This window comes from Streptomyces sp. NPDC021749 (assembly GCF_040640655.1).
Lineage (GTDB): Bacteria > Actinomycetota > Actinomycetes > Streptomycetales > Streptomycetaceae > Streptomyces.
Window position 1 is genome coordinate 1 of record NZ_JBFACE010000040.1, and the last position, 57,671, is coordinate 57,671.

A 57,671-nucleotide genomic window follows, 5' to 3' on the forward strand; every position below is an offset into this window, starting at 1 on the left:
CGAGTGATGGCAGACTGTTCGGACAGCGGAGCCTCCGGTCTTTGTGAACGGCTTGTCTTGGTCGACTGCCAGTTCTACCGGGGCTCCGCTCCTCACGTCAGGCGAATCCACAGCTCAAAGGCCCTGGACAACCCCGCCCGAGCCGTAACTTCACGGCCTTGGGGCTAGTGGTGCTTTCCGCCGCCGTTTCCCTCGCCCGCCTGGCCGTTGCCGGTCGTGTTGCGCGTGGCGCCGGGGTTGGCGTCGGGCGTGCCGTTGCCGGGGGCGCCGGTGTTTCCCGCTGCGCCGTTGCCGGTCGTCGCGGCGCCCCTGCCGGGTCTGCCCGGGCCGGCCGGCCCGCTCGGCGCGGCCGTCGCCCGCGCCAGCTGCTCGGAGCAGTACGCGGCGACCTCGTCCTTGCCGCCGGCGGCCGCGACGAGCCGCTGCCAGGCCTTCGCGTCGAGTGCTTTCCCGCGCCCTTGCACCTGTTGGTAGGCGCGGCAGCGGGCCTCGGTGTCCCGGGCGGGGGAGGGGCGGTCCGCGGGGCCGGGGCGGCCGGAGGACGACGGCGAGGCCGTACCGCCCGGCCGGTCCGGCGCGACCGCGGAGGGGTGCACGGCCCCCCGGCCGCCACCGGCACCGTCGGCGGGCGAGCCGACCGAACCGACGGCCGCGACCGCGACACCGCCCAGCGTGAGGCTGGCGAACACCACGCCGAACGTCATCCGCGCCGGTCGCCGGACTCTTCGCTCCTCGCGCGGCCGCCAGTCGTCCCGGCGCCGGGTGCGGGCCCGGTGCGCGCCCGCGCCGTGGGCGGCGGCCCGGAAGGCGGCCAGGGCGCGCTGCTCGGCCTCGGGGTCGAGGCGGTCGGTGCGGAGGGCGGCGCCCAGCACCGTTTCCAGCGTGGTGGGGTCCGGCGCGTCCGACGGGCCGGACGCGCCGGCGTCAGGGTGCCCATGCCGGCGACGGACCGGAGCTCCGTCGCCGCTCAGCCGTTCACCCATGTCCGCTTCCGTTCCTGTCCGACCGTTTCGATTCAACGGGGTGTCGGGCCCGACGCCTTCTGGCCGTCCATGGTCGCCCTCGTCGTTCATTCCGACTTCCCCAGCGTTCGGGGCGGCTCATCCGTCACACTCCCGTCCGTCTCGCCGCCGACGCCCAGCTGTCGGGCGAGACGTTTCAGGCCCCGGTGGGCGGCCGTGCGCACCGCTCCCGGGCGCTTGCCGAGGACGCGGGCGGCGGCGGGACCGTCCAGACCCACGACGACCCGCAGGAGCACCGCCTCGGCCTGGTCCCGCGGCAGCCCGCGGACCAGTTCCAGGGCCTGCTCGGTGGAGAGGGACTCCAGGGCCTGCTCATGGGTGTCGTGCGGTCCGGGCAGGTTCAGCACGTCCTGTTCGGTCCCGCCGGCCCGGGGCCGCACGCGCTGGCGGCGCAGATGGTCCAGTGCCCGGTGGCGGGCGATGGCCGCGGTCCAGCCGCGGAACCCGGCGCCGTCCCCCTTGAAACGTCCGAGGTCGCGGGCTATCTCCAGCCAGGCGTCGGAGGCCACGTCCTCCGCGTCCTCGCCGACCAGCCCGTGCAGATAGCCGAGCAGGCCCGGTTGTACGAGCCGGTAGGCCACCGCGAAAGCGGCCTCGTCGCCGTCCTGGGCCCGCGTGACCGCGGCACCCAATTCCCCGTCGTACGTCTTTGCGCGCCGGGATTGCCTTACCTGGCCCAAGACTGTCCTCGTTCGCACCGGGTTCATGGCGGGCCCGCGTCGTCCGCCGCGCTCCGGACGCAACGACGGCCCATGAGGGACAGCGTCCGCCCTCACAAAAGTGTCACATCGTCCAGTGGTCCTTCACGCCGTCGCCGCGGTCCATCGGTGCGCCAGCGGCGGTGCGCGACCGGTGCCGCCCCGGCCGGGTGACGTTTCGCGCCGGCCGTGCGCTAGGTGAGTACCGGGGTCGGTACCGCGCAGGCCGAAGGCGACCACCTGCCGGATGCCGGCACCGTCGGATCCCTCTCCGGGCCGCTGCTACTCCCCCCTGCGAGCGGCCCGGAGAGGGACGGGCGGCCGGGAGCCCGCCCACTGCACGGGCTCCCGGCCGCCCCCAGGCACCGGACCGGCGGCGAGGCCGCGGGGGGCGACGCGGTGGTGGAGCGGGAGCCGGCCGGAGGCGGGTATCGGCCCCTCTGCTCGCAGCCTGTCCGGATCGCACCGTTCCGGAGACTTCATCCGGTCCGTGCGGGCCGGGTGTAACACTTCGGGCCGAGTTCGCTCTCTCCATGCGGGCGACCGCGTCGGTCGGCCAGGACAGGGGACACGACTCGTGCGGTGGACAGACGGAAGCGGAGCGGTGTACGGCGAGGATCCGTACGGCGGCGTCGGCTACACCCATGCCTACGGCCACGAGTCCGCCTACGGCCACGAGTACGCCGAGGGCCACGAGTACGCCCATGGCCACCAGTACGCCCATGGCCGCGAGTACGGAGGAGGGGGCACGGGCGTTCCCACCGCCCCGGCCCCGCCGGCCTGGAACGGAGTACCGCCCGCGCAGACGCACCCGGCGGGGCAGACCGCGACGGCATGGGACTCCCCGCACGGTGACGTCCTCACGGCGCAGCCCCCGGAGTTCGACCAGACGCAGCCCGCGCTGTTCGACACGGCGCCGCTCCCGGTGTTCGGCATGGAGCAGGTCCCGGTATCGGACACAGCGCCGCTCCCGGTGTTCGACGCACCCGATCACCCCGTGCCGGAAGCCGACACGCCCGGGAGCGAGTCGGCGCGGCCCGTCTTCGTCGACTCCTCGGGGCGGCGCCAGCGCCGCGTGCTCCGCGCCGCCCGGCTGCTGGTGATCCCCGCCGGCGGCTATGTCGCCGTGCTGCTCAGCACGATGCTGGGCGGCCCCAGCATCAGCTCCCCGTTCGTCCCGCACGCGGACTCCCCGCACTCCGCCACGCCCACGGCGACCGCACCCGACCCCTCGTCGGGCACCGGAGACCCGGCGCGGAGCGCGAGCCCCACCGCGGCGCGGAACACCTCCGGCGCCGCGGCGCGGAAGGCCCCCGGCCCCACCGACCGGCCGACCGCCTCCGCCGGCCCTGCGGCCCCGTCCCGGCCCACGGCTGCGCCCACCACGACCGCCGCCCCCACCTCGCCCGCCACCCCCGCCCCCAAGGGGCGTGCCCGCGGCTCGTCCCACAAGCCCGTGAAGTGATCCAAGGCCCTGACGTGACCGACCGCCGCCACCGCAACGCCCCTGCCCGCCGCCACGGCCGCCCCCGCCAGATCACCCCGCGCACCCACTGGCTCCTGCTCAGCGTGCTCACGGTGACCCTGTCGACGGCCCTCCTGCTGCAGGGGTACACCCACCACATGTTCGGGATCACCTCGGACGCCGTGGCCGGTGCCCGCGGCCGGAGCGAGGCGGTCCCCCGCCAGGTGGCCCACGGCGGCCCCGTGATCGCGGACGCCGCCACCTCCGCGCACACCGCCCGGCTCAAGGACCGCACCATCGCCCTCACCTTCGACGACGGTCCCGACCCGGTCTGGACGCCGCGCATCCTGGACGTGCTGCGCCGCAACCATGTGCACGCGACGTTCTTCGTCGTCGGAACCCAGGTCGTGGCCCACCCGGAGCTGGTCCGCCGGATCGTCGCCGCGGGCCACCAGATCGGTATCCACACCTTCACCCACCCCGACCTGGCCCGCCTGGCCCCCTGGCAGCGTTCCCTGGAGCTGCGGGAGACGCAGCTGGCGGTGGCCGGCGCCGCGGGGGTCACCACCGCGCTGCTCAGGCCGCCGTACTCCTCGAAGAACGACGCGCTGGACGACGCCGACTGGTCCGTCCTCCGGCAGGCGGACACCGCGGGCTATGTCACGGCGCTCTCCACACAGGACGCGGGGGACTGGCAGCGCCCCGGTACCGGCCGCATCCTCGCCCGTGCCACACCGCACGGTCACACCGGGCAGATCGTGCTGATGCACGACGGCGGCGGCGACCGGGCCCAGACCGTCGCCGCGCTGGGCGCGCTGGTCCCACGGCTCAAGGCGCACGGCTTCCGGTTCGCGACGGTCGGCGCCTCGGTCGGTATGGCCGGTCCGGTCCGAAGCGCCGGGCTCGGCGACCACCTGCAGGGACTGGCCCTCATCAAGGTGCTGCGGGCCGGCGACCGGGTGGTGTGGCTGCTGGGCGTGCTGATGTACGCGGCCGGGGCGATCAGCGTGCTGCGCGCGGCGGTCGTGCTGATCGCGGCCCGTCGGCACCGGCGGCTGCGCAGCGGGCGCAGGGGCAGGTCCTGGGGGCCTGCGGTGACCGAACCGGTCAGCGTCATCGTCCCCGCGTACAACGAGAGCGCCGGGATCGAGGCGGCCGTGCGCTCACTGCTCGCCTCGGACCATCCGGTGGAGATCATCGTGGTGGACGACGGTTCCACCGACGGCACCGCCGACCTGGTGGAGTCGCTCCACCTGCCGGGGGTACGGGTGATCCGGCAGCAGAACGCGGGCAAGCCCGCCGCGCTCAACACGGGGCTCGCCGCCGCCTCGTGCGAGCTGGTGGTCATGGTCGACGGCGACACGGTCTTCGAACCCGACACGGTCCGCACGCTCGTGCAGCCCTTCGCCGACCCCCGGGTGGGCGCCGTCTCGGGCAACGCCAAGGTCGTCAACCGCGGTGGCCTGCTGGGCCGTTGGCAGCACATCGAGTACGTGGTCGGCTTCAACCTCGACCGCCGCCTGTTCGACCTCGCCGAGTGCATGCCGACCGTCCCGGGGGCGGTCGGCGCGTTCCGCCGCCGGGCACTGCTCGCCCTCGGTGGCGTCAGCGACGTCACCCTCGCCGAGGACACCGACCTCACCATGGCGCTGTGCCGTGCCGGCTGGCGGGTGGTCTACGAGGAGGGCGCGGTGGCCTGGACGGAGGCGCCCGCGTCACTGAACGCCCTGTGGCGGCAGCGGTACCGCTGGTGCTACGGCACCCTGCAGGCGATGTGGAAGCACCGCGGCGCGCTGGTGCAGGGCGGCCCGGCCGGCAAGCTGGGCCGCCGCGGCCTGGTCTACCTCCTCCTCTTCCAGGTCCTGCTGCCGCTGCTCGCCCCCGTCGTGGACATCTTCGCCCTCTACGGGCTGCTCTTCCTCGACCCGGTCCGGATCGTCGGACTCTGGCTGGCCTTCCTGCTGCTGCAACTCCTGATGGGCGGATACGCGTTCCGCCTGGACGGGGAACGGCCCGGTCCGCTGTGGAGCCTGCCGCTGCAGCAGTTCGTCTACCGGCAGCTGATGTACCTGGTGGTGATCCAGTCCGTCTTCACCGCCGTTTCGGGTTCCCGCCTGAGGTGGCAGCGCATGGAGCGGTACGGCAGCCTCCAGGTCCCGGCGGGCACGCAGGCGCCCGGCCATGACCTGCCTCCGCGGGGTCCCGGCTCTCCGCACCCGGCCCCGCACGACGGCTCGCCGCAGCAGGCGCCGTACGGTCCCGGCCCCCGGCCGGCGCCGCCGGAGGCCTTCCCCGAGCCGCAGCCGTACGACCCCTTCCAACATCCGGAACCGTACGGCCCCTGGCACCAGCCGGAACCGTACGGCCCCCACCGCCGGCCGGCACGCCACGACGGCCTTCCGCAGTCCCCACCCCCCAACGGCGTCCGGTAGCCGCCCCGCACGAGACATCGCAAGTGTGCCGAGCCGTACCGAGCCGTACCGAGCCGTACCGAGTCGTGCTGAGTCGTACTGAGAGGACAGTGATCCGAGCCATGAGCGGACACCGGCGCCGACCGCCGCAGCGGTCCAACGGCGGCACGCCTGCCGAGCGTGTCCGCACCACGGGTGACCGCCCCGCCCCGCACCGGCCCCCCGGACCGGCCACGTCACGCCGTGCCCGGAAAGCGGCGCCGGGGAAGAGACGGTGGAGACGGTGGATCGACTACCCGCACCGGGGCAGGACGGGCCCGCGCCGCTGGCTGCCGTCGATGCGTCAACTGCTCGCGCTCTTCCTGTTCTTCTTCGGCGCCACGGCAGCGGCCGTCGGCTATGCCTACGCCACGGTCACCATCCCCGACCCCAACCCCACGGCACTGCGGCAGAACAACGTCTACTACTGGTCGGACGGCACGGTCCTGGGGACCGACGGCAGCGTCAACCGGCAGAACATCCGGATCTCGCAGGTCCCCGCCGACGTGCGGTGGGACTTCATCGCCGCGGAGAACGCCTCCTTCTACACCGACCCGGGCATCGACCCGCAAGGCATCCTCCGTGCCGTCGTCCACATGGCCGAGGGCGGCACCGTGCAGTCCGGGTCGACGATCACGCAGCAGTTCGTCAAGAACACCTACCTGGACCAGTCGCAGACGGTCTCGCGGAAGCTCAGGGAACTGCTGATCTCCACCAAGATCGGCGCCGCCATGAGCAAGCAGCAGATCCTCCAGGGGTATCTGAACACCTGCTTCTTCGGCCGGCAGGCCAACGGCATCCAGGCCGCGGCCCGCACGTACTACGGCCTTCCGGTGCAGAAGCTCGACGCGAGCCAGGGAGCCTTCCTCGCCGCGGCGGTCAACGAGCCGAGCCTCTTCCAGCACGCGGACTCCGACCCCACGGCCAGGGCGAAGGCGAAGGCCCGCTGGTCCTGGGTGCTCGACCGGATGGTGAAGATCGGCAAGCTGACACCCGGGCAGCGGGCGCGGTACGCGGCCGCGGGATTCCCGACACCCAGGAAGTGGACCCTCGGTTCGGGTCTCCCGGGCCAGACCGGCTACCTGGTCCAGCTCGCCCGGTCGTACGCGCAGGCACACGACCCGGGCATCACCGACAGCAGCCTGAGCAGGGGCGGCTACCAGATACACACCACGTTCGACCGGAAACGGACCGCAGGACTGGCCCGGGCCGTCGCCAGGGTCCGCGCGCAACGCCTCGACCCCGCCCACCGGCCGGTCGACCGGGACGTCCAGGTCGGAGCCGCCTCGGTCGACCCCAAGACCGGCGCGATCCTCGCCGTCTACGGCGGTCCCGGCTACGCCCACGCCCACTACTCGGACAACGCCGACACCTCCGGCGTCCCGGTGGGCTCGACGTTCAAACCCTTCGTCCTGGCCGCCGCGCTCCAGCACCGAGCCGTACTGCAACCCGGCAAGCCCCCGGCGCCGATCACCCCGGCCAGCAAGTTCAACGGTGACGACGGCATCCGGATCAAGGACCGGCAGGGCGCCTACGTCACCGACGACAAGGACCCCACCGGCCTCCTGCACCAGCACAACGACACCCGCCGGCGCTGGGGCTGGATCTCGCTGCGCAAGGCGATGGAGCAGTCGGTCAACACGCCGTACGTGCAACTGGGAGAGGACGTCGGCTACCGGAACGTGGCGAGGACGGCGCAAGCCCTCGGCCTGCGCCGCAGCAGCCTCGCCGCCCCCAGCGCCGGCTTCTACATCGGTACCTCGACACCGAGCGCCATTCGCATGGCGGGCGCCTACTCGACCTTCGCCGCCTCCGGTATGCGGGCCACCCCCTACTCGGTGACCAAGGTGACCCACAACGGCTCCGCACTCCCCGGCTTCACCGCCCCCGCCCGGGTACGGGCGCTGCCGCCGGCCGTCGCCGACAACGTGACCGACGTCCTCCGGGGCGTCATCGCCCGGGGCACCGGCACCAAGGCCAGGGCCCTCGGCAGGCCGGCCGCGGGCAAGACCGGCACCACCGACGACTACCGTTCGGCCTGGTTCGTCGGCTACACCCCCCAACTGGCCACCTCCGTGGTCCTCTTCCGCGAGGACGCGGCCCATCCCCAGCTGCAGTCCCTGGTGGGCGTCGGCGGCCTGCAGAAGGTGTTCGGCGGCGACATCCCCACCGAAATCTGGACCCGGTACATGAGTGACGCCCTCGCCGGCCTCCCCGTCACCCCCTTCCCCACCGCCGCCCCCCTCGGCCACGGCACCGACGAGCCGGGCGCCCCCACCCCCTCCCCGTCCGCCACCCCCGCCAAGAAGGACGGAAAGACCGACAGGCCCGGCAGACCCGGCAAGAAGAAGGCCCCCACCCCCGCCCCCACGCCGATCGCCCCGACAACCAGCCCCAAGTGCCGCCACCACAAATGCCGCTGACCGCAAGCAAACAGCACCGACCCGGCCCCCCGTCACCGCCCGGCCGCCGCGTCGACCCCGTCATGACCTGGCGCAGCCGACCGGCGGCACCAGCCTTGCCCGGCCGCCGGTACAGCGGCCGCGCCGGACGCTGATCACGCCCACCGAGCGGACCGCGCCTCCGACCGCTCCGACCGCTCCGGCCGCGGGCGTGCGGGACGGGCGGCTTCACTGACGCCTGTGGAAGGCCGCGCAGCAGATCGGCGACGCGCTCTGGACGTCTCCCGGGGCCGTCGGGGCGTCGCCCGGGACGGCTGAGACGGAAACCGAGACGGAGAACGACGAAGGCCCCGACCGGCGAACCGGTCGGGGCCCTCATCTGCCCTGATGGGCGAGTGCGGAGGATACGAGATTCGAACTCGTGAGGGGTTGCCCCCAACACGCTTTCCAAGCGTGCGCCCTAGGCCACTAGGCGAATCCTCCGCCGCAAACAATACAAGACGTTGGGGAGTGCTCGCGAACATGATCCGGGGGAGGGGGTCGGGGGAGGGGCGGAAGCGGGGTCGGGGTGGGGGACGGGTTCGTGGGTTGGGGGTGGAATCCGCTAGGGTGGGGGCCAGCCCCTCACGTGGCGCTATCTGACTGAACTCCCCCAGGGCCGGAAGGCAGCAAGGGTAGGTCGGCTCTGGCGGGTGCGTGGGGGGCGCTTGCGTTTGCGGGGCCGGTCGATTGTCGGTGGGGCCCGATATCGTCGTAAGCGTGTCGTCCCTTGCGCTGTACCGCCGCTACCGCCCCGAGACCTTCGCCGAGGTCATCGGGCAAGAGCACGTGACCGATCCGCTGCAGCAGGCGCTGCGGAACAACCGCGTCAACCACGCGTATCTGTTCAGCGGTCCGCGCGGCTGCGGCAAGACGACCAGTGCGCGGATCCTGGCCCGGTGCCTGAACTGTGAGGAAGGTCCCACTCCGACGCCGTGCGGGACGTGCCAGTCGTGTGTGGACCTGGCCAGGAACGGGCGGGGCTCGATCGATGTGATCGAGATCGACGCGGCCTCCCACGGTGGTGTCGACGACGCGCGTGAGCTGCGGGAGAAGGCGTTCTTCGGGCCGGCCAGCAGCCGGTACAAGATCTACATCATCGACGAGGCCCACATGGTCACGTCGGCGGGCTTCAACGCGCTGCTGAAGGTCGTCGAGGAGCCGCCGGAGCATCTGAAGTTCATCTTCGCGACGACCGAGCCCGAGAAGGTCATCGGGACGATCCGGTCGCGGACCCATCACTATCCGTTCCGGCTGGTCCCGCCCGGGACGCTGCGCGAGTACCTGGGGCAGGTGTGCGGGCAGGAGGACATCCCGGTCGAGGACGGGGTGCTGCCGCTGGTCGTACGGGCCGGTGCCGGGTCCGTGCGTGACTCGATGTCGGTGATGGACCAGCTGCTCGCCGGGGCGGGCGCCGACGGTGTGACATATGCCATGGCCACGGCCCTGCTCGGGTACACCGACGGCTCGCTGCTGGACTCCATCGTGGAGGCGTTCGCCGCGGGGGACGGGGCGGCGGCGTTCGAGGTCGTGGACCGGGTCATCGAGGGCGGGAACGATCCGCGCCGGTTCGTGGCGGACCTGCTGGAGCGGTTGCGGGACCTGGTGATTCTGGCCGCGGTGCCGGATGCGGGGGAGAAGGGGCTGATCGACGCCCCCGCGGACGTCGTGGAGCGGATGACGGCGCAGGCCTCGGTGTTCGGGGCGGCGGAGCTGAGCCGGGCCGCCGACCTGGTCAACACGGGGCTGACGGAGATGCGGGGCGCGACCTCGCCGCGGCTCCAGCTGGAGCTGATCTGTGCCCGGGTGCTGCTGCCCGCGGCGTACGACGACGAGCGGTCGGTGCAGGCGCGGCTGGACCGTCTGGAGCGCGGCGCGGGCGCGGCGCTGCTGGGCGGAGCGGGTGCGGGCGGCCCCGGTGGCGTGCCCGGCGGCCCCGGGGCGGGCCTGGGGGCCGGGCCGGGGCCTGTCGTGGCGGCCGGTGGCGGGCCCGCGGCCGGATACGTACCGGGTCCGGAGGCGCATCCGCCGATGCCGGCGCCCGGCGGCCCGTCGGGGCCGGCTGCTGCGCGTGCCGCCGTACGGGGTGCGGGGGCGGCCGCCGCTCCCAGCGGCGCGCCGTCGGCGCCCGCCCCGGCTGCGGGTGGCGCCCAGGGCGGCGAGGGCGCGGCCCCGCAGGCCGGTGGGCCGGAAGGTGGTCGTGAGGGCGGCCCGGCGCGGCCCGGGGCATGGCCCGGAGGGGCGGGCCGGGGCGGTGCGGGCACGGGTGCCGGCGCCGGTCCTGGTGGCGCCGCCCCGGGTGGTGCCGCCGCCGGAGGCCCGGCGAACGGCAGTGGCCCGGCGAACGGCAGTGGCGCGGCCGACGGCGGTGCGGCCGGTGGCGGCGGTGCGGTGCGGCAGCCCGGTGGCTGGCCCACGGCCGTGGCGCCGGGGCAGGGCGGTGGCCAGGTGCCGGCGGCGCAGGCCGGCAGGGCGCCCGCGGGGCCGCCGGCCGCGAGCGGCCCGGCCGCCGGTGCGCCCGGTGGAGCGTCCGGGCCCGGACCGCAGGCCGCGGGACCGGCTCCGGGGGCGGCGCAGGGTGCCGCCCAGGTGCGGCAGATGTGGCCGGACATCCTGGAGGCGGTGAAGGACCGCCGGCGCTTCACCTGGATCCTGCTGAGCCAGAACGCCCAGGTCTCCGGCTTCGACGGCACGACCCTGCAGATCGGCTTCCCCAATGCCGGCGCCCGCGACAGCTTCGCCAACGGCGGCAGTGAGGACGTGCTGAAGGACGTCCTGGCCGAGCGGTTCCAGGTCCAGTGGCGGGTCGAGGCGATCGTCGACCCGTCCGGCGGCGCCAATCCGCCGGCCGGTGGCGCGCCCCGTAGTGGGGGCGGCGGCTTCGGCGGGGCGCCGGCGCAGCCGTCCGCACCCCAGGCACCGTCCGCGCAGGGCGGTCCGGCGGCGCCTTCGGCGTCCGGCGGGTCGTACGGCCAGGGCGGCGGCGGGGCGGCCGGTGGGCCCGGCGGCGGTGCCGGTGGGGGCGCCGGCGGTCAGGGTGCCCGGATGGCGCGCGAGGCCGTGGCCCCGTCCGCGTCCGCGGGCGGCGCCTCGCGCGCGCCCGCCGCGGAGCCCTCGTACACCCCGCCCGAGCCCCCGCCGATGTCGATCGAGTACGACATGCCGGCCGAGGACGACCCCGACCTCGTCGACTCCGCGCTCAGCGGGCACGACCTCATCGTCCGCGAGCTGGGCGCGACGGTGATCGAGGAGTTCAACAACGAGTAGCCCGGCGACGCGTGGGCCGGAAAAGGGGGCCTGGAAAAGGGGCTGGAACATGGGCCGGAGAAAGGACTTGGGGAGCGGTGCGTAGGGGGCGGTGACGGTGCGTGGCCGGGGCGGCGGGCGTACACCGGACGTACACCTGTGCTCCTTCCTGCGGCGTAGGGCGCCGGGGCGGCGGAACACGTAGGCTCGGGCTACCGCACAATCGTTGTCGTATGGCAGGAGTCACGTCGTGATCCCCGGTGGTCAGCCCAATATGCAGCAGCTGCTCCAGCAGGCCCAGAAGATGCAGCAGGACCTTGCGGCCGCCCAGCAGGAGCTGGCGGAGACGCCCGTGGAGGGTTCCTCGGGCGGCGGCCTGGTCAAGGCGACGGTGACCGGCTCCGGTGAGCTCAAGGGCCTGGTCATCGACCCCAAGGCGGTCGACACCGACTCCGCGGAGGAGACGGCCGAGACGATCGCCGACCTCGTGCTGGCGGCGGTCCGCGATGCCAACGCCAAGGCCCAGCAGCTCCAGCAGCAGAAGCTCGGTCCGCTCGCCCAGGGTCTGGGTGGCGGCGACATCCCCGGCCTCACGTTCTGAGGCGTCCCCGGTCTCCCTTTCTGAGGAGTAGCCAACTAGCGTACGCAGCACGGCAGAAGAGAGAGAAGACGTTCCGTGTATGAAGGCGTGGTCCAGGACCTGATCGACGAGCTGGGCAGGCTGCCCGGCGTCGGTCCCAAGAGCGCGCAGCGGATCGCCTTCCACATCCTTCAGGCCGAGCCGACCGATGTCCGCCGGCTCGCGAACGCGCTGATGGAGGTCAAGGCGAAGGTCCGGTTCTGCAGCGTCTGCGGCAATGTGGCGCAGGAGGAGCAGTGCCGGGTCTGCCTGGACCCGCGGCGTGATCCGGCGGTCATCTGTGTCGTGGAGGAGCCCAAGGACGTCGTGGCGATCGAGCGGACCCGGGAGTTCCGAGGCCGCTACCACGTCCTCGGTGGCGCGATCAGCCCCATCGAGGGCGTCGGCCCCGACGACCTGCGGATCAGGGAACTGCTGGCCAGGCTCGCGGACGGCACCGTCACGGAGCTGATCCTGGCCACCGACCCGAATCTGGAGGGCGAGGCCACGGCCACGTATCTGGCCCGCATGATCAAACCCATGGGTTTGAGGGTGACGCGACTGGCGAGCGGTCTGCCGGTCGGAGGCGATCTGGAGTATGCCGACGAGGTCACGCTCGGGCGGGCCTTCGAAGGGAGGAGACTTCTCGATGTCTGATGCCACGCTGCACGACGCGCGACAGAACCCGGACGACTTCGCCGTTTCGATCTCCGACTCGATCGAGAGCTTCATCGTCGCGGTCACGGAGGTCGCCAAGGGTGACGAGCCGGACAGCGCGGTGCCGTTCCTCCTCCTGGAGATCTCCCAGCTGCTGCTCGCCGGCGGCCGGCTGGGCGCGCACGAGGACATCGTTCCCGAGGAGCGCTACGAACCGGACACCGGGCCGGAGCCGGACGTGGACGAGCTGCGGGAGCGGTTCGCCGACCTGCTCGACCCGGTGGACGTGTACTCCGAGGTCTTCGACCCGTACGTACCGCGCAGCGAGCCGGTGGCCTGCCGGATCTCGGACGACCTGGCGGACATCATCACCGACCTGCGGCACGGGCTGGCGCACTACCGCGCCGGGCGGATCGTCGAGGCGCTGTGGTGGTGGCAGTTCTCCTACCTGACCAACTGGGGCCCGACCGCCTCGGCCGCCCTGCGGGCGCTGCAGTCCCTGGTCGCCCACGTACGCCTGGACCAGCCGCTGGACGAGCTGGACGGGCTGGACACCGACAGCGGTGTCAACGGCGACGGTGACGAGGAGCGGCTCGCGGAAGAGGCCGGGAAGGTCATGGCGGCGGAGATCGCCGGACCGCTGGGGCTGCGGGAGCTTCGCGGTACCTGAGAGCCGCGGGAGACCGGACCGCCGGGCCGGCGGCTGTGACCTGGGTTACCTTTCCGTGTGTACCGGCCCGTAGCGGGCAGGTGCTCGCCGAGCGGGCGCGACGGTGCGCCACGCGGAACCGACCGGCGGGACATTGATCACGCGGTGGGCCGGACGTCTTTCGGGCGTGCGGCACGTACGGTCCTCTCACGGAACCGTCTCACCATGTGATAACGGCAGGGCGGACTCCGCTTGCTCGTTAGACTGAGCCGACCGCAGTACCCCCATGTCCGGGGGTCCGGGAGGAAACTCCCGAAGAGACAGTTGCGAGGAGCGCACGTGGGCCTTGTCGTGCAGAAGTACGGCGGCTCATCCGTTGCGGATGCCGAGGGCATCAAGCGCGTTGCCAAGCGAATCGTCGAGGCCAAGAAGAACGGCAACCAGGTTGTCGTGGTGGTTTCGGCGATGGGCGACACGACGGACGAGCTGATCGATCTCGCGCAGGAAGTGTCCCCGATCCCGTCGGGGCGCGAGTTCGACATGCTGCTGACCGCCGGAGAGCGGATCTCCATGGCCCTGCTGGCGATGGCGATCAAAAACCTCGGTCACGAGGCGCAGTCCTTCACCGGTAGCCAGGCCGGTGTCATCACCGACTCCGTGCACAACAAGGCGCGGATCATCGATGTCACCCCGGGCCGTATCCAGGCCTCCATCGACGAGGGCAACATCGCCATCGTCGCCGGCTTCCAGGGCGTGTCCCAGGACAAGAAGGACATCACCACGCTGGGGCGCGGTGGCTCGGACACCACCGCGGTGGCGCTGGCCGCCGCGCTGAACGCCGACGTCTGTGAGATCTACACCGATGTGGACGGCGTCTTCACCGCCGACCCGCGGGTCGTCAAGAAGGCCCGGAAGATCGACTGGATCTCCTTCGAGGACATGCTGGAGCTCGCCAGCTCCGGCTCCAAGGTGCTGCTGCACCGGTGCGTCGAGTACGCACGCCGTTACAACATCCCGATCCACGTCCGCTCGTCCTTCTCCGGGCTGCAGGGCACGTGGGTCAGCAACGAACCGCAAGGGGACCAGCCGATGGAGCAGGCAATCATCTCGGGCGTCGCGCACGACACCTCCGAGGCGAAGGTCACGGTCGTCGGAGTCCCGGACAAGCCGGGCGAGGCCGCGCGCATCTTCCGTGCGATCGCGGACTCCGAGGTCAACATCGACATGGTCGTGCAGAACGTGTCCGCCGCCTCGACCGGTCTGACCGACATCTCCTTCACCCTCCCCAAGGCCGAGGGCCGCAAGGCCGTGGCCGCCCTGGAGAAGACCCGGGCCGCGGTCGGTTTCGACTCGCTGCGCTACGACGACCAGATCGCCAAGATCTCGCTGGTCGGCGCGGGCATGAAGACCAACCCGGGCGTCACCGCGACGTTCTTCGAGGCACTGTCGAACGCCGACGTGAACATCGAGCTCATCTCGACCTCCGAGATCCGCATCTCGGTCGTCACCCGCGCCGATGACGTCAACGAGGCCGTGCGCGCCGTGCACACCGCCTTCGGGCTCGACTCGGAGAGCGACGAGGCCGTGGTCTATGGCGGCACCGGTCGATGATTCCGGCCGAAGCGGGCCGTCCGTCCCTCGCTGACACGGCGGGGGCGGACGCCCGCACGGCCCGTGAGCCGGCCCGCAAGCCGGATCTCGCCGTCGTCGGTGCCACCGGTGCCGTCGGCTCGGTCCTGCTCGGCATCCTGTCCGAGAGGGCCGACGTCTGGGGCGAGATCCGGCTGATCGCGTCTCCGCGCTCGGCCGGCCGCAAACTGACCGTACGGGGCGCCGAGGTCGAGGTCGTCGCGCTCAGCGAAGAGGCCTTCGACGGGATCGACGTCGCGATGTTCGACGTCCCGGACGAGGTCGCCGCGCAGTGGGCGCCGGTCGCGGTGGCCAAGGGCGCGGTGGTGATCGACTCCTCGCGGGCGTTCCGGCGGGACCCGGACGTGCCGCTGGTCGTCCCCGAGATCAACGCGCACACGGCCCGGGTGCGCCCGCGCGGCATTCTCGCCGGCCCCGGCTGCACCACCCTCGCGATGATCGTCGCGCTCGGTGCGCTGCACGCCGAGTACGGCCTGAGCGAGCTGATCGTCTCCTCGTACCACGCCGCCTCCGCAGCCGGACGGGCCGGCACCGAGACGCTGCGGGCCCAGCTGTCCGCGGTGGCCGGTACGGACCTGGGAGCCACGCCCGGTGACGTACGGCGGGCCGTCGGCGACACCCTGGGGCCGTTCCCGGCGCCGCTCGCGCTCAACGTGGTGCCCTGGACCGGCACGCTCCAGGAGGACGGCTGGTCCTCGGAGGAGCTCGACGTCCGTCACGAGTCCCGCAAGGTCCTCGGCCTGCCGGACCTGCCGGTCGCCGCGACCTGCGTGCGGGTGCCGGTGCTCACGACCCACTCGCTGACCGTCCACGCCCGTTTCGAGAACGAGGTCACGGTCGCCGGCGCCCACGAGATCCTGGCCGCGGCCCCCGGCGTCGTGCTGTGCGACGCCCCCGAGGACGACGAGTACCCCACCCCGTCCGACGTCGTCGGCACGGACCCCACCTGGGTCGGACGCGTACGGCGCTCGCTGGACGATCCGCGGGCGCTGGAGCTGTTCGTGTGCGGCGACAACCTCCGCAAGGGCGCGGCCCTGAACACGGCCCAGATCGGGGAGTTGGTCGCGGGGGAGCTGCGGGGGGCCCGGGGGTAGGGGCCCTTGGGGGCCGTGTGGGGGTAGGCAGGAGGGGGCAGGGGAGATAGGAGCTCCTGTGCCTTTGCGTGAGGGCTTGGGGCCGGTGGGTTGGGGCTCGGGCCGGTAGGGGTTGTTGCCCGTTTCTGTGAGGCGTGAGTTGGCGGGATTGGCCGTGGTGGGTCGGCCGCCTGGGGGATACTTTGAGGGACGTGTGAAGATCCTGTGAGCGAATCGCTGGTCCGTGCCTCTTGATCTGGGCTGACGATCTGTTCGACCATTCGCTCCCCGCCACACTGCAACCGGCAGTTCGGCGGGGAGCGTCTCTGTGGCCATCCCCGGGGAGGGGCGGCCCGGGGCGCCTGCGGGTCTGCACGCGTGAGCCCTCGGATGTCGGGGCGAACGCATCGGAAAATATGGGGCATTCGGGAAGAGCTGGTACGCATGAGGGCATTTGATGCATCGTCAAAAGCGGTGCCTTGCGCGTACAACCCTTATGGGGGGAAGCGTGTCCAACAAGCGTGGCAGAGGTACTCGGTTTCACCATCGCCCCGGCGGGCACGGCAGGCGCGGCAGTGCGTCCGCAGCGGCCCCGTGCAGTCGGGGGCATGCCAGTGATCGCCCCCTGGCCCACCACGCGTCCCGCGCAGATTCCTTCTCAGCGTGGGGACACTGACGACGCGATGGCCGTGGGCACCACAGTCGACCACCTCACCGAGACCTACCGCGCGCACTACCGCTCCCTGCTCGGTCTCGCCGCGCTGCTCCTCGACGACACCGCCTCCTGCGAGGACGTCGTACAGGAAGCCTTCATCCGGGTGCACTCCGCTCGCGGCCGGGTGCGCGAGCCGGAGAAGACCCTCGCCTATCTCCGGCAGACGGTCGTCAACCTCTCGCGCTCCGCACTGCGCCGCCGCATCCTCGGCCTCAAGCTGCTCTCCAAGCCGATGCCCGACATGGCCAGCGCGGAGGAGGGCGCGTACGACCTGCTGGAACGGGACCAGCTGATCAAGGCGATGCGCGGGCTGCAGCGGCGCCAGCGCGAGGTGCTGGTGCTGCGCTATTTCGCCGATATGACCGAGGCGCAGGTGGCCCAGACGCTGGGCATATCGCTCGGCTCGGTCAAGGCGTACGGGTCGCGGGGCATCGCGGCGCTCCGCGTCGCGATGGAGGCTCCGGCATGAGTGGCAACAGGTTCGGCCGGTACGGGCCGTGGGGCGCGGGGTCTTCGGGGGGCGCGGCTGGGTCGTTGGGTTCGGTTGGTTCGGTTGGTTCTGTGGGTTCGGTTGGTTCTGTTGGGCCGGCTGGGTCGTTGGGGTCGATTGGTTCGGTCGGGCCGGTTGGGGCGCTGGGTTCGACTGGTTCGGTCGGGTCGGTCGGTTCGGCTGGTCCTGATGGTGGGCTCGGTGGCGCTACAGGGCCGGCTGGTCCGGTGGGCCCGTCGGGCTTCGGGGGGCGTGGCGTGCCCGGGCGGCGCGCGGTTCCGGGCTGGGCTGCGGGGCGTGCCGGTGTGGACGAGACCGCGTACCGCATGCGCGGCGCATCGGGCCATGGGCCGCAGGGGCTCTACCTCCTACGCGAGGCACACGACGGCGGTCAGGGGCGTGGGCAGGCTCGCGGTCACGGCGGCTACCCCGGCCACGAGGGCCGGGGGTGCCACGAGGACCGTGAGGGCCGCGAGGGCCATGAGGGTCGTGAGGGCCGCGAGGGCCTTGAGGGTCGTGCGAGCTGCGCGAGCCGTGAGAGTGGCGAGGCCTGCGAGAGCGGTGAAACCCGCGGGGGCCGTGAAGCCGGCGAGAGTGTTGAAACCCGCGAGAGTCGTGGAACCTCCGAGCGCCGTGGGACCCGCGAGGGCCGTGGGACCCGCGTGAGTCATGAGTACGACCGGGGGGTGAGTGATCGCGAGACGCGGGCCCGGGGTGCTGAGGCCGGTGAGACGTGCTCCTCTGGGGACGAACCCGACGGGATGCGCTCCCGTGGGAGCGACCGCGACAACGATGCCCATAACGGCGGAGCATTCGGCGGCTCCGACGCCACGGAGCCGGGTCCTGCCTCCGCGGGTCCTGCCTCCGCGCGGTCTGTCTCTGCCGGTCTGGTCTCTGCCGGTCCTGTCTCAGCCGGCCCTGTCCCGGCCGGTCCTGCCTCCGGGGGCAGTGGTGACGACGGTGACGGTGACGACCACGGCCGTAGCCGTCCCACCGGCGGTGGGTTCGGTGGCGGCTTCGGCGACGAGGACGAGCTGAGGCGCCTCCTGCAGTCCAGCGTCGGCGGCCTCGAACCGTCCCCGGACGCCCTGGAACACCTGCGCCGCGCCGTACCGGCCCGCCGCCAGCGCCGTCGGCACGCGGTCGTCGGCGCGGCAGCCACACTCCTGCTCGGCGGCATGTCGATCCCCGCCATGCTCCACGTCGCGAACCTCGCCGACGGCTCCCCCGACCGGCCCGCCAACGCCGCGAGCAGCCAGCGCGCCCACGACACCGGAGGGGGGACGCACGGCGAGGGCACCGAGGAGGCCGGGCCGCGCCCGACCGGCAAGGACGGCGCCAAGCCGGGCGGCGGACACCCCGCGGGCAAGGGCAAGACGAACGAGAAGAACGGCGCCGGCCACGGCCCGGGCGTGGGAACACCCGCCCCGGACGAGACCATGGACGTCACCTCGCCCGTCTGCGGGCGCGAACAGCTCGGTCAGGGAACGAGCACGGTCGGCCCGGCGGACGCCGAGGGCCGCGTCTACGGCGCGTTCCGCGTGGTCAACACGTCCGCCACCCCCTGTTCCGTCCAGGGCGGCGGAACCGTCGTGGTGGCTTCCGCGCAGGGCTCCACGAATCCCGATCACATCCACGTGGTCGACCACACCTCGGGTGACGAGGCCACCGGTCTGCCCGATCCGGCCATCACCCCTGACCAGCTGGTTCTGAAGCCGGGCGAGGCGTACGAGGTGAAGTTCGCCTGGATCCCGCAGGCCGGCGGCGGCCCCACCGGGTGCGCCAATCCGGGGCCCTCGCCGACTCCCGACCCCTCCAAGGACCCGGGGCAGTCCCCGGACGCGGGGGCGACGACGGGAACTGACAGCGGCGGCCAGGCGGGTGGCGACGACAGTTCCGGCGGCGACAGCGGTGGTGCCGTGTCCGGAGGGATCGTTCTCAGCCACACGCCGGAGGCCGGCGAGCCCGCCGCAACCGACGCCAAGATCGCCGACGCCTGCGCCGGAACGGTCTACCGCACGGAGGCGGTGGCGGCCCAGTAGGTGGGCGTGGGTGTAGGCGTACGTGTAGGTGCGGAAGCGCTGGGCTGTGGGGCGGGCGCTGGGGCTGGGCCTAGGGCTGGGGCCGTGGGCTCCACGGGCCTGCGATGAGCCGCGGCCCGTACTCCCGCGGTCGGTGCTCCCGGGGCCCGTGCTCCCGGGCCCGTACTCCCGCGGTCGGTACTCCGCGACCCGTACTCCCGCGGTCAGTACTCCCGCCCGTCGAGGGGCGGTGAGGGGGCGGTGAGGCCCCGCCGTACGGGCCCCGTACCGTTGATGGGGTGTACCGGTTCCTGCTGACCCCGCGGTGGTGGGGGATCAACGTCTTCGCCGTACTGGCGATTCCCTTCTGCATCTTCATGGGCAGCTGGCAGCTGAGCCGCTTCGAGGAACGCGTCGACACCCACCAGCAGCAGGAGGACCGCTCCGCCCAGGCGAAGGCCGCGGCCGCCCGGCCCCTGGACGGCCTGCTGCCCGTCGACAAGGTCACCTCCGGTCGCCAGGCCAGCGCCCGCGGGCACTACGACACCGAGCACCAACTGCTCGTACCGGGTCGCACGCTGAAGGGCAAACACGGCGAGCGGCAGGGCTTCTACGTCCTCACCCTCCTGCGCACGGACCACGGCAAGGCACTCCCGGTCGTACGCGGCTGGCTGCCCGGTGACGCTGATACGAAGGCCGATACGGCGAAGGTGCCGGCACCGCCCAAGGGTGAGGTGACGGTCACCGGCGCGCTGCAGGCCTCCGAGAACCAGGGCACCGACGGCGTGCAGGCGGGCGGCGGGCTGCCGCGCGGTCAGCTCGGCATGATCAGCGCGGCGTCGCTGGTCAACATCGTGCCGTACGACGTCTACGACGCCTGGATCACCCTCACCGACCCGCAGGCCCCGCTGCACCCCGTCCCCCCGGCCGCCGCCGAGGGCAGCGGTCTGGACCTCAAGGCCTTCCAGAACCTCGGTTACACCGGCGAATGGTTCGTCTTCGCCGGCTTCGTACTCTTCATGTGGTTCCGTCTCTTCCGTCGCGAAGCCGAGGCCGCGAAGGACGCAGCCCTGGGCCTCCTCACGGAGACGGGCGAGACGGCGGCCGGGTCGGCCGAGGCGCAGGGCGTGTCGGGTGAGGCGACGGCCGGGGCTCCGGATATGTCGGCCGAGGCAGCGGCCGTGCCGGTCGAGGCTGCGGATGTGTCGGCGGGGCAGGAACGGGGCGAGGGTGCGGGGGTGGGGCGGGGCTGAGGGGCTCGGCGTTTAGCTCCCCCGGGGGGCCGCCCCCCCGCCCCCACCCCACCCCTCCCCGCCTCCAACCGGTATCTGCAACGCCATTGCACCTGGTCAGAGGGTGTATGGCCGTTGTAGCCGCAAGGGAATCGGTGTGCCACGGTAGCCCTATGGCAGGCAACCGCACCCCGTCGCAGCGCCCTGACCACACCCACCCGCACAGCGGCCACCACGGCCACGACCACGGCCCCAGTCACCCGCACACCGGGCTGCCGTCCCCGTCCGGGGGCTGGGGGCGAGTGCGGCACCGGATCGGTCATGTCCTCACCCCGCACAGCCACGCGGCCGCGGACAAGGTCGACGCCGCGATGGAGACCTCCCGCGAGGGCATGCGCACGCTGTGGCTCTCGCTCGGGATCCTCGGGCTGACCGGTCTGGTCCAGGCGGTCATCGTCGTGCTGTCGGGCTCGGTCGCGCTGCTCGGCGACACCCTCCACAACGCCGCGGACGCCCTGACCGCCGTGCCCCTCGGCATTGCCTTCGTGCTCGGCCGGCGGGCGGCGAACCGCCGCTACACCTACGGCTACGGCCGCGCCGAGGACCTCGCCGGTATCGCCATCGTTCTCACCATCGCCGCCTCCTCCCTCCTGGCCGCTTACGAGGCCATTGAGCGCTTGCTGCACCCCCGCGACGTGACCCACCTGGGCGCGGTGGCCGTGGCCGCCGTCGTCGGGTTCCTCGGCAACGAGTGGGTGGCCCGCTACCGCATCCGTACCGGCCGCAGGATCGGTTCCGCGGCCCTGGTCGCCGACGGGCTGCACGCCCGCACCGACGGTTTCACCTCCCTCGCCGTTCTCCTCGGTGCCGGAGGCGCAGCTCTCGGCTGGCGCCTTGCCGACCCGCTGATCGGTCTGCTGATCACGGCCGCCATCCTCGTGGTCCTGCGCGACGCGGCCCGTGAGGTCTACCGGCGGCTGATGGACTCCGTCGATCCCGAGCTCCTCGACACCGCGGAGAACGCCCTGCGCACGGTGGCCGGGGTCCGTGGCGTGGGCCAGGTCCGTATGCGCTGGATCGGTCACACGCTGCGTGCCGAGGCAGACATCGTCGTCGACGCCGAGCTGACCGTGGTGCAGGCCCACGCGCTCGCCGTCGCCGCCGAGCACGCGCTGATCCACGCCGTCCCCCGGCTCACCGCCGCGACCGTCCACACCGATCACACGACCCAGGGCACCGGGATCACCGACCCGCACGCCGCCCTCGCCCATCACACGGCGGCCTGAGAGGGGCCGCAGGGACTCGCGTTGCGGACCCGTCTCGCAGGGTTCTCCGCGAGAACCGTGCTCTCTCCGGGGGGATGGCCGACGGCCTCCTTTCCTACGTCCGTCCCTCCCTTCTTGCGGTACTTCCGTCGTTGCTCCCTTCCTGCGTCCGTTCCGCGTGTGATCCGTGCTTGCTTGTCTTCTGTCTTCGGTAGCTGCCGGTCAGGCGTTCTGGTGCTTGGCGGCCAGGTAGCGCTGGGCGAAGTCGAGTTCCAGGCGGACCTGCTTGATGCGTTCCTCGACGACGAGAGAGCCGTGGCCCGCGTCGTAGCGGTAGACCTCGTGCGGGTGGCTGCGCTGTTCCAGGCGCTGGACGTAGTTCTCGACCTGCTGGATCGGGCAGCGCGGGTCGTTGACGCCGGCGGAGATGTAGACCGGGGCCCGCACCGCGTCCACGTACGTCAGCGGGGACGATGCCTCGAAGCGTTCCGGGACCTCCTCGGGGGTGCCGCCCAGGAGGGTCCGGTCCATGGCCTTGAGGGCTTCCATCTCGTCGTTGTACGCCGTGACGTAGTCCGCCACCGGTACCGCGGCCAGGCCCAGTGCCCAGGCCCCGGGCTGGGTGCCGAGTCCCAGCAGGGTGAGGTAGCCGCCCCAGGAGCCGCCGGCCAGGACCAGCTGCTCCGGGTCCGCCAGGCCGGAGGCGACGGCCCACTCCCGCACCGCGGCGATGTCTTCGAGCTCGATCAGCCCGACGCGGTGCTTGAGCGCGTCCGTCCATGCGCGGCCGTAGCCCGTCGAGCCGCGGTAGTTGACGCGGACGACCGCGAAGCCGTGGTCGACCCACGCCGCCGGGGACGAGGCGAAGGCATCACTGTCGTGCCAGGTCGGGCCGCCGTGGATGTCGAACACCGTCGGGAACGGGCCCTCGCCCGCGGGCTGCTGCACCAGGGCGTGGATACGGCCGCCGGGCCCGTCGACCCAGACGTCCCGCACCGGCACCGACCCGGGCGCCTTCATGCCGGGCGGGTCCAGTACGACCGCACCGCTCGTCGAGCGCACCTCCGGGGGCTGGGCGGCCGACGACCACAGGAACTCGACCGTGCCGTCCGGCCGTGCCGTCGAGCCCGAGACCGTGCCGGCCGGGGTCTCGACCCGGGTCAGTATCGCGCCCGTCGGCTCCTCGCCGAGGTCGTACCGCCACAGCTCGCTCCGTGCCTGGTACTCGTGCTCCACGAGCAGGGCCGAGCCGTCCGGGTACCAGTCGGCGCCGACGTCGCCCGGGAGGTCGATCTCCAGGGCCGTCTCCTTGCCGGTCAGCGGATCCCAGAGCATCGGCTCCCAGCGGCCGCGGCGCTGATGCCCGACCAGCAGCCGGGAGTCACCGTCCACCGGTGCGAAGCCCATCACCGACAGGCCCAGCTCCTTGGTGCCGCCGTCGGTGTCGTCCAGCTCGGCGACCGTGGAGCCGTCGGGCCGGACGACGCGGATCGCGGAGTGCATCGCATCGCCGTGCTCGGTGTGCTCGATGGCGATCAGTGAGCCGTCGTGCGAGAGATCGCCGACGCCCGCCGACTCGCGGTGGCGGTAGATCTCCACCGGGGGCTCTCCCGGGCGTACGACGTGGATCGTCGAACCGTCGTCGTCCGTGGAGCGGCCGACGACCGCGGTCCCGTCGCGGCCGATGGCCAGACCTCCCGGGTAGGAGGGTTCGAGCCCCGGGGTGGCCGGCTCGTCAGGGCCGCCGGCGAACGGCTGCCGCATCCAGACGCCGAACTCGTCCCCGTCGGTGTCCGAGAACCACCAGATCCATGCGCCGTCCGGCGAGAGCATGCCGTCCGTCGTGCCGTTGGGCCGGTCCGTGGCCTGCCGCTGGGCGCCGGTCGCCCGGTCCCAGGCGTACAGCTCGAAGGTGCCGGTGGCGTTCGAGACGAACAGGGAGCGGTCCGGGGCGTCCTCGGCCCAGTCCGGCAGCCCGATCCGCGGGGCGCGGAAGCGCTTCTCCCAGTCCGGCATGTCGGTGCCGCGGGCGGTGATGACGGACCTGGCGGCATCCGGGGCACCGGTGTCCGCTGCCTCGGTGGCGTCTGTCACGGTGGCGTCCGCCGCGCCGGCGGTGTCCGTCTGTGGTGAGCCGGCCGGGTCAGGTGTCGACGCGCCCGGGCCCGTTATGGGGTTGGCCGAGTCCGCCGGCGCCCGCAAGGAGCGGTCGGAGCGGTCGGTGTCGGCCGAGGAAGGGGTCGGGTGGGGGGAGCGGTCGGGGCCTGCGGTCGTCTCGTCAGTCATGCGCCCATTCTGCGCCCGGCGCTCGAAATGCGTTGGCGAGGGCCAGAAGCCTGTGGATAACTTCCCGGTATGCGAAGACACACCGGGCCCGACGACTGGCGGGAGACCAATCGCGCGAGGTGGGACGAGCGGGTGGCCATCCACACCGCGAGCGATTTTTATGACCAGGAGCGCTTCCGCCGGGTCCGGGACGTGATCCGCGACTTCGAGACCGCGGAGGTCGGAGACGTCACCGGCCGGTCCCTGCTCCACCTCCAGTGCCACTTCGGGCAGGACACGCTTTCCTGGGCGCACCGCGGCGCCGCCCGCGTCGTCGGCCTGGACTTCTCCGAACCGGCCGTGGAAGCCGCCCGCGAACTCGCCGCCGAACTCGGCTACGGACCGGACCGGGCGGCCTTCGTCGCCGCCGACGTCTACGACGCGGCCGAAGCGGTCCCCGACGCGTCGTACGACATCGTCTACACCGGTATCGGCGCGCTGAACTGGCTCCCGGACCTGGAGCGCTGGGCCGACACCGCCGCCTCGCTCGTCGCGCCCGGGGGCTTCCTCTACCTCGCCGAGTTCCATCCGCTGGCCGACATCCTGGACGACGAGACCGGTGCGCGGATCGTCCACGACTACTTCAGCCGTGACGCCTGGGTCGACGAAGTGCCTGGCACCTACGCCGACTTCGATGCTCCGACGGTCAACAACCGCAGTGTCGAATGGCAGCATCCGCTCGGCGACGTCGTCTCCGCACTGGCCGGCGCCGGTCTGCGCATCGACTTCCTGCACGAGCACGACATGACCGTGTTCCAGCGGTTCGCCGCACTTCGGCGGGGTGACGACGGGTACTACCGCTTCCCCGGCGACCGCCCCCGCGTTCCCCTCATGTACTCGCTGCGGGCCGGTCGTCCTCGTTGACTTTCTCGCCCGGGGTGGTGCCGTTCGTCCGTACCGTTGCGGCTAGGGTGTCGGACCGGTTCCGGCCGACAGGCGGCAACCAACGGCGGACAACGACGCCGGACATCGCAGAACGATTCCGGAAGTCCGGAAGTCCGGAAGTCCGGAACAGCAGAACTCCGGAACTCCGGCGCGGAGCAGTGGCGGAACAGCGCGGAACAGCGCGGAACAGCGCAGGACCGCGCAGAACGACGAAGAGCATCGCAGAACAACGGGGGAATGCCGTGCGGAAGCCGATACGTCTCGCGGGTGCCGCGGGTCTCAGCGCACTCATGCTGCTGGCCGTGGGGTGCGGCGGGCCGGGTAAGGACAAGGCGGAGCCGGGGGCGTCGGAGGCCGTGACGCCCGCCAAGCCGCTGCCGATGAAGGCGACGCCCCGCCAGGCCACCTGGACCGACTCCGACGACACGGTGCACCCGCTGCGGATCACTCCGACGCGGCTGGCCCGCGGCTCGGACTCCGACCTCTCGCACATCCGGCTGGACGACGACCTGAAGGGGAAGGTGCCGTACTACCTCACCTTCTCCTACACGAACACCGGCAAGAAGACGGTCAAGAACCTGTCCCCGGAACGGAACTTCTCCGTCAACGGGGCGGACGGCCAGCCCGCCCAGCCGGTCTCGCTGTTCCAGTCCAACCCGTTGGCCACGAGCTCCGGCCTGCCGCCCGAGTGCCGTGAGGGCGGCGCGTCGCAGCTGGCGGCCGGCGCCTCGTCGGCGCTGTGCCAGATCTACATGCTCCCCAAGGGCCAGCCGCCCACCACCGTCTCCTACAAGGACGACGGCGGCGACACCCTCCTGTGGAAGGTGGGCGAGGGCGAGGCCGAGGCCGGTGCGTCCAACGGGATCCTGCCCGCGGGCCAGCCGGCCGACGGCGTCACGGAGGACACCGAGAAGCGGCCCGTCTCGCTGCGGATCACCCCGAAGAGCGTCCGCGCCGGCTCCCTCGCCGACCTGGGGCGCTTCGATCTGGACGCGGACCAGAAGAAGATGACCCCGTACTACGTGACGATGCAGTACCGGAACAGCGGCAAGTACGACCTGCTGCCCAGCATGAGCGACGGGGTGACGCTGCAGACCGCGGCCGGCCGGACCGTGCAGAAGATGACGTTGATCGATATCGGCGGCCCCGGCGTCAGCCAGTGCCCCGAGGCGGTCCCCCACAAGATGGTGAAGCCGAACGGCGTGGTGACCGAGTGCTCCGTCCACCTGGTGCCGAAGGGGGACGCGCCGGCAGCGGTGATCTTCAACGGTGAGGGAGAGGGCTCGCACCAGGTCATCTGGCGGGCGTCGGTGGCCGGCACGTAGCGGTACGCACCGTGGAGACGGCGGGGCGGCCGGCGGTCGGCCCGCCGCCCCTCCCTCCGCAGCGCGGGTTCTGCCCCTCCCCGGGGCGCGTCTCAGCCCGCGCAGTTGCGCCTGGTCGTCCTCGGGGATGTCCCCCTCCCCGGGGCGCGCGTCTCAGCCCAGCCGCAGCGGCAAGGACACCAGCCGCCAACTACCCGGTGTCTGCGCACGTTCCAGGCGTTCCGCCTCGACGGCCAGTGAGACGTCGGGGAAGCGGGCGAACAGCTTCCCGAGGGCGACCTCGCCCTCCTGCTTGGCCAGCGTCGCGCCGAGGCAGTAGTGGGGTCCGTGGCCGAACCCCACGTGGTTCTCCGCGTGACCTGCGGGATGACGGGTCAGATCGAGGCGTTCCGGGTCGGTGTAGTGGCGGGGATCGTAGTTTGCCGACACCAGGATCAGCTGGACGGCATCGCCCTTGTGGATCAGAGTGCCGCCGATCTCGACGTCCTCGGTGGCGTACCGCAGCTGCGTCATGTGCACCGGTCCGCACCACCGCATCAGCTCATGGACGGCCCGCGGGAACAGGGCCGGGTCGTCCTTGAGGAGGCGCAGTTGGTCGGGGTGGGTGAGCAGCGCCGCCGTGCCGTTGCCTATCAGGTGGGCGGTGGTCTCGTGACCGGCCAGGACGAGGGTGAGGACCAACGTCACCATCTCGACGTCACTCAGCCGGCTGCCGTCGTCGTCATGGGTGCGGATCAGCTCGCTGAGCAGGTCGTCGGTGAGCGCGCCGCGCCGTTCCCGGATCAGCGCGTGGACGCGGTCGATCATCGCGGGGAACGAGACGCCGAGCCGGTCCGGCTGGAGCGAGACGAGGTCGGCACCCCATTGGCGCCATTGCGGACGGTCGGCTTCCGGTATGCCGACCAGTTCACAGATGACTGTGATGGGCAGCGGGTACGCGAAGTGCTGGATCAGGTCGACGACGCCGTCCTCGGCGTGCTCGGGGAGCCGGTCCAGCAGGGCGTCGGCTATCTCCTCGACGCGCGGCCGCAGATTGGTGATCTTGCGTGCGGTGAACGCGCGGGTGACGAGCCGGCGGAGCCGGGTGTGGTCCGGGGCGTCGTTGTTGAGGATCGATCCGAGCAGATAGACGCGCAGATGCTCGGGGAAGCCGAGCATGTCCAACGCCCGCATCGTGGGCGAGTCCTCGGGCCGGGCGTTCAGAGAGGAGGCGACCGGGTTGTTCACGAACCGGGGGTCGCGCAGGATCTGCCGGACCTCCTCGAAGCGGGTCACGAACCACACGGGCGAGTCGTCCATGAACCGGCCGCGGACGACCGGCCCGTGCTCGCGCAACCCCCCGTATCCGCCGTAGGGGTCGCTGATCAGGGCGGGGTCCATCACATGCGGCTCACCCGGGTGTTTCCCGGCGTGCGCGGTGAGCGGGGAGCGGGGTAAATCCGACATCGTTCGTTCTCCTCCGTGGGGAGTGGGCGAGGCGGCTGAGGTCGGTCACCGGCCGCCGTCTCCGGCCGCCGTCACGCTCGCGGCGGCGGCATGTCTGCCGCTGGCTCTTCAGCGACGTACCTGGCGGTCCATCTCGCGGGCACACAGGTCCGCCAACTGCTCGTAGAGGGCGATGACGTCCGGCACGGCCGCGGTGGCGGCCCGGTGTGCGTGCTCGGGGTCGGCTTCCAGGGCGCTGCGGACCGTTCGGGCCAGGATCTCCGCACGCGTCTCAGGGGTGTCGGGGGCTCGCTCGTACAGCAGCGTCTCGGCGGTGAGAAACCCGGTGGCCATCGCCATCAGCGCGTACTGCTGGTGGCGCACCTCCGTGTCGGTGCGCACCAGGCCGTGCTCGCGCAGCACCTCAAGATGGCGCCGCAGGGTCCGGTCGGCCTCGACGATCACCTCCGCGAGCTCCTTCTTGGCGTGGTCGTTGAGCCGGCCGAGGACGTCGGAGTCGTCGGTGTACAGGGCGCGCAGCACGGGCTCGTCCAGGAAGTCGTGGAACCGCCCACGCATCATCCGGCTCGGCAGGACCTCCAGCGGATCGGCGCGAAGCCGTGCCAACTGGCGCTGCTGGCTGCGGGACTGGACCTTCAGCATGACGGCGAGGAGCAGTGCGTCCTTGGTCTTCCAGTGGAGGTAGACCGTCCCCTTGCCCACATTGGCGCGCCGGGCGATCTCGTCGATCGTCACCCGCGCGTATCCCCAGGCGAGCAGCAGCTCCTCGGCCACCTCCAGGATCCGCTCCGCACGCTCCGCCCGCTCCACGGCTTGTTCCTTCCCCCGCACGCCCTGAGGGAGTCAGGTTCTGCCTCCGGCCTTGACCCCGTGACCGGAATTCGAATCTGGTCACGGCGTCAAGGCTAGGGACGCCGACGCACCAGCCGTAAGGTGCTTTCCGGACAGTCGGTGGGGCCGGGGGCAGGCCCTGCCGGCCGACCGGTGGAGGGTGACGTCGCGGCGGCTCTGCGGGAGCGGCTACCGGAACAGGCCCAGGAGCCCGTCGAGCGACCAGCTCTGCCAGCTCATTGCCGGCAGGCCTACGACCGAGATCAGTGCCATCATCAGGTTCTGGCCCTGTTCCGCCCAGTCGTGGATCATCAAGGCGAGGTAGATCAGATTGAGGACGGCGCCGGCGATCAGGGCGACCGGTGTGAGGAAGCCCGCGATCAGGCCGAGGCCGAGGGCCAGTTCGGCGTAGGCGACCACGTGGGCCATCAGGCGGGGGTGCGGCTTCACGAAGCGGTCGAAGCTCTTGCGGACGGCGGGCCACCGGTGTCGGGCCGCGATGCCGGCCGCCCAGTCGATGCCGCCGCCGGCGAACCAGGTCTTCTTGTCCTTGTGGCGCCAGCTCTCCAGCCACCACAGTCCGAGGCCGATCCGGAGGACCGCGAACCACTCGGCGCCGCTGAGCCAGCTCGTGTGCACGGCCGTGGCGATGTCCATGTCGTCCCTCGATTCGTCCCGCGTGGAGTGGTGGAGCCGTGACGGAGAACTGATGGAGTGTCAGATTGTGGGCGCCTCCCGGGGTGAGGGCAAGGCCCCGTACCGCACGTCCCGCAGGGCGAGTTGGCGGGCGTGCCTTGTCGTCGCCGGGGCGAGGTCCTAGCCTCGGAGCCGAGGGGACTGATGGGTCGTCAGATTCGGGCCCGTAGTGACGCACCGGCGGGCAGTTGGGGGTACAGCGTGATCAGCAACGAGAGCGGCACGGCGGAGCTTCCCAAGGTCATCAGCGTGGACGATCACGTGATCGAGCCGGCGCACCTCTTCGAGACCTGGCTTCCGAAGAAGTACCAGGACAGGGGGCCGAAGCCGTTCACCGCGGGCATCGGCGAGCTGGAGTACGTGGGCGGGAAGTACCGCTTCACCACCGACCCGGACGGTCAGATCACCGACTGGTGGGAGTACGACGGGCAGATCTTCCCGTACAAGCGCATCATCGCGGCCGTGGGCTTCTCCCGGGACGAGATGACGCTGGACGGGATCACCCGGGAGCAGATGCGGCGTGGCTGCTGGGACCCCAAGGCGCGGCTCGCGGACATGGACCTCAACCACGTCGAGGCGTCGCTCTGCTTCCCGACGTTCCCGCGTTTTTGCGGGCAGACCTTCGCCGAGGCCGAGGACAAGGAGGTCGGGCTCGCCTGCGTCCGGGCGTACAACGACTGGATGGTGGAGGAGTGGTGCGGGGACAGCGGCGGCCGGCTGATCCCGCTGTGCCTGATCCCGTTGTGGGACGTCGGCCTCGCGGTCGCGGAGATCCGGCGCAACGCCGCCCGCGGGGTGCGGGCGGTGACCTTCAGCGAGATCCCCACCTACCTCGGACTGCCGTCGATCCACTCCGGGTACTGGGACCCGTTCTTCGCGGCGTGCGAGGAGACCGGGACGGTGGTGAACATGCACATCGGGTCGTCGTCGCAGATGCCGGCGGCCTCACCGGACGCGCCGCCCGCGGTCCAGGCCGCGCTGTCGTTCAACAACGCGATGGCGTCGATGACGGACTTCCTCTTCAGCGGCGTGCTGGTGAAGTTCCCGCGGCTGAAACTCGCCTACAGCGAGGGCCAGATGGGATGGATCCCGTACGCGCTGGAGCGCGCCGACGACGTCTGGGAGGAGCACCGGGCCTGGGGCGGGGTGAAGGACCTGATCCCCGAGCCGCCCTCGTTGTACTACTACCGGCAGATCTTCTGCTGCTTCTTCCGGGACAGGCACGGGGTGGAGGCGATCGAGACCGTGGGCGTCGACAATGCGACGTTCGAGACGGACTACCCCCATGTCGACTCGACCTGGCCGCACACGAAGCAGGTGGCGGCCGAGCACGTGGCGGGGTTGCCGGACGAGGTGACGTACAAGCTGTTGCGCGGGAACGCGATCCGGATGCTGGAGCTTCCCTTCGACCAGGGGCAGCAGGGCGGGGGTTCCGGAACGGCGCGATGAGGGGGCGGGAAGGGTGCGGCCCCGAGTCCGGCACCGCGTCGCGCGGGCCCGGGCTCGGGGCCGTGCGGTGCCGGACGGCCGGGAAGGGACGAGGGCTTACCTCTGACGGGACGAGGCTGACGTCCAGCCGGCGGCCCTGGCCGCGGTGACGGCCTCGGCCTCGGCCGCGTCCGCCTCGGCGTTGAGCGGCTCACTGGCCCCCAAGCCGTCCCGCCCGGCGGCCCTTCCCGCTGCCAGGGACGCCTTGAGGGCGGCGTCGTACGCGGCGTCGCAGAGCTGGTTGACGCCGTGGGAGCGGGCTATCTGGGCGGCGAGGACGGCGGCCGCGGCCGCGTTGCGTGCCTGACGGGCGTCCGCCGCGGGGTCCGGTGCGCCCGCGGCCAGGGCGGCGACCGCGTCGGCGGACAGGCGGACGGCGTTGGCGGCCTTCGCGGAGGCCGCCGTCGGCACGGCTACCACGGAGCTCGGGTCGGCCGCGAAGCCGGCGAAGCGGCAGGCGGCGGCCGTACGGGCGGAGGCACTCCGGGCACGTGCGGAATGCCTCGCCCTGATGAGGGCGTCCTGCGAGGTGTTCCGTGGTCGTTGCTCGACTCCACTGGGCTCGGTCATTGCGGTCTCCTTGCCGGTCAGAGCGAGGGCGCTGGGTGTGGTCGGCGACCGTTGCCGGCCTCGGCCACGGCGACCGACGCGGCGTCCGGCGGGACCGACCAACGGGTGCCGGGCAGGGTGGCACGCCGGGCCCCAACAGACCAGAGCCGCGACGGCGGAACCCTCGCGCGCAGTTCCCGGCCGCTGAACGTCAGCCGCCCCCGCACCTTTCAGCGCTCACCTTCCCGACCTCACCCTTCGGCCTCGCCCTCAGCCCTCGCCCTCAGCCCTCGCCCCTCGGGTAGCGCCAGTCGAAGTGCGCCAGCTCGCGTGCCCGGGCCTCCGCGACCGCCATCCGCGCATCGCGCTCCGCGGTGTCCGTGTGGGAGGGCTGGCTGGTCGCCTGGCCCGGCCACTTGCGGTAGAGGAGGCCGACCTCCGAGGAGAACCAGCCGCGGCTGGTGGCGTTCAGGGCGAGGAGCAGACCGGTGTCCTCCGAGGCGGGGAGGGCCATCCAGCCGCCGAGGGCGAGGAGCAGGTCGCGGCGCACGAAGAGGCTCGCCGGGTGGACCGGGGCGCGGAAGTCGTTCGCCTTCCAGAAGTCGAGGACGGTGCCGCGTTCGATCGGGCCCGCCTCGGGATCGCCCGGGAAACCTGCCGTCGAGCCGTCGGGCAGCAGGTCGAGGACGCGGGACGTCGCCCAGCCGATGCTGCGGTCGCCCTCCAGGGCGGCCAGGTCGCGGGCGAGTGCGCCGGGCGACAGCTGGTCGTCGGCGTCCAGAACCTTGACGTACTCGCCCTCGGCGTGTGCCAGGGCGAGGGTGCGTGCGACACCGGGGCCGCCGGCCCGCCCCTGGCGGAAGGTCACCCGGGCGTCGTCGGGGACGTAACGGGCGACCTCGTCGGTGCGGCCGTCCTCCTGGACGACCCAGTGCCACTCCCACCCCCGGGGGAGGTCCTGCTCGCGGAGGGAGGCGTAGGCCTCCGGGAGGAAAGGCGCCGAGGGGGCGTGGACGGCCGTGACGATGATGATGCGCCGGCGCACGGCACTCACCACCTTTCCAGGGGAGTGGTGAACAGCATTTCCGTGCGGTCGCCGGGCAGGACGACGTGCGAGACGTCGACGATCCGGCCCTGGACGTCGATCGACGTCTTGCGGAGTACCAGCACCGAGGTCCCGGGCGGCAGCTCCAGCTCCTCCGCTTCCTCGGGCGTCGGCGGGCGGGCGGTGACCCGTTCCTCGATGCGGTCGACCTCGATGCCGACGGTGGCGAGCTGGGCCTGCGAGCCGCCCGGCCACGGTTCGTTGGCCGCGTCGAGCAGGTCCGGGTTCGCCGCGATCAGGTCGCGGACGAGGTAGGACGTCACCAGGCTGAAGGGGGCGCTCTCCGCCGCGCAACGCGTCCGGTAGGAGCGTTCGAGCAGGGGGGTGCCCTCGGGGCGGCCGAACGCCGCCGCGAGGTCCCCGTCCGCAGGCGTCTCGCGGTAGGTGGCGTGGAAGATCAGGTCGTCGACGTGCAGACCGGTTTCGTGCTCGGTGGCGCCGGTCCGGGCCCGCTCCTCCAGGGGCCGGCGGGCGCGGTTCTTCTCCCACTGGTGGCGAAGGTTGGTGCGTACGGTCGTGGTGCGGGGGCGCCGGACGAAGTTGCCGCGGCCGTGCTGCTTCTCGATCAGGCCCTCGTCGCGCAGGACCCGGAGCGCGTCCCGGACGGTCGGCACGCTGCGTCCGAACTCCTCGGCGAGCCTCGCCTCGGCGGGGAGGCGGTCCCCGGGCTTCAGCCGACCTGCGCGGATGGACTGCCGAAGCTGGTCGGCGATCCGCTCGTACGCCACTGCCACCGATCTCACCGTCCCGTCGCTGGGGCCCCGGTGTCCGGGCCGGCGGGCTGACGGGGCCGCCGGCCGGCCGGCCGGACGGACGACACCAGGCTACGACTCATAAAGAGGTGTTGACGACTTGGGGGGCGAACCGGGAATCGCAGGCATGAAAGCGCCCGATCGCTGGCGACGGGGGATGCACCAGCGATCGGGCTGCCGCCAAGAGTAGCAAGGCCGTCAGCACGGTGGGGGGCAACTGCTGAACGGCGGCGCGGAGTTGTGATCGGAGTCACGTCATCAGAGGTCGTCCTCAGTCAGGTGCCGCACGGCGGCTCGTAGGAGAGGTGGGGGAGGTACTCGCGCCATTTCGCCGGTGTCAGGACGCCCCGCGTGGTGGCGCAGATACGGCGGATCGCCGGGTCGGGGTCCAGGCTCCACAGCCGGACGGTGCCGGCGCCGCTCGACACCCCGAGCAGATGGCTCGTGGGGCTGAACGCCAGGAAATTCCCGGTCTTGGCGTTGGGGCTGGTGGCCTGGCCGATGGGGGTGGCCCGGGACGGGACCGCGACGTTCCAGAACCGGACCGAGTTGTCGTCGCCGCCGCTCGCCAGGGTCCGGCCGCTCGGGTTGAACGTCAGCGACACGACCGCCTCGGTGTGGCCGGTGAGCGGTGGGCCCAGCGGCGTCGCCCTGCGGGGCTCGGTGACGTTCCACAGCCGGACCGTGTCGTCGTCGCTGCCGCTGGCCAGCGTACGGCCGTCCGGGCTGAAGGCGAGCGTGTTGACGGGACCGAGGTGCCCTCGGAGCGGGGCGCCGGACAGGGCGGTGTGCCGCGGATCGGACACGTCCCACAGCCGGATGGTGCCGTCCGCGCTGCCGCTGGCGAGCGTCCGGCCGTCCGGGCTGAAGACCAGCGCGTTGATGAAGCCCTTGTGGCCGGTGAGCGGAGTGCCGAGCGGAACCACGTGGGACGGGTCGCTGACGTTCCACAGCTGGACGGTGCGGTCGTCGTAGGCGGTCGCGAGGGTGCGGCCGTCGGGGCTGTAGGCCAGTGAGCCGGCGCCCGCGAAGCGGGTGTGCAGGGTGCGGGGCCGCCCGGCCAGGGCAGGGCGGGCCGGGTCGGTGACGTTCCACAGGTACAGCATCCGGTGCCCGGTCCGTACGGCGAGGGTGCGGCCGTCGGGGGAGAACACCATCGAGCGCTGGTAGCCGTCCGCGGGCATGAACGGTCTGCCCAGCGGCACCGGCCGGCCGGGGTCCGCCACCTTCCACAGCCGTACCCGTCCGTCGCGCGCGGCCGTGGCGAGCACCCGCCCGTCCCGGCGGAACGTCCCGCTGCGGCCGATCATGTCCGATGCCGGTATCGACCACAGGCGGGCCTTGCTGTCGCCGCTGCCGGTGGCGAGGGTCCGGCCGTCGGGGCTGAAGCCGAGGGCGTACATCTCGCCGCTGCCGCCCGCGAGGGGCTCGCCGACCTGCGACGGGTACGCCGGATCGCTGACGTTCCACAGGCTCGCGGTGCTGTCCGCACTGGCCGCGGCGAGCATCCCGCCGCCGGGGCTGAAGGCCACGGACCAGATGGGACCGGTGTGGCCGGTGAGCGGCGAACCGATCGGTCCCGCGTGCGCAGCGTCGGACACGTCCCACAGCCGGATGGTGTCGTCCGCGCTGCCGCTGGCGAGCGTCCGGCCGTCCGGGCTGAAGGCCACGGAGTGCACGATGTCCGTGTGCCCGCTGAGCACCCGGTCGACGGTTTTCGGGTGCCGCGGATCGGACACGCCCCACAGCCGGATGGTGTCGTCGTCGCTGCCCGCCGCCAGCATCCGCCCGTCGGGGCTGAACGCGACGGAGCGTACGGCGGCGGTGTGGCCGGTCAGCGTGGCGAGCGCCTTCGGCCGGGACCGGTCGGTCACGTCCCACAGGCGGACGGTGCGGTCATCGCCCACGGAGGCCAGGGTGTGCCCGTCCGGGCTGAAGGCGACCAGGTAGATCGTGCCCTGATGGCCGGCCAGCGGCTTGCCGAGCAGGGAAGGGCGACGGGGGTCGGCCACGTCCCACAGCCGGATCGTGCCGTCGTCGCCGGCGCTGGCGAGGGTGTGCCCGTCCGGGCCGAAGACCGCGCTGCTCACCCAACTCGTGTGGCCGGTCAGGGGCTTTCCGAGCGGCTCGGGGCGGCCCCGGTCGTGCACGTCCCACAGGCGGACGGTGCGGTCGTAGGCGGCGGTGGCCAGGGTGTGGCCGTCCGGGCTGAACGAGGTGAGGTAGACGGCGCCGGTGTGGCCCCGGAGCGGCGTGGCCAGCGGGGCGTTCACGATCGAGATCAGCCGGTTGCTGGCGCCCTCGTCGTGCGGCCGCAGACGGTGCGCCACGAGGTCCAGTTGGGCCGACAGGGACGGGTCCGTGTACTGGGCGCGATCGGCTTCGGTGAGCACCTGCTGGAACACCGAGTCGTCCCGCTGCTGCCACGCGACCACCGCCGCACCGACGGCCAGCATCGCCATGACGACCACAGACGCCACCGCACCGCGGCTGAGCCACACCGTGCGCCTGCGCAGCCGCACCGAGGCGGCCAGGAACTCCACCGCGCTGCGGGTCAGAAAGGTGTCACCGGCGGATTCCGCCCAGGTACGGGCCTGTTCCAGACGCGAACCCCGGTAGAGGAGGGAGGTGTCACGGTTCGAGCCCTCCCAGGCCCGGCCGTCCTCCTCCAGGCGCTGGCGCAGCAGATTGCCGTTCCGGTCCTCGTCGATCCAGTCGCGCAACCGCGGCCAGGCGTGCAGCAGTGCCTCATGGGTGATCTCCACGGCCTCCGCGTCGAGCGTCACCAACCGGGCGTGCACCAGCGCTTCGAGCGATTCCTCCGTTTTATGCGGGTCGGTGGACTCGTCCGCCAGTTGGCGCCGCGTCCCCCGCCTACGGGTGGCCTGGGTGTCCTCGCCCAGCCGGACCAGCCTGAGGAGGAGGAGCCGCGCGGCCGTGCGTGCCGTCGGGTCGAGGCCGGACCAGGCCCGCTCGGCGGTCGCCGCCACCGCCCCCTGGATGCCGCCCGCCGCGCGGTAGCCGGCCAGCGTCAGCCGACCCGCCTTCCGCCGCTGCCAGGTGGCGAGCAGGGCATGCGAGAGCAGCGGCAGCACGCCCGCGTCGTGCGCCCCGCCGGGGCGGTCGGCGCTCACCTCACGGACGATCAGTTCCGCCAGCCCCGGCTCCAGCTCCAGCCCCACGGCCTTGGCCGGACCGGTCACCGCCTCCCGCAACTCCGCGCTGGTCAGCGGCCCGAGCACCATGTGCCGGTGCTGCAGCGCATCGGCCAGTTCCGGATATCCCAGACATTTCTCGTAGAAGTCGGCGCGTATGCCGATGATGACCAGCACCGGGGCCGGGTCACCCGACCCGTCCGGGGTGCACGCGGCGTGCAGGAGCTGGATGAACGTCCGCCTGGCCGCCTCGTCGGAGCAGAGGGTGAACGCCTCCTCGAACTGGTCCACGATCACGACCGGACGCGCATCCGCCGCCCCCTGACGTGCCCCCCAGACCCCGAAGGCCTCCCGCACGGCGCGGGCGAAGGGCGGGGTGCCGGGTTCTGCCGGAGCAGAGGGGGCCGCTGGGGCGCGGGGCGGCGCCGGCGTGCGAGGGGGCGTCGGTGTACCGGGCCGGCCCGGCGTGCCGGGCTCCGTCGCCGCGGTCCGCTGCGCGGCGGGGACGACGTCGGCGAGCCCGGGAATCCGGCGGGTCAGCTCCCCGACCGGATCACCCCCCGGCACGAGCTGCACCACCTCCCGCGCCCCACCGTTCCCCCCGCCCTGCGCACCGCTCCGCAGCGCGGGCACCAGTCCGGCGTTCAGCAACGACGACTTTCCGGCCCCCGAGGCGCCCACGAGCATGACCAGGCCACCCGTCCGCTCCGCCGCGCGGAGCTGGGCGGCGAGGGCCTCCGTGCTCCGCTCCCGGCCGAAGAACCACCGGGCGTCCTGCGAACGGTACGAAGCCAGCCCGCGGTACGGGCAGACACCGGGGACGGGCGCGGCGTCATCCGCGGGCCGTTCCTCCTCCTGCGCGGACGCCGCGGCGCGGTCGCCGACCGCCTGCTCCCACAGACGCTGCCACTGCACCAGGTCGTACAGCCCCGTCGACACCGGTACCGGCCGCAACCGCCGGGCCTGGGGGATCAGGACGTGCAGCACCGCGGCGAGGGCGGCGAACTGCGCGGGCACGTTCTTGGCCCGCCGCCAGTCGCTGATCCGCTGCACGGACACCCGCACCGGCCGCCCTCGCTCGTCGACCCGCTGCAGTCGGACGACCGCCTCGGCCACCTTCTTGAGAGGAGGGTTGCCGGCCTCCTTGTACAGCAGCGCGAGACGCTCGGCGAAAGCTGAGCGTGCCCCTGAGTCGGAACTCAAGGCCTCCACTCCTTACTTCCCCCGCAGCTGGACATCCGGACCGGAAAACTCACCTTAGCTGGCTGACCTGTGCTTCAGCCCCCGCCCCGACTCCGGAACCTCCCCGCCGGGACCCACGACTGGCAGTATCACCGACCAGCGGCGCAGCAACCGGGCCGGCCCGGCCGGACCTCCCGCCCAGCACTCGGAGTGCCGGGCGAACCACCAGGTACTCGAACGGCTCCGACTCCTCGGACAGACGACTCCCGACACCTGTTCCCGGCCACCCCGGCCGTCACCACCAGCCGGTGACGACGGCCGGCGGTGACGACCGGGACGCATCGGAACGAGGACCTGGAGCCTGCCGGCCCCGGACTGCCGCCGCGTCGACCACGGTCCGGCCCTTCCCGGATCCGCGCCGGTACGGGGGGCGCGGATCCCCGCCGCCCGCGCTGTTCGGCACCGGTCCCCACGAGGGGAGGGACCGGCGCCGAATGGCGCGGCGTTGCTTGGGGGGGGCTGTGACGATGCTGCCCCGCAGGTGGGGTGTGTGGTGCACCTCACTGCTGTTTGTTGCGCCGGCAGGCAAGCGGCAAGCGTGCGGGCCCGGTTCGGGTTGGTTCGTCAGGCCCCAAGGATCTCGTCTGAGCCCGACGCGCTGAAAGCTCCAAAGGACGCTGGTGTGGCCTGCGCGCTGGTTCATGGAACGCGGCTCGAAGCAGGACCGACGTCTTGCCTTCCGGGGCTCTGTGGCATTGACGAGACCGGCGCGGCACTCGCTGTTGCCAGCCCAGGGGGTGAGAAGGTGAGAGTTTCGAAGGTGTTCGAGCTTCGCCAGCCGGTGCTCGCCCACGGGGGCGTGCGGGGCGGGCCGGGAGGGGAGATACACGGTGCGAGTGCTCTTGGCCGAAGATATGCAGCTTCTGCGTGGCTCCTTGGTCAGTCTGCTGCGGCAGGAAGCGGACGTCGAGGTCGTAGCAGAGGTGGAGCGTGGTGACGAGATCGTGCCGACCGCGCTGCGCACCGATCCTGATCTCGCTCTCATCGATATCGGGCTACCAGGCATGGACGGACTGACCGCAGCGGCCCAGTTGCACGACCGTCTCCCGTCATGCCGATGCCTCATCGTCACGAGCCTGGGGAGGCCCGGGAACGTCCGGCGTGCTTTGGAGGCACACGCCACGGGATTCGTGTTGAAGGACACCCCGCCGGACCAACTCGTCCTGGCCATGAGGAAGGTCGCGAAGGGCGAGCGGGTCATCGACTCGGAGCTTGCGGCAGCCGCGCTGGAGAGTGCTCCGAACCCCCTCACCCCGCGAGAGGCCGAGGTGCTACGAGAGGCGGCCGAAGGCGCGCGGCCACAAGAGATTGCCCAACGGCTGCACCTGGAGCTCAGTACCGTACGGAATCATCTGTCGCGGGTTGTCACCAAGTCAGGCGCCAGAAATCGCGTCGACGCCATCCGGATTGCGCTGCACGAAGGATGGATCTGACGTCTTCCAGGGCAGCAGCCGGCGCTGGGGCAGCGACGTGACGTCGGGTGGGCTCATTCGGGTCGTCAGGCAGTCAGCCGGCAGGCGGGCCTCCAGCCGGAACTCTTCGCCACGGCCATTTGCCGGGCGTGAGACGAGCAGGGTTCCTCCCAGGAGGGCGACGCGCTCGCACAGGTTCCGCAATCCGCTTGCGTCGGATGGCTCGCCAGGCCGGGCGGGGTGCGGACGATCGTTGACGACGATGAGCCGGGTGGTGCCCTTGTGCTGGGTGATGCGTACGGCGCAGTGGCGTGCCGTGCTGTGGCGGACGACATTGGTCACGGCCTCTCTGAGTACCGCCGCCAGAGTGCTGCCGGAACGGTGGGACAGTTCGACGCCGTGGTGCGAGAAGTGGGGCGTGATGCCGGCCGAGCGGAGTGTTGAGCGGGCAGCAACCAGCTCCGACTCCAGGGAGAGGTGGCGGTAACCGCGGGCCACCTCACGGACTTCGGCGTGCGTCTGCCGGATGACGTCGATGAGCTCGGCGATCTCGATGCGGGCGGCATGGGTGTTCTGAGCGAGCAACCGGTGGGTCAGCTCGGCCTTGACCGAGGCGCTGGAGAGCGTATGGCCGACCAGGTCGTGGAGGTCGCGTGCGAACCGTAACCGCTCCTGGGTGACGGCCAGCTGGGCCAGATCCATGCGCAACGTGTGCACCTCGCGGATCTGAATGGCCAGTCGCACCACGGCGAACTGTGTCAATCCAATCAACCCGGTGACCACGGGTCCGTCCAGGGCGCGCTGTGCCTCGTGGACGATTCCGTACACCAGCAGCGGATTGACGACGGTCACACAGCCGGCCAGGAACCAGGCCGTCCGGCCGCGCACGCTGAAAAGCAGGGAGCCGACGAGAAATCCCGGCACGCCGTTCCACAACTCCCCGACAAGGAAATGGGGGAGATGGGTCAACAGGCCCTGCACCGCGAGGACAATGGGGCCCCAGCGGAGCGGGTGGCCGTTGAGGACGCGCGCGCTGACCTGTATGTGTATACCGGTGATCGCCGCCGCCGCGATCCCGCTGACGATGGTAGTGCTGGTACTGACAGGCGCTCTGGCGATGTGTAAGAGAACCACGCCAAGGAAGCCGACCGAAAGAACTGTGACGATAGCCAGTGCCAATGACTGTGCTCGTGGTGGTGTACCGGACTCGGTGCCGAACCTTGCTGTTGCGTCCCCCATGAAAGCCTCCGAAGTGAGCGCGTTTCCGCTGTGCAGTGCCACGGTCGGCTCCGGGAAGGCGCGCCGACTGGCTCCTGGGGTTCGCGCGCTGGCGCTCCTTCGACAAGGCGACCAACGTCGTTGCGAAGGCGTCAGCGCCCTCGCGAAGACCGGCGGCAATCATAAGGAACCATGCTGTGGACCACGGCCCTTTATTTTTGGCCAACCCGACCAGGCGAGAATCCGGACGTGCATGGTCGGCCCGAAGGTCCTAGTTGGATTTCTGCATTCCGGTTTCGAGGTGCCAGCTGCCTCCCCGTACCGGTCGCGGGGGCAGGGGCGCCGTTCCCCCAGGCCGGCTGTGAAGTATTACCAGGGGATTTCAGGAGTTTCTCTCTCGCCACGAGGCTGATCCCCCGGCAAGATTCATGCTCCGCCGACCACGAACGAGGTGTGCCGACCCGGCTCTCCGGCCCCGTCATGCTCGGCAAACGTGCAGATCGCAGAGGGGAATTCGATGGACAAGCGCTATGAGAATTACTGCATGGCCGACCCAGTCTTCTTCGAAGCCCCCGGCCGGTCCGGCAGTGGTGCGAGTGGGACGGACTTCGAGATCTCCGGCCGCCCTGTACCCGAAGGATGGCGGCAGCATCGAGGGGACATGTGGCTCGAACTGCACCCTGTCGGCGAGCACATGGTGGAACAGGGGTGGAAGGTCCACGCCTCGGGCACGGCGGACAACGCCGAGCGCATCATCGAGGTGGTGTGGGACTACTGCGTCCCCCGCCGCTACGGATTCAAGTTTCTGTCCAGCCGGCATGCCTTCCTGGGCCAGAACGGCAAATATGCACCGCGCGGAGCGAGCGGAAAACTCGTCACGATCTACCCTCGTGACGAGCAGGAGTTGACCGACGTATTGACTGGTCTCGCGGCGCTTCTGCAGGGCGAGTGCGGCCCGTACATCCTCAGCGATGCGCGGTACGAGGACGGACCGCTCTATGTGCGGTACGGAGGGTTCCGCAAGCGGGAGATCATATTGGAGAGCGGTGATGTCGTCCCGGCAATCAAGCGGCCGGACGGTGAACTCGTGCCGGACATCCGCAGGCCGGTCTTCGAGGTGCCGGAGTGGGTGACTCCGCCAGAAATCCTAAGGAAGAGTATCGAAGCGCGTACGGTGCCCTCGGAGGAAACCTTTCCGTATCAGATCCTCAAACCGCTCCACTTCTCCAACGGCGGTGGAATCTATGTTGCCAAGCGCGTCTCCGATGGACTTCAGGTCGTTCTCAAGGAAGCCCGTCCGCATGCTGCGCTCGATATGGAGGCAGTCGACGCGGTAACACGGCTCTTGCGTGAGCGGGACACCCTGGCCAAGCTCGACGGAGTGCGGGGTGTGCCGCGGCTCCATGAGCACTTCACTGCCTGGGATCACCACTTTCTGGCCATCGAGTACTTCGACGGCGAGCGGCTGAGTTCCAAGGAGGCCCAGACCTACCCGTTGCTCGGTGCTGACGTCGATGAGGAGCGGAAGGCCGCCTACACACAGTGGTCCATGGATATCTGCCGTCAGGTGGAGGCCCTGCTCGGTGAGATCCACGACCGGGGCGTCGTATACGGCGACCTGCACCCGCACAACATTCTGGTGCTTGAGGACGGCCGGGCGGTGCTCGTCGACTTCGAGACCTCCTCCTTTGACACGGGGGGATTTCAACAGGCGATGGCGGCTCCCGGATTCGCGGCGCCTCGCGAATACCGAGGGACACAAGTCGACCTCTACGCGCTCGCGATTCTGCGGCTTTGGCTCTTCATGCCGCTGGTTCCGGTTCTCACGTTGGACCGGGAGAAAATACACGACCTGATCGATGCGATGCGGGAGAACTTCCCCGTACCGACTGAGTATGTCGAGGCCATCCGCCATGGCCTGGGAAGGTCGATGCCCAGGACCAAGGCGGTGCAAGCGGGCATCGGCCGCCCGAGGGTGCGGATTCAGGACGAGTCCACAGATTGGCCGCGGTTGCTGGACTCCATGGCGGAGGCGATCAGGGCCAGTGCGACGCCGGAGCGGGAGGACAGACTCTTCCCTGGCGATATCCGGCAGTTTTCTCACGTGGGTGAGACCTTCGCCTTCGGCGCGGCAGGTGTGCTGTATGCGCTGTGCGAAAGCGGCTACGAGATCCCTGAAGGGGCGGACGAGTGGCTGTTGGCCGCTGTGGAACGCAGCAGCACCAACCAACCGGGTTTCTTCGACGGCCTGCACGGAGTGGCTCACGCGCTCCACAGAATCGGCCGTGAGGAGCACGCTCTGCGCCTGATCGAGCAGGTGGACCCCGCACTCGATCAGCTGACGAACCCGAATCTGTTCGGTGGGCTGTCCGGTATCGGGCTCAACCTCCTGCATTTCGCCGAGGTCACGGATGACAGCACGATGCGTGGACGCACCGCAGGATTGGCGGAGAGGGTAGCCGAATCGATCGTCAGCGGAAGCTTCCCGCGCACCGCCGGCGTACGCGCGGGATCAGAGCTCGGCCTGGTCCGCAAATCAATGGGGCCGGCCGGCCTCATGCACGGCTGGTCCGGGCCCGCGCTCCTCATGCTGCGGATGTACGAGCACTCCGGTGACAAGGCGTGGCTGGACGTGGCATTCAAGGCCTCCCACCTGGACCTGGACCGCTGCCGGGTGTCGAGTTTCAACACTTTGAACGTCGATGAGGGATGGCGACTCAATCCGTATATCGAGGCCGGGGCCGCAGGAGTCGCCCTCGTTGGCTCGGAGCTGCTCCGTCATAAGAAGGACGGCCGGCTGTCGGAAGCGGTCGAAGCGGCACACAACACCTGCGCCGGTGGCTTCTTCGTGCAGCCCTCCCTCTGGAACGGCCGGGTGGGCCAGATGGTGGCCCTGCAGCACATCACAGGCCGCAACCACCCCGAGACGGCCCTGGTCACCCGACGCCATCTCGAACGATTGTCCTGGCATCAGCTCGGTCTCCACGGAGAGGTCGTTTTCCCCGGCTTCCAGCTGATGCGGGTTTCGATGGACTACGCGACTGGAAACGCGGGCATTCTGCTCGGCCTCAAGAGTGCGCTGAGCGGCACCGCGAGTTTCCTCCCATTCCTCCATCAGGACCGTCACACGTCCTGATGGCGGGTTAACACCCACCACGGGGCCGTCTCGACCCCACATCTTTCAAGGAGCGTCACTATGGCGAACATTCTCGACCTGCAGTCCCTGGAGCTTCCCGATGAGGACGTTGTCGCCCTGGGTTCCGGCCAGAGCTCGCACTGCAACGACACCAGCGGCATCAGCATCTTCTGCTGAGTGACTGACTGATCCGGATGAGTGCGGGGCGGCGTGAGCCGCCCCGCACGTCGTTTCCGACCGCGGCGGTCAGCCGGGCAAGCCGCGGCACCCGAAAGGAAAGTCGATGGACGACAGGCAGCGAGGCCCACATGACCGGGCACCGGGCACATGGCTTCGGATCGCCGAATGCGCTGCTCCCTTTCGCGGCCGCCTCATAGGCTTCTCTCTCCTTGTACTGCTGGAAGCGGTGCTGATAGTCGTGCCGGCACTGCTCACCCGGCATATCGTGGACGAAGGTGTGCTCCGGCACGACACGGGTCGCGTCCTTCAACTGGTCGCGTTCCTCGTGGTGTTGGCGACGGTCACCGCCGGGGTGACCTTTCTCGAACGACGACTTGCCGTTGGCATCGGCGAGGGCATGACTCTGAATTTGAGGCGGCGTGCCTTCGCCCATGTCCAACGTATGCCGGTCTCCTTCTTTACCCGGGTGCCGACCGGAAGCCTCGTTACTCGTCTCGATTCCGATGTCCTGGGCGCCCAGAAGGCCTTCACCACCACCGCAGCCACCCTTCTGTCGAACCTCGTCGCTCTCGTTGCGGTGGCCGTCACCATGGTCTTCCTGTCCTGGCAGATCACCGTTCTTGCTGCCGTCATGGTGCCCGCGTGCCTGCTGCCGGCCCGCATGCTCAACAGGCGACTGCGCACACTGAACCGGAGACAGCTGACCGACAACGCCTCGCTCGCGAGCTTCATGACTGAGCGGTTCAGTGGCCAGGGGGCGGTTCTCGCCAAGCTCTACGGTCGGCCTGAGGCCGAGGCCCAGCACTTCGAGCGCCGAGGCAAAAGGCTGCGCGATACCGGTATACGGCTGACCGCTACCAATGCCCTGCTTGCACTCACCGTTTCCTGGCTGGCGACCATGGGAACAGCTGCGGTGTATCTGGCCGGCGGGCTCCTGGCGGTCGACGGTGGCATCACCGTGGGCACCCTCATGGCCATGGTCACCCTGATGGCCCGTCTGTATGGCCCCATCACCTCTCTGTCCGAGGCTCGCGCCGAGGTCACCGCTGCGGTGGTCAGCTTCGAGCGGATCTTTGAGGTTTTGGATCTTGTCCCCGACATCCTGGACAGACCCGAGGCCGAGGCGCTGCCCCCGGACGCAGCGTCCATCACGTTCGAGGATGTCCGATTCCGTCACCACACCTCGGCCGGCTCCCGCCTCGTGTCGCTCGACGAGAGGACCGTCCGTGATGGAGAAGAGCGGGACATCCTCCGGGGCATCGATCTGCACGTAGAGGCTGGCCGGACCGTGGCCGTGGTCGGTCCGTCGGGCGCCGGCAAGTCGACTCTGGTCAACCTGGTGTGCCGGCTGTACGACCCGGTTGGTGGCACCGTTCGGATCGGTCAACATGATCTGCGCACCGTCACCCAGGAGTCGGTGCGGGAAGCGATCGGAGTGGTGGCCCAGGACAGTCACTTCTTCCACGACACCCTGCGGGCCAACCTCACCTACGCGCTCCCCGACGCCACCGAGGAGGCATGCAAACGTGCCTGCCGGGATGCCATGGTCTGGGACACCGTGCAGCGATTGCCGGAGGGCTTGGACACCGTGATCGGAGAGGGTGGGCATCACCTCTCGGGGGGTGAACGGCAACGGCTCGCCATTGCACGCCTCTTGCTGAAGGATCCGAGGATCGTGGTGCTTGATGAGGCGACCGCCCATCTCGACTCGGAGTCGGAACGCAAGGTCCAGCAGGCGCTGGCACGCGCCCTGCACGGTCGCACGGCGCTGATCGTGGCCCACCGTCTTTCCACCGTGCGGGGGGCCGACCGGATCGTGGTGCTACGGGACGGCGGTGTGGTCGAGAGCGGCACCCACGAGGAATTGTTCGCGGCTGACGGGCTTTACGCCTCGCTGTACCGGGCACAGTTCGGCGGCGGCGTGCCCGGGCCCGGACGGGCGGTCGGCATCACCGCTTGAGATAAGCCAGAACGGCCAGCACCCGTCGGTGATCCGTACCGCTCGCGTGCAAGCCCAGTTTGTCGAAGATGTTCCCGATGTGCTTCGCCACTGCTGCCTGGCTGATCGTGAGGTCCTCAGCGATCGCGGCGTTGGCGCGTCCCTCGGCCATCAGCGCGAGCACTTCGGTCTCGCGGGGGGTGAGCGCCTGTATGGAGGACTGTCCGCGGCGCCGCCCCAGCAGCCGACGGACGATCTCCGGGTCGATGACGGTCTCGCCGGCAGCCACTCGCCGTACCGAGTCGAGGAAGTCCAGGACGTCACCGATGCGGTCCTTGAGGAGATACCCGGCGCCGGCATCGCCCGTTTCCAGCAGTTCGGCGGCGTAATCGGCCTCCAGGTATTGCGACAGCATGAGCACGGCGAGGCCCCGGTGCTCCCGCCGCAGCGCCACCGCCGCCCGTATGCCCTCGTCCTTGAACCCTGGCGGCAGACGAATGTCCACCACCGCCAGATCAGGGGCGTGCTCGCGCACCGCGGCCAGGAGTGAGGGGGCGTTGTCCACTGCCGCCACCACGTCGTGGCCGAACTTCCCGAGGATCTGTACGAGACCCTCGCGCAGCAGGGCGGAATCCTCCGCGATCACGAGGCGCATGGAATCTCCACATGCAGGCGGGTCGGTCCGCCGTCCGGACTCGACACATGAACGGAACCTTCGAAGGCGGCCACCCGGTCGGCGAGTCCCAGCAGGCCGCTGCCGGCGTCCGCATCGGCGCCGCCGACGCCGTTGTCGTAGACCTCCAGAACCAGACGGGACCCCCTGCGTCGCAGGGACAGCCGTGCCTCGGTCGCGCAGCTGTGTTTGACGACATTGGTCAGCGCTTCGCAGGCCACGAAGTACGTTGCCGCTTCCACCGCCTCTGGCGGGCGCGTTCCCATGTCTCCCAGATCGACCTCCGCCTCGGTCGGCACGACGCAGTCCTCGGCCAGAGCGGTGAGGGCGGACGGCAGCCCGCGGTCGGTGAGGGCCGCAGGGTAGATGCCATGAACCAGGTCGCGCAGCTCACTGAGGGTCGTGCGGGCCTCCTGGTGTGCCTTGTCGACCAGTTGCCGGGCCGCCGGATCGCCCTCGGCAAGCTCCAGGCGGGCCAAACCCAAGGTCATGATGAGCGCGGTGAGTCGTTGCTGTGCGCCGTCGTGCAGATCGCGCTCGATCCGGCGGCGCTCCGCGTCGAAGGCGCCCAGGATGCGGGCCCGGGAGCGTATCAATTGCCCGATTTTTTTGTCCTGTTCGGACGCGGAGACCGTGCCTCGCCTCGTCAGCAGGCCGGTAGCAAGACGGGCTCGCAGGTCCGCGTACCTGGTGAGCACCAGGAAGACGACAACCAGGACCACGGCCCCGCACGGCACCAGGAGGGCGGCCTGGAGGCCCGTACGGGCCTGGAACACGGCCACCCGCAGCTCACCGCCGTGCGCGAAGCTGCGCAGTAGTGGAGCTGCGAGAAGAGTGGAGGACAGCAGCACGCCCCCCACCACCAGGGCGAAGTCCGCGATGGCCAGGACGCAGTGGACCACCGCGTACCCAAGCTCCCACCACGTCGCAGGCTCACTGAGGCGTCGCCAGGCCCACGTGAGCAGGCCACCGTCCTCTCGTGTGTGCGGTGCGTGGGGGGTGGGGGCCTGCCGACCTGTGAACAGTCGGAGCCGAGCCCGTTCCACCGCGCCGAGAGGGATGCCGGAGAGCGCCGCGGCGGCCAGCAACGGGATACCGATGGCGAACAGGGCGGTCGCCGCACCGAGCGCCACCGTGGGAAGGCAGGCCACCAGCCAGAGAAGCGCCACCGGAAGGCCGCCCGCCAGGTACAGAGCCGACCGGCCCAGCTGCTTCGACTTTCGGCGCAGCGGGACGCATAACGCCGCGGTACGTCCCTGTGCCTGCAGTTTCACTGTCCCCCCCCCGGGCTGCGCCGGCCCCCGGGTCGTGGATCAGGGGTAGATCCAGCACTACCGCCATATTCCACCACGCTCCACTGACGATGCCCTCCGCCAGGGATTGGATGGGGTCATGAAGACGTCACCGCCGCGCTCCATCGACTACCGGCCCGTTACGGGCGAACATATGGCCGTCCGGCTGTGTTCCTTGCGCAAGGTGCACGGCAAGGGGGCGGGTGCGGTGACCGCCTTGGACGGTGTGGACCATGGATTCCCTGCAGGCACGTTCACTGCCGTCATGGGGCCCTCGGGGTCGGGCAAGTCGACGTTGATGCACTGCGCGGCCGGACTGGAGCGCCCCACCGCGGGGACCGTCGTCCTCGGCAACCGTGATCTGAGTGCCATGTCCGAGCGTCAGTTGACGCTGCTGCGCCGAGACCGCGTCGGTTTTGTTTTCCAGGACTTCCACCTCATCCCTGCGCTGAGCGTCGCCGCGAACGTGGAGTTACCGCTGCGTCTGGCCGGCCGTCGACCCGATGCGCACCGCCTGGACGATCTGTTGTCACGGGTGGGCCTGCACGACCGGCGCCGCCACCGGCCCGGTCAGCTCTCGGGCGGCCAGCGGCAGCGCGTCGCTCTCGCCCGCGCACTGATCACCCGGCCCGAGGTGGTCTTCGCCGACGAGCCGACCGGTGCGCTGGACCGGGCCTCCGGACGAGAGGTCCTGGCGTTGCTTCGCGGGGCCGTCGACGACTTGGGGGCCACCGTGGTCATGGTGACCCACGACCCGCAGGCGGCAGCCTGGGCCGACGAGGTGGTGCTGCTCGCCGACGGGCGGCTGGTCGACCGGCTGGCCGGGCCCGACACCACCACCGCCGAGACGATCGCGGCCCGCCTGGCCGCCCTGGGAGTGTGACCGGCCGTGCTGTCTCTCATCCTGGCCTCTGTCCGTACCCGCTTGAGTCAGTACGCGGGCGTCCTCCTCGTCTCCGCCATGAGCGCGGGCCTGCTGACCCTGCTGGCCTCCGTACTGGACAGTGTCCACCGTGCCGACCCGGGGCACCGCGCCGAGCGGTCGGCCCAGTCCCTGCTCGGCCTGGTCGGCGGTACCTCCGGCTTCGCCGCCTTGTTGCTGGTGGCCAACACCCTGGCGCTGGTGGCCCAACAGCGACGCACGGAGATGGGGGCACTGCGGGTTGTCGGAGCGACCACGGCGCAGGTCCGGGCGCAGATCGTGGGCGAGGCCGCGGTGGTCGCCGCGCTGGGCGGCGTGGTGGGCGCCCTCGGCGGAACCGTCGCCCTCGATCCCGCCCTGGCCTGGCTCATCGACCACCATGTCCTGCCGGTCGGTCCGCAACCCGACTTCTCGCCCGTCGGGTTCGCCGTCGGGCTGCTCTCCACCATCGTCATCGCCGTTCCGGCGGCGCTCGCCGCGGTGCGCGGCCCGTTGCGCACCTCCGCGATCGTCGCCCTCCGGGAAGCCACGGTCGAACGCCGCACGCTGCCTCTCGGGCGCGCGATCGCGGCCACGGCCACGCTGCTCCTGGCCGTGGCGGTCTGGGACCGTTACGGCCGCAAGAGCGGCGCGCACGAGGCACTCAACGGAGGTATGGCCCTGTGCCTCACCCTGCTCATCGCGGCCTGGCTGCTGCTTCCGCTCGTGGTGCGCCCGGTGGCCGCACTCAGCGCACTGCCCGGACGACTGCTGTCGCGGGCCTCGGGCCGCCTGGCGGCGGCGAACAGCGCGGCGGCGGGGCGGCGGGTGGCGGCCATGGCAGGTCCGGTGCTGTTGGCGGCCGGCCTCAGTACGATGCTGATGTGCGGCAATGCCGTTTCGCACGCGACTACCGCCGCTCAGGACGCACTCCAGCAGGAGAACAATGACGTGGGCATGCGCCTCCTCATGACTCCCTTGATCGTCTGTGCTGCCCTGGGCATTCTCAACACCCTGTTGTTGGCGACCCGCCAGCGTCGACAGGAGTTCGCGGCGCTGCGGTTGGCCGGCAGCACGCGGGCACAGTTGCTGCGCATGCTCGGCTGGGAGTCCGTCATCGTGGTGCTCTGCGGTTTGCTGATGGCCGGGTTGGTCATTGTGCTCTTCCTGGCCGGCCTGTCGGTCCGCATCACGCCCTACCTCACGGACGTAGCTGCCGTGCTGCCCTGGGGCGGCCTGGCCCAAGTAGCTGCAGGCTGCGCTGGGTTGGGTGTACTGGGGGTACTCATCCCTGGTGTGCTGCTGCTCCGCGTGAGCGCCGTGCGTGCAGTGGAGTAGCTGGCTGACTCCGGGGGTGATCCTCTTTGCTCCTCCACCGGGGCCGCTTCCTCCCGCGTCCGCACCTCTTCGTCCCGAAGCAGCTCGATCAGCTTTGCCCGCCCGGTCCTGGTGACCCGTCCACTGCGGTAACTGTCCGTGGGTGTCTGCGGCCTCGTCTTGTCGTCGACGGTGGAGAAGGAACTCGACTCCACCAACGCCCCGCGAGCCTTCCACCAAGCGATCAACAAGGCGAGGGGCGAACGCCGCGGAATGGACGCGATGTGAGCTATGGCACAGCTGCGTCTCGCCGCTCCCGGGCAGCGGCACCCGCTCGAAGGGATCGCGCGCTGGGGCGGGCACGCGGGGACCACCGTTACCGAGGAGGTCTGCCGCAAGCAGACCTCTCCAGACCCCTACCTATCCGGTGATCCATGCGGGAGCGGTCGCCGTGGACGGCGTCGTCAAGGTGAATCCGGAGCGGCGGTCACGCAGTTGGTCCCCCGCAACGCAGGAGAGGCACCTACTCACGTGAGTAGGTGCCTCTGACCTGTGTTCCTTCAGTCGGGGTGGCGGGATTTGAACCCACGACCTCTTCGTCCCGAACGAAGCGCGCTGCCAAGCTGCGCTACACCCCGAAGCAACGAGCTCTACTTTAGCGGACCGATCCCCGTAGGCGAAATCCGGTTCCCGGGGAGACGTGGGGAGGGCCTGACCTGGTCGATCGCGATGGTGATCACGGGGAGGAGGCAGCTCGCCAGGGCGATGGTGAGGGTGGTGGTGAGGCTGCCGGGGCGGGTGCCGGTCGGGGTGGGGAGAGCGAGGGTGGCGGCGAGGTGGAGGAGCGGGTACGCCGGCCACTGCCAGGCGTGGCGGGGGCGGAAGCCGCGGGGGGCGGTGAGCAGGAGCCAGTCGGCGAGGGCGGCGAGTGGGGTGAGCGTGGTGAGAAGGAGGGGGGAGAGGAAGGGGGCGGGCGTGCCGGGGGCGGGGTGGGGGAGGGCGAAGGTGGTCGTGGAGGTGGCGGGGAGGACGAGCTGGAGGACTGCGGCGAGGGTGAGGAAGGAGAGCGCGGCGCCGGTGAGGCCGGGGCTCAGGGGGCGGCGGCCGGTCCAGGCGCGGTGCGCCGAGGCGGCGGAGACCAGGGCGGCCGCGATGTTGGCCTGTGCGGGGAAGGAGGCGAGCAGGCGGGTGGGGGCGGGGCCGGCGACGGCCGCCAGGACCAGACCGGTCAGGGCGGCCGCGGTGATCAGGAGGTGGTAGGCGGCGGCCAAGGGGTGGCGGGTCGCGGGGGCGACGGCTGCGGCGGGGGTCCGGGCGGCGGCGCCGGCCGGGCCGGTGGCGTGGCGCGTGGACTGCGAGGTCCGGTTGGGGTCGGACATTCCTCCACGTTAGGGGGAAGGGGGCGGGCGGTGTCCCCGCCCCCCGGTGTTCCGCGCGGGCCCGGCCGGGCCTGTCGTCCGGATTCCCAGGGCGGTCGTCCGGACCATCAGGGCCGTCGTCCGGACTCCCAGGGCACTCGTCCGGACCACCAGGGCGGCACTCGTCCGGACCACCACGGCAGGCGGTCCTCCGGACCATCAGGGCGGGCCCTCGTCCGGATCACCAGGGCGGGCGGCCGTCCCGACTACCGGCCCGGCCACTTCGGACTACCGGTTCGGCCGCCCGGACTACCGGTTCGACCGCCCCGCACCACCAGTTCCGCCGCCCAGCGCTACCGTCCCGGCCGCCCCGGACCACCTGCCCCCGGCCGCCCGGCCGCCCCGGATCAGCCCGACAGCTCAGTCGCGGGCCGTAAGGGTGAGGAGGGTTGCTTCCGGGGGGCAGGCGAAGCGGACCGGGGTGTAGCGGTTGGTGCCGCAGCCGGCGGAGACGTGGAGGTAGGAGGTGCGGCCGGCGGCGGTGTGGGTGGAGAGGCCCTTGACCCGGCCGGTGTCGATGTCGCAGTTGGTGACGAGCGCCCCGTAGAAGGGGATGCAGAGCTGGCCGCCGTGGGTGTGGCCGGCCAGGATCAGCGGGTAGCCGTCGGCGGCGAAGGCGTCCAGGGAGCGCAGGTACGGGGCGTGGACGACGGCGAGGGAGAGGTCGGCGCCGGATTCGGGGCCGCCGGCCACCTCGGCGTACCGGTCGCGCTTGATGTGCGGGTCGTCCAGGCCGGTGAGGGCGATCTCGACGCCCTCCAGTTTGAGGCGGCCGCGGGTGTTGGACAGGCCCACCCAGCCGGCCGCGTCGAAGGCGTCGCGCAGCTCTTCCCACGGGTTGTGGACGGCGCCCACGACGGGGGCGTTGCCGTTGAGGCCGTGGCGCCCCTGGACCCGCTCGATCAGGTAGCGGGCCGGGTTGCGGAGCCGGGGGCCGTAGTAGTCGTTCGAGCCGAAGACGTAGGCACCGGGGAACTCCATCAGGGGACCGAGCGCGTCCAGGGTCTCCGGGACGCCCTCGGGGTCGGAGAGGTTGTCACCCGTGTTGATGACGAAGTCGGGGCGCAGACCGGCCAGCGACTGCAGCCAACGCTGCTTCTTGCGCTGCCCGCTGACCATGTGGATGTCCGAGACCTGCAGGACGCGCAACGGGCGCATTCCGCGCGGCAGTACGGGGACGGTGACCCGCCTCAGGCGGAAGGAGCGGACTTCGTAGCCGGCGGCGTAGGCGAGGCCGGCCGCGCCGACTGCGGTCAGGGTCAGAGGTACTCCGTATCGCGCGCGCATGGCTCCCATCGTCGCAGAGTGGCGAGGGGTCGGTACACCGGAGGGGCGGGGAGACGCGGACGGGTGCCGAGAGGGGTGGGTGCCGGCGGGGACGGATGGGGCGCCGCGGAACGGGTGGGGCGGGGCCGGGCGCGGACGGGTGGGGCCCGGCGGGCCGGTTAAGGCCCGGCGGTCGGGGCGCGGCGGGCCGCGGGCTCGGGGCGGGCGCGGGGAAAAGGCGCGGCGGTTGTCGGTGGGTGAGGGCATACTCGACGGCATGACCACGCTCAAGACCAAGCTGCAGGACGACCTCACCGTAGCGATCAAGGCGCGCGACGAACTGCGTTCCTCCACCCTCCGTCTCACGCTGACCGCCATCCAGAAGGAGGAGGTCGCGGGCACGGAGGCGCGCGAGCTGTCCGACGGCGAGGTCGAGAAGATCATCGCGCGGGAGGCGAAGAAGCGCCGGGAGGCCGCGGAGGCCTTCGAGCAGGGCGGCCGGACCGAGTCGGCCGCCCGGGAGCGCGCCGAGGGCGAGGTGCTCGCCGACTACCTCCCCAAGCAGCTGACCGACGAGGAGCTGGAGTCGCTGGTCGCGGAGGCGGTGGCGGAGGCCAAGGGCAGCGGCGCCGAGGGGCCGAAGGCGATGGGCGCGGTCATGAAGATCGTCAACCCGAAGGTGGCCGGGCGCGCCGAGGGCGGCCGGGTGGCCGCGATGGTGAAGAAGCTGCTGGCCGGCTGACGTCCATCGATACGGACGGACGTTCTGGTCGGCTGAGCGTCCGGGCGGGAGTTCGGACGCCTGTGGGTGCCGGACGGAGGTTTTGGACGCCTGCTGCCGACGCACGAGGGGCCGCCCCGGCCGGTGCTGGGGCGGCCCCTCGCGTGTCTCTCGGGCTTCAGGATGCCGTCCGCTTCAAGACGCAGACAGTCTCAAGACGCAGACGGTCTCAAGACGCAGACGGTCTCATGACGAGGACGGCCCCGCGACGCGGACGGCCCCGCGACGCGGACCGTCTCAGGACGCGGACCGCCTCACGGCGCGGGCGCCAACTGGGCCGTCACCAGCCGCCGTTGCCGCCGCCCAGGATGTCGGGCCAGCCGGGGAGGTGCCAGCCGCCGCCGGGCTTGTTGTCGCCGCCGCGGCCGGGCTTGTGCTTGCCGCGGCCCTTGTCGTCGCCCGCGCCCTTGTCCTTGTCCTTGGCGGGGTCGCCGATCGGGACGGTGGGCAGGGCGGGCGCGGGCCGGCCGGCCAGGGCGCCGGTCATCGCGTCGCGCCAGATGGGGCCGGGGGTGTCGGCGCCGTAGACCTTGTCATGGGGTACGCCGCCGATCGTGATGTTGTACATCTTGCGCTGGTGCTGGGGGTCACCCACCCAGACGGCGCCGGCCGCGTTCGGGGTGTAGCCGACGAACCAGGCGGCGTAGCGGCTGTCGGTGGTTCCGGTCTTGCCCGCGCTGTCGCGGCCCTGCAGGCCGGCCTCCTTGCCGGTGCCGTCCTCGACGACGCCCTTGAGGAGGGTGTTGATCGTGTCCGCGGTCTTCTTGGACATCGCCGTACGGCAGCTGGTCTGCGGAACCTTCAGGGACCGGCCGCGGGCATCGGTGATCGACTCGATGGCGACCGGCGAGCAGTACTCGCCGCCGTTGGCGAAGGCGGCGTAACCGGATGCCATGGTCAGCGGCGACATCTCCTGCACACCGAGCGTCATCGACGGAACTTGCTGCAAGGGCTTGCCGTCGGCCCGCTCGATGCCCATCTTCTGGGCCATCTTGACGGCGGGGCAGATGCCGATGTCGCTGATCAGCTGCACGAAGTAGGTGTTGACCGACTTCGCGGTCGCCTCCTTCATGGCGTACGGGCCGACCTCCTTGCGGTTCTCGTTCTGCGTCACGTCGGCGGAGGTGCCGTGCCACTCGCCGTCACAGGTCTGCACCGGGCTCGGGTACGGCATCCGGTACGGCGAGGGGTACTCCTGCTCGGGGCTGGTGCCCTGCTCCAGGGCGGCCGCCGCGATCACCGGCTTGAAGGTCGAACCGGGCTGGTAGCCGGCGCCGCCGCCCATGTTGTGGTCGACCGAGAGGTTGATCATGGTCTGGTTCCCGCGGAAGCCGTACGGCCGCGACTGGCCCATGCCGAGGATCTTGCCGGTGCCGGGCTCCACGATGGTGGCGGCGGTGGCGACCGGGTCCTGCTCGTAGACGTGCTTGGCGATGGAGGCCTGGATCGACTTCTGGGTCTGCCGGTCGAGGGTGGTGCGGATGGTCAGCCCGCCCTGGTCCCAGCGCTTCAGACGGGCCTTGCGGGTCTTGCCGAAAGCCTTGTCGCCGAGAAAGACCTTGCGGATGTAGTCGCAAAAGAAACCGGCGCCGTCGGAGGCGGTGATGCAGCCGTTCTTGGGCCGGCTGACCGCCAGCTTGATCGGCTTCTGGGCGGCCGCGTCGGCCTGCTCCTGGGTGATGTCCTTCAGGTCGGCCATCCGCTGCAGCACGGTGTTGCGCCGCCGGGTGGCCTCCTGCGGGTCGTTGACCGGGTCGTAGCGGCTCGGCGACTGGACGATGCCGGCCAGCAGCGCCGACTCCTCCAGGTTCAGGTCCTTCGCGTGCTTGCTGAAGTACCGCTGGGCGGCCGCCTCGACGCCGTACGCCTGCTCGCCGAAGAAGGTGATGTTGAGGTAGTTCTGCAGGATCTTGCGCTTGCCGAGTTCCTTCTCGACCTGGATCGCGTACTTGAGCTCCTTGACCTTGCGGCCGATCGTCTGCTGGGTGGCTTGCGCGACCTTGTCCGGGTCGTCGCCGGCCTCCTCGACGAACACGTTCTTCACGTACTGCTGGGTCAGCGTCGACGCGCCCTGGGAGACGCCGCCGGACTGGGCGTTCTTGTTGAGCGCCCGCAGGATGCCCTTCACGTCGATGGCGCCGTGCTGGTAGAACCGCGCGTCCTCGATGGCGACGATCGCCTGCTGGATGTACGGCGACATGTCCTTGAGGCTCACGACCGTGCGGTCACGGGAATAGACCTTGGCGATCTCCCCGCCGTCCGAGTCCAGGATGGTGGTCCGCTGGCTGAGCGGTGGCGTTTTGAGGTTCGCCGGGATCTCGTCGAAGCCCTCGACCGAACCCTTGGCGACGAGGCCCAGCGCCCCGGCCGCCGGCAGCGCGAGACCGGCGAGCACCGTCCCGGCCAGCACGCTGACCCCGAGGAACCTGGCGGTCCGCTGCGTTGTGGACAGACCGCCGCCATCGCGCTTCTTAGCCATGGAGGCAGCCTAATCCGTTGCCACACACGTGCGGACGGAGCGGGGGGCCCGGGGCCGTTCGCACACCGGGTCGTGACCTCGGCGACGGTCCGGCCGTGACCTCTGTGACCTCTGGGGCCTCTGCGCCCGTACGGGCGCGGGTCTCCGGGGTGGTGCGCTCGGTGATCTCCGTATCCGGCCGGATGTGATCTTGGTGCTCGGCCGGATGTCGTCCGTCGATGGCCGGTGGATGACCCTACGGGTGCGGTTGCCTCGCGCGTGAGGGGCCGAGGTTCCCATTCGCCGGACAGGGGCGCACCTGTTCGCTTAGCCTGTACTCAGTTGCCGCCGCCGAATGGTTACGCCCCAGTTCGTCAACCCCTACTCCTCGCGGATCGCGCCCCCACGTGTCCGTGCCTTCGACAGAAAACCCGTGTCAGGACGGCGAACTGTCCTGACTTGCGCGTAATGCGACGTATGCCGCACGGTCACTCCGTTGGGTGATCTGCCGCGTACGCATAGTCCGTTCGGGCCATTCAAGATTGGGCCCGAAGGGGGTGTTGCGCCCTGTCCGCCTTCCGTAACGTCCTCAACTGGCAACGGTGAATATGCCGTTCGCCGCCGTGGGGGAGCCTCGATTCGGGAGAGGACGGCGCCAGCATGAGCTGGGTAACCGACTGGAATGCACAGGCAGCCTGCCGCACTACCGATCCGGACGAACTGTTCGTTCAGGGTGCGGCGCAGAATCGCGCCAAGGCGGTGTGCACCGGGTGTCCGGTGCGTACGGAATGCCTGGCCGACGCCCTGGACAACCGGGTGGAGTTCGGCGTGTGGGGCGGAATGACCGAGCGGGAGCGGAGGGCGCTGCTGCGTCGCCGCCCGACCGTGACGTCATGGCGTCGTCTCTTGGAGACGGCGCGCACGGAATACGAGCGCAGCACCGGGATCCTGCCGGTGGACTGTGAGGACGAGACCTTCGACGAGTACGCCGCGGTCGGATAGCCGGACGGCCGGGAGGCGACCGGTCGGCGGAACAGGGCTGGTGGGGCGGCCGTACCCGTGGGGTTCGGTGCGCCCGGCGTCTTCGGTGTGTCGGTGTCTTCGGTGTGTCGGTCGTCGGCGGTTCGGCCGGCGGTTCGTTCGGCGGATTCGGCCGTCGTTCAGTCGTCGGCGTCGGGGTCCGTCGCGGTGCCGTCCAGCGCCAAGCGGTCGCCGATGGCGCGCAGGCCCGCGAGGTCGTGGACGTCGCCGGGGAGGGCGGCGACCTCCGTCACCGGGACCTCGGGATGGAGCGCGGTGAAGCGGTCCCGGGTGCGCCGTTCGCGCGCGAGGACCTGCATACGTTCCGCGTGCAGGCGGAGGAGCCCGGCGGCCAGTTGAGCCGCCGAGGCAGAGGTGGGTGCTGCCGGGTCCGCCGCGGCAGCGGGGGAGAGGCCGCCGGCGGTACCGGTTGCATCCTTCCCGCCGTCGAGATCCACAATGCCGGTTGGTTCAAGATTATTTTCGGTGTGGACGTCGCCGGTGCCCTCGTCCTCCGTGAGGCCCTCGCCGAGGGTCTCCGCGGCTGCCAGCGCGCGCTCGGCGCTGAGTTGGGCGGCGCCGCTGCCGTGCACCCGGTTGAGGACCAGGCCGGCCAGCGGCATCTGCTCGGCGGCCAGCCGCTCGACGAAGTACGCCGCCTCGCGCAGCGCGTCCCGTTCCGGCGCGGCGACCACGAGGAACGCCGTGCCGGGGGCCTGCAGCAGACGGTAGGTGGCGTCGGCGCGGGTGCGGAAGCCGCCGAACATGGTGTCCATGGCGGCCACGAACGTCTGGACGTCGCGCAGGAGTTGACCGCCCATGAGCTTGCTGAGCGTGCCGGTCATCATCGACATGCCGACGTTCAGGAACTTCATGCCGGCCCGGCCGCCGACCTTCGCGGGCGCCATCAGGACCCGGATGAACTTGCCGTCCAGGAAGGAGCCGAGGCGTTTGGGCGCGTCCAGGAAGTCCAGCGCGGAGCGGCTCGGCGGCGTGTCGACGACGATCAGGTCCCACTCGTCGCTCGCCCGGAGCTGGCCCAGCTTCTCCATGGCCATGTACTCCTGCGTGCCGGCGAAACCGGCCGACAGGGACTGGTAGAAGGGATTCTCCAGGATCGCGCGGGCCCGGTCGGCGTCCGCATGGCCCTCGACGATCTCGTCGAAGG

The 57,671-nt window shown here is 71.1% G+C and carries 42 protein-coding genes, 2 tRNA genes and 1 other RNA gene (1 of these 45 running past the window's edge); 25 read left to right on the forward strand and 20 right to left on the reverse strand.

Going from position 1 to position 57,671, the window contains the following annotated elements; genetic code table 11:
• Positions 1–164 precede the first annotated feature (164 nt).
• On the reverse strand, positions 165–983 hold the full coding sequence (locus tag AB0G35_RS29995) for a hypothetical protein (RefSeq protein WP_360955997.1): 819 nt from the start codon (positions 981–983) through the stop codon (positions 165–167).
• An 86-nt stretch (positions 984–1,069) separates the two neighbouring features.
• Positions 1,070–1,702, reverse strand: a complete 633-nt coding sequence (locus tag AB0G35_RS30000; protein WP_360955999.1) for an RNA polymerase sigma factor — start codon at positions 1,700–1,702, stop codon at positions 1,070–1,072.
• A gap of 622 nt (positions 1,703–2,324) precedes the next feature.
• Between AB0G35_RS30000 and AB0G35_RS30005 the strand changes: the two genes are divergently transcribed.
• The 3 genes from AB0G35_RS30005 to AB0G35_RS30015 all read left to right on the forward strand — a co-directional run bounded on the left by AB0G35_RS30005 (position 2,325) and on the right by AB0G35_RS30015 (position 8,058).
• A complete protein-coding gene (locus AB0G35_RS30005) occupies positions 2,325–3,185 on the forward strand; it encodes a hypothetical protein (RefSeq protein ID WP_360956001.1) in 861 nt (286 codons plus the stop codon).
• A gap of 14 nt (positions 3,186–3,199) precedes the next feature.
• The gene (locus tag AB0G35_RS30010; RefSeq protein WP_360956003.1) at positions 3,200–5,617 is read left to right on the forward strand and encodes a glycosyltransferase; all 2,418 of its coding nucleotides are present in this window, start codon (positions 3,200–3,202) and stop codon (positions 5,615–5,617) included.
• A gap of 317 nt (positions 5,618–5,934) precedes the next feature.
• Positions 5,935–8,058 (forward strand): transglycosylase domain-containing protein, encoded by a 2,124-nt coding sequence (locus AB0G35_RS30015; protein WP_360956005.1) that lies wholly within the window; start codon positions 5,935–5,937, stop codon positions 8,056–8,058.
• A gap of 377 nt (positions 8,059–8,435) precedes the next feature.
• Here AB0G35_RS30015 and AB0G35_RS30020 read toward each other — a convergent pair.
• A tRNA-Ser gene (locus AB0G35_RS30020) sits at positions 8,436–8,520 on the reverse strand.
• A 132-nt stretch (positions 8,521–8,652) separates the two neighbouring features.
• Between AB0G35_RS30020 and ffs the strand changes: the two genes are divergently transcribed.
• The 8 genes from ffs to AB0G35_RS30060 all read left to right on the forward strand — a co-directional run bounded on the left by ffs (position 8,653) and on the right by AB0G35_RS30060 (position 17,154).
• Positions 8,653–8,751, forward strand: an RNA gene (ffs, locus tag AB0G35_RS30025) — signal recognition particle sRNA small type.
• 45 nt (positions 8,752–8,796) lie between these two features.
• Positions 8,797–11,343, forward strand: coding sequence for a DNA polymerase III subunit gamma and tau (locus AB0G35_RS30030; RefSeq protein WP_360956007.1), 2,547 nt, complete (start codon positions 8,797–8,799; stop codon positions 11,341–11,343).
• Positions 11,344–11,572: 229 nt separating this feature from the next.
• The gene (locus AB0G35_RS30035) at positions 11,573–11,923 is read left to right on the forward strand and encodes a YbaB/EbfC family nucleoid-associated protein (RefSeq protein WP_360956009.1); all 351 of its coding nucleotides are present in this window, start codon (positions 11,573–11,575) and stop codon (positions 11,921–11,923) included.
• Between the two features lie 75 nt (positions 11,924–11,998).
• Positions 11,999–12,598, forward strand: a complete 600-nt coding sequence (recR, locus tag AB0G35_RS30040; protein WP_006604196.1) for a recombination mediator RecR — start codon at positions 11,999–12,001, stop codon at positions 12,596–12,598.
• Positions 12,591–13,268 (forward strand): DUF5063 domain-containing protein, encoded by a 678-nt coding sequence (locus AB0G35_RS30045; RefSeq protein WP_360956011.1) that lies wholly within the window; start codon positions 12,591–12,593, stop codon positions 13,266–13,268. Before recR ends, AB0G35_RS30045 begins: the two co-directional genes overlap by 8 nt.
• 318 nt (positions 13,269–13,586) lie before the next feature.
• Positions 13,587–14,858 carry an aspartate kinase gene (locus AB0G35_RS30050; RefSeq protein ID WP_030813352.1) on the forward strand — a complete coding sequence of 424 codons (1,272 nt, stop codon included), beginning with the start codon at positions 13,587–13,589 and terminating at the stop codon, positions 14,856–14,858.
• Positions 14,855–15,991, forward strand: coding sequence for an aspartate-semialdehyde dehydrogenase (locus tag AB0G35_RS30055; RefSeq protein ID WP_360956014.1), 1,137 nt, complete (start codon positions 14,855–14,857; stop codon positions 15,989–15,991). Before AB0G35_RS30050 ends, AB0G35_RS30055 begins: the two co-directional genes overlap by 4 nt.
• 587 nt (positions 15,992–16,578) lie before the next feature.
• Positions 16,579–17,154 (forward strand): SigE family RNA polymerase sigma factor, encoded by a 576-nt coding sequence (locus AB0G35_RS30060; RefSeq protein WP_360956016.1) that lies wholly within the window; start codon positions 16,579–16,581, stop codon positions 17,152–17,154.
• A gap of 929 nt (positions 17,155–18,083) precedes the next feature.
• On the opposite strand, the gene AB0G35_RS30065 is transcribed toward AB0G35_RS30060, so the two are convergent.
• Complete coding sequence (locus AB0G35_RS30065; RefSeq protein ID WP_360956018.1) at positions 18,084–18,377, reverse strand: hypothetical protein; 294 nt, start codon at positions 18,375–18,377, stop codon at positions 18,084–18,086.
• On the opposite strand from AB0G35_RS30065, the gene AB0G35_RS30070 reads away from it, so the two are divergent.
• The 3 genes from AB0G35_RS30070 to AB0G35_RS30080 all read left to right on the forward strand — a co-directional run bounded on the left by AB0G35_RS30070 (position 18,369) and on the right by AB0G35_RS30080 (position 21,714).
• On the forward strand, positions 18,369–19,217 hold the full coding sequence (locus AB0G35_RS30070) for a hypothetical protein (protein WP_360956020.1): 849 nt from the start codon (positions 18,369–18,371) through the stop codon (positions 19,215–19,217). The two genes, AB0G35_RS30065 and AB0G35_RS30070, sit on opposite strands and share 9 nt — an antisense overlap.
• A gap of 278 nt (positions 19,218–19,495) precedes the next feature.
• Positions 19,496–20,449: an SURF1 family protein gene (locus tag AB0G35_RS30075; protein ID WP_360956022.1), complete on the forward strand. Its 954-nt coding sequence runs from the start codon at positions 19,496–19,498 to the stop codon at positions 20,447–20,449.
• A gap of 152 nt (positions 20,450–20,601) precedes the next feature.
• Positions 20,602–21,714 (forward strand): cation diffusion facilitator family transporter, encoded by a 1,113-nt coding sequence (locus AB0G35_RS30080; protein WP_360956024.1) that lies wholly within the window; start codon positions 20,602–20,604, stop codon positions 21,712–21,714.
• Between the two features lie 201 nt (positions 21,715–21,915).
• Here AB0G35_RS30080 and AB0G35_RS30085 read toward each other — a convergent pair whose 3' ends face one another.
• The gene (locus AB0G35_RS30085) at positions 21,916–23,709 is read right to left on the reverse strand and encodes a prolyl oligopeptidase family serine peptidase (RefSeq protein WP_360956098.1); all 1,794 of its coding nucleotides are present in this window, start codon (positions 23,707–23,709) and stop codon (positions 21,916–21,918) included.
• Positions 23,710–24,048: 339 nt separating this feature from the next.
• Here AB0G35_RS30085 and AB0G35_RS30090 point away from each other — a divergent pair, with 339 nt between their 5' ends.
• Together AB0G35_RS30090 and AB0G35_RS30095 are read left to right on the forward strand one after the other, a co-directional pair.
• A complete protein-coding gene (locus AB0G35_RS30090) occupies positions 24,049–24,882 on the forward strand; it encodes a methyltransferase domain-containing protein (protein ID WP_360956026.1) in 834 nt (277 codons plus the stop codon).
• A gap of 263 nt (positions 24,883–25,145) precedes the next feature.
• Positions 25,146–26,228 (forward strand): hypothetical protein, encoded by a 1,083-nt coding sequence (locus AB0G35_RS30095; protein ID WP_360956028.1) that lies wholly within the window; start codon positions 25,146–25,148, stop codon positions 26,226–26,228.
• Positions 26,229–26,381: 153 nt separating this feature from the next.
• Here the strand turns inward: AB0G35_RS30095 and AB0G35_RS30100 are convergent, their stop codons facing one another.
• The 3 genes from AB0G35_RS30100 to AB0G35_RS30110 form a co-directional block, all read right to left on the reverse strand.
• Positions 26,382–27,674: a cytochrome P450 gene (locus AB0G35_RS30100; protein WP_360956030.1), complete on the reverse strand. Its 1,293-nt coding sequence runs from the start codon at positions 27,672–27,674 to the stop codon at positions 26,382–26,384.
• Positions 27,675–27,782: 108 nt separating this feature from the next.
• Complete coding sequence (locus AB0G35_RS30105; RefSeq protein ID WP_360956032.1) at positions 27,783–28,484, reverse strand: helix-turn-helix domain-containing protein; 702 nt, start codon at positions 28,482–28,484, stop codon at positions 27,783–27,785.
• A gap of 210 nt (positions 28,485–28,694) precedes the next feature.
• Positions 28,695–29,144 carry a DoxX family protein gene (locus AB0G35_RS30110; RefSeq protein ID WP_360956100.1) on the reverse strand — a complete coding sequence of 150 codons (450 nt, stop codon included), beginning with the start codon at positions 29,142–29,144 and terminating at the stop codon, positions 28,695–28,697.
• Positions 29,145–29,402: 258 nt separating this feature from the next.
• Here AB0G35_RS30110 and AB0G35_RS30115 point away from each other — a divergent pair, with 258 nt between their 5' ends.
• Positions 29,403–30,650, forward strand: coding sequence for an amidohydrolase family protein (locus tag AB0G35_RS30115; RefSeq protein ID WP_360956034.1), 1,248 nt, complete (start codon positions 29,403–29,405; stop codon positions 30,648–30,650).
• Positions 30,651–30,746: 96 nt separating this feature from the next.
• Here AB0G35_RS30115 and AB0G35_RS30120 read toward each other — a convergent pair whose 3' ends face one another.
• From AB0G35_RS30120 to AB0G35_RS30135, 4 genes are all read right to left on the reverse strand, one after another.
• A complete protein-coding gene (locus AB0G35_RS30120) occupies positions 30,747–31,259 on the reverse strand; it encodes a hypothetical protein (protein WP_360956036.1) in 513 nt (170 codons plus the stop codon).
• A gap of 262 nt (positions 31,260–31,521) precedes the next feature.
• A complete protein-coding gene (locus tag AB0G35_RS30125; protein WP_360956038.1) occupies positions 31,522–32,283 on the reverse strand; it encodes a glycosyltransferase in 762 nt (253 codons plus the stop codon).
• Positions 32,284–32,288: 5 nt separating this feature from the next.
• On the reverse strand, positions 32,289–33,077 hold the full coding sequence (locus tag AB0G35_RS30130; protein WP_360956040.1) for a GntR family transcriptional regulator: 789 nt from the start codon (positions 33,075–33,077) through the stop codon (positions 32,289–32,291).
• Positions 33,078–33,370: 293 nt separating this feature from the next.
• Positions 33,371–37,462: an AAA family ATPase gene (locus AB0G35_RS30135; RefSeq protein ID WP_360956042.1), complete on the reverse strand. Its 4,092-nt coding sequence runs from the start codon at positions 37,460–37,462 to the stop codon at positions 33,371–33,373.
• An 860-nt stretch (positions 37,463–38,322) separates the two neighbouring features.
• Here AB0G35_RS30135 and AB0G35_RS30140 point away from each other — a divergent pair.
• The gene (locus AB0G35_RS30140) at positions 38,323–38,925 is read left to right on the forward strand and encodes a response regulator transcription factor (RefSeq protein WP_360956044.1); all 603 of its coding nucleotides are present in this window, start codon (positions 38,323–38,325) and stop codon (positions 38,923–38,925) included.
• On the opposite strand, the gene AB0G35_RS30145 is transcribed toward AB0G35_RS30140, so the two are convergent.
• A complete protein-coding gene (locus AB0G35_RS30145; protein WP_360956046.1) occupies positions 38,866–40,185 on the reverse strand; it encodes a histidine kinase in 1,320 nt (439 codons plus the stop codon). The two genes, AB0G35_RS30140 and AB0G35_RS30145, sit on opposite strands and share 60 nt — an antisense overlap.
• Positions 40,186–40,615: 430 nt before the next feature.
• Here AB0G35_RS30145 and lanKC point away from each other — a divergent pair, with 430 nt between their 5' ends.
• The 3 genes from lanKC to AB0G35_RS30160 all read left to right on the forward strand — a co-directional run bounded on the left by lanKC (position 40,616) and on the right by AB0G35_RS30160 (position 45,398).
• Positions 40,616–43,258, forward strand: coding sequence for a class III lanthionine synthetase LanKC (lanKC, locus tag AB0G35_RS30150; protein WP_360956048.1), 2,643 nt, complete (start codon positions 40,616–40,618; stop codon positions 43,256–43,258).
• A gap of 60 nt (positions 43,259–43,318) precedes the next feature.
• The gene (locus AB0G35_RS30155) at positions 43,319–43,435 is read left to right on the forward strand and encodes a class III lanthipeptide (protein ID WP_360956050.1); all 117 of its coding nucleotides are present in this window, start codon (positions 43,319–43,321) and stop codon (positions 43,433–43,435) included.
• Between the two features lie 106 nt (positions 43,436–43,541).
• The gene (locus AB0G35_RS30160; RefSeq protein WP_360956052.1) at positions 43,542–45,398 is read left to right on the forward strand and encodes an ABC transporter ATP-binding protein; all 1,857 of its coding nucleotides are present in this window, start codon (positions 43,542–43,544) and stop codon (positions 45,396–45,398) included.
• Here the strand turns inward: AB0G35_RS30160 and AB0G35_RS30165 are convergent.
• Together AB0G35_RS30165 and AB0G35_RS30170 are read right to left on the reverse strand one after the other, a co-directional pair.
• Positions 45,388–46,032 carry a response regulator transcription factor gene (locus AB0G35_RS30165; RefSeq protein ID WP_360956054.1) on the reverse strand — a complete coding sequence of 215 codons (645 nt, stop codon included), beginning with the start codon at positions 46,030–46,032 and terminating at the stop codon, positions 45,388–45,390. The two genes, AB0G35_RS30160 and AB0G35_RS30165, sit on opposite strands and share 11 nt — an antisense overlap.
• Positions 46,020–47,324, reverse strand: a complete 1,305-nt coding sequence (locus tag AB0G35_RS30170) for a sensor domain-containing protein (RefSeq protein WP_360956056.1) — start codon at positions 47,322–47,324, stop codon at positions 46,020–46,022. The genes AB0G35_RS30165 and AB0G35_RS30170 overlap by 13 nt, the downstream gene beginning before the upstream one ends.
• A gap of 118 nt (positions 47,325–47,442) precedes the next feature.
• On the opposite strand from AB0G35_RS30170, the gene AB0G35_RS30175 reads away from it, so the two are divergent.
• Positions 47,443–48,225 carry an ABC transporter ATP-binding protein gene (locus AB0G35_RS30175; RefSeq protein WP_360956058.1) on the forward strand — a complete coding sequence of 261 codons (783 nt, stop codon included), beginning with the start codon at positions 47,443–47,445 and terminating at the stop codon, positions 48,223–48,225.
• 42 nt (positions 48,226–48,267) lie between these two features.
• Positions 48,268–49,581: an FtsX-like permease family protein gene (locus AB0G35_RS30180; RefSeq protein ID WP_360956060.1), complete on the forward strand. Its 1,314-nt coding sequence runs from the start codon at positions 48,268–48,270 to the stop codon at positions 49,579–49,581.
• A 543-nt stretch (positions 49,582–50,124) separates the two neighbouring features.
• On the opposite strand, the gene AB0G35_RS30185 is transcribed toward AB0G35_RS30180, so the two are convergent.
• The 3 genes from AB0G35_RS30185 to AB0G35_RS30195 form a co-directional block, all read right to left on the reverse strand.
• Positions 50,125–50,198, reverse strand: a tRNA-Pro gene (locus tag AB0G35_RS30185).
• 12 nt (positions 50,199–50,210) lie between these two features.
• On the reverse strand, positions 50,211–50,939 hold the full coding sequence (locus AB0G35_RS30190) for an integral membrane regulator (RefSeq protein ID WP_360956062.1): 729 nt from the start codon (positions 50,937–50,939) through the stop codon (positions 50,211–50,213).
• A gap of 399 nt (positions 50,940–51,338) precedes the next feature.
• Positions 51,339–52,265: a metallophosphoesterase gene (locus AB0G35_RS30195; RefSeq protein WP_360956064.1), complete on the reverse strand. Its 927-nt coding sequence runs from the start codon at positions 52,263–52,265 to the stop codon at positions 51,339–51,341.
• A 256-nt stretch (positions 52,266–52,521) separates the two neighbouring features.
• Between AB0G35_RS30195 and AB0G35_RS30200 the strand changes: the two genes are divergently transcribed.
• Positions 52,522–52,986, forward strand: coding sequence for a GatB/YqeY domain-containing protein (locus AB0G35_RS30200; protein ID WP_360956066.1), 465 nt, complete (start codon positions 52,522–52,524; stop codon positions 52,984–52,986).
• Between the two features lie 319 nt (positions 52,987–53,305).
• Here AB0G35_RS30200 and AB0G35_RS30205 read toward each other — a convergent pair whose 3' ends face one another.
• Positions 53,306–55,504: a transglycosylase domain-containing protein gene (locus AB0G35_RS30205; protein WP_360956068.1), complete on the reverse strand. Its 2,199-nt coding sequence runs from the start codon at positions 55,502–55,504 to the stop codon at positions 53,306–53,308.
• A gap of 639 nt (positions 55,505–56,143) precedes the next feature.
• On the opposite strand from AB0G35_RS30205, the gene AB0G35_RS30210 reads away from it, so the two are divergent.
• Entirely contained in the window at positions 56,144–56,485 is a 342-nt protein-coding gene (locus AB0G35_RS30210) for a WhiB family transcriptional regulator (RefSeq protein ID WP_360956070.1), read from the forward strand.
• Positions 56,486–56,643: 158 nt separating this feature from the next.
• On the opposite strand, the gene AB0G35_RS30215 is transcribed toward AB0G35_RS30210, so the two are convergent.
• On the reverse strand, positions 56,644–57,671 hold the 3' portion of the coding sequence (locus AB0G35_RS30215; RefSeq protein WP_360956072.1) for an ArsA family ATPase. 313 nt of this gene lie beyond the right edge of the window; 1,028 of the gene's 1,341 nt are visible here — the last part of the coding sequence; its start codon lies off the right edge, out of view; the stop codon is at positions 56,644–56,646.

Excerpts from the sequence above, each read along its gene's own strand:
- AB0G35_RS30155 (WP_360956050.1), top strand. The coding sequence starts at position 43,319 with ATGGCGAACATTCTCGACCTGCAGTCCCTGGAGCTTCCCGATGAGGAC.
- AB0G35_RS30090 (WP_360956026.1), top strand. The coding sequence starts at position 24,049 with ATGCGAAGACACACCGGGCCCGACGACTGGCGGGAGACCAATCGCGCG.
- AB0G35_RS30100 (WP_360956030.1), bottom strand. The coding sequence starts at position 27,674 with ATGTCGGATTTACCCCGCTCCCCGCTCACCGCGCACGCCGGGAAACAC.
- AB0G35_RS30070 (WP_360956020.1), top strand. The coding sequence starts at position 18,369 with ATGCTCCACGTCGCGAACCTCGCCGACGGCTCCCCCGACCGGCCCGCC.
- AB0G35_RS29995 (WP_360955997.1), bottom strand. The coding sequence starts at position 983 with ATGGGTGAACGGCTGAGCGGCGACGGAGCTCCGGTCCGTCGCCGGCAT.
- AB0G35_RS30160 (WP_360956052.1), top strand. The coding sequence starts at position 43,542 with ATGGACGACAGGCAGCGAGGCCCACATGACCGGGCACCGGGCACATGG.
- AB0G35_RS30200 (WP_360956066.1), top strand. The coding sequence starts at position 52,522 with ATGACCACGCTCAAGACCAAGCTGCAGGACGACCTCACCGTAGCGATC.
- AB0G35_RS30165 (WP_360956054.1), bottom strand. The coding sequence starts at position 46,032 with ATGCGCCTCGTGATCGCGGAGGATTCCGCCCTGCTGCGCGAGGGTCTC.
- AB0G35_RS30195 (WP_360956064.1), bottom strand. The coding sequence starts at position 52,265 with ATGCGCGCGCGATACGGAGTACCTCTGACCCTGACCGCAGTCGGCGCG.
- AB0G35_RS30120 (WP_360956036.1), bottom strand. The coding sequence starts at position 31,259 with ATGACCGAGCCCAGTGGAGTCGAGCAACGACCACGGAACACCTCGCAG.
- AB0G35_RS30190 (WP_360956062.1), bottom strand. The coding sequence starts at position 50,939 with ATGTCCGACCCCAACCGGACCTCGCAGTCCACGCGCCACGCCACCGGC.
- AB0G35_RS30060 (WP_360956016.1), top strand. The coding sequence starts at position 16,579 with ATGCCAGTGATCGCCCCCTGGCCCACCACGCGTCCCGCGCAGATTCCT.
- AB0G35_RS30045 (WP_360956011.1), top strand. The coding sequence starts at position 12,591 with ATGTCTGATGCCACGCTGCACGACGCGCGACAGAACCCGGACGACTTC.
- AB0G35_RS30205 (WP_360956068.1), bottom strand. The coding sequence starts at position 55,504 with ATGGCTAAGAAGCGCGATGGCGGCGGTCTGTCCACAACGCAGCGGACC.
- AB0G35_RS30085 (WP_360956098.1), bottom strand. The coding sequence starts at position 23,709 with ATGCCGGACTGGGAGAAGCGCTTCCGCGCCCCGCGGATCGGGCTGCCG.
- AB0G35_RS30080 (WP_360956024.1), top strand. The coding sequence starts at position 20,602 with ATGGCAGGCAACCGCACCCCGTCGCAGCGCCCTGACCACACCCACCCG.
- AB0G35_RS30175 (WP_360956058.1), top strand. The coding sequence starts at position 47,443 with ATGAAGACGTCACCGCCGCGCTCCATCGACTACCGGCCCGTTACGGGC.
- AB0G35_RS30015 (WP_360956005.1), top strand. The coding sequence starts at position 5,935 with ATGCGTCAACTGCTCGCGCTCTTCCTGTTCTTCTTCGGCGCCACGGCA.
- AB0G35_RS30210 (WP_360956070.1), top strand. The coding sequence starts at position 56,144 with ATGAGCTGGGTAACCGACTGGAATGCACAGGCAGCCTGCCGCACTACC.
- AB0G35_RS30055 (WP_360956014.1), top strand. The coding sequence starts at position 14,855 with ATGATTCCGGCCGAAGCGGGCCGTCCGTCCCTCGCTGACACGGCGGGG.